Here is a 55435-nt window from a genome sequence, read left to right on the forward strand (position 1 = left end):
TGCCTAGCGGGGGGAGGCGGTCGGGTCCGGGGAGCCGGTGCAGGGGGCCGGGGTGCGGGGCCCAGTCGCGGGCGGGGTCCTGGGGGTTGCGGGGGGGCGGGGGCCCCGCCCCGGACCCCACCCGCGGCAACCCGCGCACGACCGGCCCCGGAGCGGGGAACGGGCCGTAAGGTTAGACATATGAACGATCGCATGGTGTGGATCGACTGCGAGATGACCGGCCTCTCGCTGTCGAACGACGCGCTCATCGAGGTGGCCGCGCTGGTCACCGACTCCGAGCTGAACGTACTCGGCGAGGGGGTGGACATCGTCATCCGCCCTCCGGACTCGGCGCTGGAGACGATGCCGGAGGTGGTGCGCCAGATGCACACCACGTCCGGTCTGCTCGACGAGCTGGCCGGCGGCACGACGCTGGCCGACGCGGAGGAGCAGGTCCTGGCGTATGTGCGCGAGCACGTGAAGGAACCCGGCAAGGCCCCCCTGTGCGGCAACTCCGTCGGCACCGACCGCGGCTTCCTGCTGCGGGACATGCCGAAGGTCGAGGAGTTCCTGCACTACCGGATCGTGGACGTCTCCAGCATCAAGGAGCTCGCCCGCCGCTGGTACCCGCGGGCGTACTTCAACAGCCCGGAGAAGAACGGCAACCATCGCGCCCTCGCCGACATCCGTGAGTCGATCGCCGAGCTGAGGTACTACCGCGAGGCCGTCTTCGTGCCGCAGCCCGGCCCGGACTCCGACACGGCCAAGGCGATCGCCGCCAAGCACGTCCTGCCCGCGCCGTCCGCACCGTCCGCGCCGAGCGCGCAGTAGGCGCCGTAGGCGTCCACGGGGTCCGGAAGGGGCCGCCGCGAAAGCCGTGCGCGAGCACCCCTTCGGACCCTGTACACTTTTTCTCGGCCGGTCGGGGAAACCGAAGAGTCCAACCGCCGGTCATGGTGGGTGTAGCTCAGCTGGTAGAGCACCTGGTTGTGGTCCAGGATGCCGCGGGTTCGAGTCCCGTCACTCACCCTGAGTGATCAGCCGGTGACTCCGTCGAAAGACGGGGCACCGGCTGATTCGTTTTCCCCCGCGCGTTTCCCCGCGTGTCCCCTGCGCGGCACGGGTCACGACGACGCCCGCACCACCAGTTCCGTGGGCAGCACCACATGCCGGCGTTCCAGGTCCCGGGACGCGGCCGGGCGGCGGTCGGCGATCTCGGTCAGCAGCAGGCCGAGCATCGTGCGGCCCATCTCCTCGATCGGCTGGCGGACGCTGGTGAGGGGCGGGTGCAGGTGACGGGCGATGGCCGAGTCGTCGTAGCCGACCAGGGCCACGTCCTCGGGGATACGGCGGCCCGCCTCGCGCAGCACCTGGCGGGCGCCGGCCGCGGTGACGTCCGAGCCGGCGAAGACCGCGTCCAGGTCCGGGGCCCGGCCGAGAAGTGCCGCCATCGCGCGACGGCCGCCCTCCTCGGTGAAGTCACCGGGTTCGACGAGGAGTTCGTCCACCGGGCGGCCCGCGTCGCGCAGGGCGTCGCGGTAGCCGTCGACGCGCCGCTGGGCGCCGTACACATCCGGGCGGCCCGTGATGTGGGCGATCCTGCGCCGTCCGCGGGTGAGCAGGTGCCCGACGGCCGCGCGGGCACCGCCGTAGTTGTCGGAGTCCACCGAGGTGAGGGCCTCCGCCGCCGAGCGCGGGCCGCTGATCACCGCCGGGATCTCCAGCTGGGCCAGCAGGTCGGGCAGCGGGTCGTCCGCGTGCACGGACACCAGGAGGACGCCGTCGACGCGGTGCGCGGCCAGGTACTCGGCGAGGCGCCGGCGTTCACGGTCGCTGCCCGCGAAGGTCAGCAGCAACTGCATCTCGGTGTCGGCCAGTTCGGCGCCGACGCCGCGCAGGATGTCCGAGAAGTACGGCTCGGCGAAGAACCGGGTCTCCGGCTCGGGGACGACGAGGGCGATGGCGTCCGTGCGGTTGGCGGCCAGGGCGCGGGCCGCGGTGTTGGGGACGTAGCCGAGTTCCGCCACCGCCGCCTCGACGGCCGCGCGGGTGGCGTCGCTGACGCGGGGCGAGCCGTTGATCACCCGCGAGACGGTGCCCCGGCCCACACCGGCCCGGGCGGCGACCTCCTCCAGCGTGGGCCGGCGGCCGCTGCGGCCCCGCGTTCCCTGGCTTGCCATGGGTTCCGCCTCCCTCGACACGATCATCCGGCCGACCTGGAATGTAACAGTGCCATTCGCCGGGGCGGCGGGCTCGGACGGGTCCGTCAACGATCCGACCACTGAAGGCGGTTGCCGCTGTCCGGTCCCTTGACACCCCCGGGCCGACCGGCGACTCTTCAACACATCACAAGTGGGAGCGCTCCCAAGGTACCTGACACCTACACATCCCGCACGGCACGTCAGGCAACAGGAGGACGCAATGCGCACGAGTACCCGCCGGTCCCGCCGGCTGGTGGCCCTCGCGGCCGTCGCCGCACTGACCACGGGAGTGCTGGCCGGCTGCGCCAAGGACGCGGACGACGGCTCGTCGGACGCGAACGGCGGCGGCACGGGCCACGGCAGGACCACGCTGACCATCGGGACCTTCGGCGTCTTCGGCTACAAGCAGGCCGGTCTCTACGACGCGTACATGAAGCTCCACCCCGACATCAGCATCAAGGAGAACGTCACCACACGGACCGACGTCTACTGGCCGAAGGTCCTCACGCGCCTCCAGGCCGGTTCCGGCACCGACGACATCCAGGCGATCGAGGTCGGCAACATCACCGAGGCCGTGCAGACGCAGGCCGACAAGTTCGTGGACCTCGGCAAGGAGGTCGACAAGTCCCAGTGGCTGGACTGGAAGCTGGCGCAGGCCACCACCAAGGACGGCAGGACGATCGGGCTCGGGACCGACATCGGGCCGATGGCGATCTGCTACCGCAAGGACCTGTTCCGCAAGGCCGGGCTGCCCACCGACCGGACCGAGCTCGCCGCGCGCTGGAAGGGCGACTGGGCCAAGTACGTCGACGTCGGCAAGCAATACATGAAGAAGGCGCCGAAGGGCACCAAGTTCGTGGACTCGGCCTCCTCCGTCTACAACGCGGCGGTGGGCGGCGCGAGCGAGCGGTACTACGACAAGGGCGGCAACGTCGTCTGGGACAGGTCCGAGGGTGTGAAGAAGGCCTGGGACGCCGCCATGAGCGTCGCGAGCAGCAACATGTCGGCGAAGCTGAAGCAGTTCGATCCGACCTGGGATCAAGGCTTCGCCAACGGCACCTTCGCCTCCCTTGCCTGCCCGGCCTGGATGATCGGCTACATCGAGCAGAAGTCCGGTGACTCCGGCAAGGGCAAGTGGGACGTGGCGGCGGCGCCGGCGGCGTCCAACTGGGGTGGTTCCTTCCTCGGTGTGCCGACCGCGACCAAGCACCGGAAGGAGGCCGTCGCGCTGGCCAAGTGGCTGACCGCGCCCGAGCAGCAGGCGAAGGTCTTCGCCAAGCAGGCCAGCTTCCCGTCCGCCCCGTCGGCGTACACGAACCTGAAGCCGCAGGCCGACACCACCGCGTACTTCTCCGACGCGCCGCTCACCCAGATCTTCTCCGACTCGGCGAAGACCATCCCCGCGCAGCCCCTCGGCCCCAAGGACAAGCCGATCGACAACGCGATCAGCGACATCGGCATCCTCCAGGTCGAGCAGAAGGGCAAGTCCCCGGCGCAGGGCTGGGACGCGGCGTCCAAGGAGATCAAGGACGTGCTCGGCCAGTGAGCAGCTCAAAAGAGGCTCTCGCGCACTCCGTGCCGAGCGCCGAGGCCGCGCCCGGCACCCCGCCGGGCGCGGTCCGGGCCGCACACGGTCGCGGTGGGCCGGCGGGCGCCGACTCCTGGCGCAGCCGGCTGTACCGCTGGGACACGAAGGCGACGCCGTACGTCTTCATCGCCCCCTTCTTCCTCCTGTTCGGGGCCTTCTCGCTGGTTCCACTGCTGTACACGGCCTGGTACTCGCTGCACGACGTGCAGCTGTCCGCGCTGGACCACCAGGCCTGGGCGGGCCTGGGCCACTACCGCAACCTGCTGTCCTCGGACTTCTTCTGGAACGCCCTGCAAAACACGTTCACCATCGGCCTGATCTCGACCGTGCCCCAGCTGATGGCGGCGATCTGGCTGGCGCACCTGCTGAACTTCCGGCTGCGCGGCTCGACCGCCTGGCGGGTCGTGATGCTCACCCCGTACGCCACCTCGGTCGCGGCCGCGACCCTCGTCTTCACGCTGCTGTACTCCTGGGACGGCGGCCTGGTGAACTGGCTGCTGCACTTCGCCGGGGTCGGCCCGGTCAACTGGCGTGAGGCGGACTGGGGTTCGCAGTTCGCGGTGTCGTCCATCGTGATCTGGCGGTGGACCGGCTACAACGCGCTGATCTATCTGGCCGCGATGCAGGCGATCCCGGCCGATCTGTACGAGTCGGCGGCAATCGACGGCGCGAACCGCTGGCAGCAGTTCCGCCATGTGACGGTCCCGCAGCTGCGTCCGACGATCCTGTTCACCGTCGTCGTCTCCACCATCGGCGCCACCCAGCTCTTCGGTGAGCCGCTGCTGTTCGGCGGGGTCAGCGGCTCCAAGGGCGGCTCCGAGCACCAGTACCAGACGCTCGGCCTGTACATGTACGACCAGGGCTGGATCATCGGCAACCTCGGCAAGGCCTCCGCCATCGCCTGGTCGATGTTCCTGATCCTGCTGATCGTGGCCGTGATCAACCTGCTGCTCACCCGACGGCTGAGGAAGTCCCATGACGACCGGTGAACTGACGTTTCCGCAGCCCCAGGTGAGGCGCCCCAGGGCGAGGGGCGCGGGCAGACAGTTGCACGCGGGGCCCGTGACGTACGCCGTCCTGACGGTCTTCGCGCTCCTGTCGCTGGCGCCGCTGGTGTGGACGGCGGTGGCGGCCTCCCGTACCGACCGGCGACTCGCGCAGACCCCGCCGCCGCTGTGGTTCGGCGGAAACCTGTTCAGGAACATGCAGTCCGCGTGGGACCAGGCCGGTCTCGGCACCGCCCTGTTCAACTCCGTGTTCGTGGCGGGCACGATCACGGTCAGTACGGTGCTGTTCTCCACGCTGGCCGGGTTCGCCTTCGCCAAGCTGCGGTTCCGGTTCTCCGGTCTCCTCCTGCTGCTGACCATCGGCACGATGATGATCCCGCCGCAACTGGCCGTCGTACCGCTGTACTTGTGGATGTCGGACCTGGGCTGGTCGAACGAGCTGCAGACGGTGATCCTGCCGAGCCTGGCGACCGCGTTCGGCACGTTCTTCATGCGCCAGTACCTGGTGCGGGCGCTGCCGAGCGAACTCGTCGAGGCGGCCCGGGTGGACGGGGCGGGCAGTCTGCGGACCGTGTGGCACGTGGTGTTCCCGGCGGCGCGGCCCGCGATGGCGGTGCTCGGCCTGCTGACCTTCGTGTTCGCCTGGAACGACTTCCTGTGGCCGATCATCGCCCTCAATCAGCAGAACCCGACCGTGCAGGTCGCGCTCAACTCGCTCGGCACCGGCTACGTACCCGACCAGGCGGTGATCATGGCGGGTGCGCTGCTCGGCACGCTGCCGCTGCTCGTCGCCTTCCTCCTGTTCGGCAAGCAGATCGTGGGCGGGATCATGCAGGGCGCGATCAAGGGCTGAGCCAAGAACTGAGCCACTCCCCTCACTCCCTCACCGTCGACCTCCCCTGGGAGCGCTTCCATGCCTGAGCCCGTGACGTCCGTGACCTTTCCGCCCGCCTTCCTCTGGGGCGCCGCGACCTCCGCGTACCAGATCGAGGGGGCGGTGCGAGAGGGCGGCCGCACCCCGTCGATCTGGGACACCTTCAGCCGTACGCCGGGCAGGACGGCCGGCGGCGACACCGGTGACATCGCCGTCGACCACTACCACCGCTACCGCGAGGACGTGGCGCTGATGGCGGAGCTGGGCCTGAACGCCTACCGGTTCTCGGTCTCCTGGCCGCGCGTGCAGCCCACCGGCCGGGGCCCGGCCGTGCAGGTGGGCCTGGACTTCTACCGCCGCCTGGTGGACGAACTGCTGGAGCACGGCATCAGGCCGGCGATCACCCTCTACCACTGGGACCTGCCGCAGGAGCTCGAGGACGCGGGTGGCTGGCCCGAGCGCGACACGGCGCTGCGCTTCGCGGAGTACGCGCGGATCGTGGGCGAGGCGCTGGGCGACCGGGTGGAGCAGTGGATCACGCTCAACGAGCCGTGGTGCAGCGCGTTCCTGGGCTACGGCTCCGGTGTGCACGCGCCGGGGCGCACCGAACCGGAGGCCTCCCTGCGGGCCGCGCACCACCTGAACCTGGCGCACGGGCTGGGCACATCGGCCCTCCGCTCGGTGATGCCGGCCCGCAACACGGTCGCGGTGAGCCTCAACTCGGCGGTGGTGCGCGCGGTGTCGTCCGATCCCGCCGACCTGGCGGCGGCCGCACGCATCGACGACCTGGCCAACGGCGTCTTCCACGGTCCGATGCTGCACGGCACGTACCCGCAGACACTGCTCGCGGCGACGTCGTCGGTCACCGACTGGTCGTACGTCCGCGACGGCGACCTCAGGGCGGTGAACCAGCCGCTGGACGCGCTGGGCCTCAACTACTACACGCCGACGCTGGTTTCGGCGGCGGGCGCGGACACGACCGCGCCGCGGGCGGACGGTCACGGGGCGAGCGCCCACTCCCCCTGGCCGGGCGCGGCGGACGTGGCCTTCCACCAGACGCCCGGCGAGCGCACGGAGATGGGCTGGACGGTCGACCCGACGGGCCTGCACGAGCTGCTGATGCGCTACACGCGACAGGCGCCGGGCCTGCCGCTGTACGTGACCGAGAACGGCGCGGCGTACGACGACAAGCCGGACCCGGACGGCCACGTGCACGACCCGGACCGCATCGCCTACCTGCACGGCCATCTGTCGGCGGTCCGCAGGGCCCTCACCGACGGCGCCGACGTGCGCGGCTACTACCTGTGGTCGCTGCTGGACAACTTCGAGTGGGCGTACGGCTACGGCAAGCGCTTCGGCGCGGTGTACGTCGACTACGCGACCCAGGAACGGACACCGAAGTCGAGCGCACGGTGGTACGCGGAGGCAGCACGGTCGGGGGCGCTTCCTCCGGTCACGGGGCGGTAGCAGGGGAGGCCGCTGCGGGTCAGCCGAAGGTGCCGAACGTCTTCGAGAAGGCTATCGCCTTGTCGCTGCCAGTGATCCTGCGCCGGTGCGCGGGGGAGAGACCGATCGAGGTCGCCACGGCGTCGGGGTCAGCTCGCGGCCAACCGCCCGCGCCGCCACCGGACCGCGCCGCGGTGCCCCTTGCGCACGGGCTCCCGGCGGTCCAGCTGGATCCACAGGCGCACCTCGGTGCCGCCCAGCACCGACGAGCCGATCCGCACGTCGCCTCCCGTCGACTCCGCGAGCCGGCGCACGATGTCCAGCCCGAGGCCGGTCGAGCCGTCGCTGCCGGAGCCGCGGCCGCGGGCCATCGCCGTGTCCGGGTCGGGTATGCCGGGGCCGGCGTCCGAGACCAGCACGATCACCGCGTCCTCCGCGTTGTGCACGTCGACCGCGAAGGCCGTGCCCTCGGCGGTGTGCCGGAAGACGTTGCCGAGCAGGGCGTCGAGCGTGGCGGCCAGGTCGGCGCGGGCCACGGGTATGCGCACCGGGCGGTCCGCCCCGGCCACCCGCCACTTGCGGCCCTCGTCCTCCGCGAGCGCGGACCAGAACCCCATGCGCTCCCGGACGACTTCGGCCACGTCGCATCCGGCGCCGGGACCCTGGGCCGCGGTCTGCGGCTTGGCCTCCCGCGCGGTGCGGATGATCGTGTCGACCTCGCGCTCCAACTGGGCGACCGCGGCCCGGGTCTGCTCGGCGGCGGGCCCCTCGCCGAGCGACGCCGTGTTCAGGCGGAGCACGGTCAGCGGGGTGCGCAGGCGGTGGGACAGGTCCGCCGCCAGCTCCCGTTCGTTCGCCAGGAGTTGGACGACCTGGTCCGCCATGGAGTTGAACGCTATCGCGGCCAGTCGCAGTTCGTTCGGCCCCTCCTCGGGCACCCGCGCCCCGAGCCTGCCCTCCCCCAGTTCGTGCGCGCCCTCGACCAGCCGCTGGGCGGGCCGCACCATTCGGACGCCGAGCCGGTCGGCGACCGCGACCGAGCCGACGACCAGCGCGACGCCGACCCCGGCGAGGACCGCCCAGGCCGTGCCGACGCCGTTGCCGACCTCGGCCTCCGGGACGTACACCTCGACGACCGCGATCGCGCCCGAGCCGAGCGCGACCGGCTGGAGCAGCGTCGAGCCGCCGGGGACCTCCGCGGTGGAGGCGCGGCCCATCCCGCGCACGGTCGCGATGTCGCGGTCGGTGGCGCGCTGCCGTCCGATGTCGAGCGCCGCCCGGCCGCGGGACGCCGGTATGTGCACCGCCATGTCCGAGTCGGAGCCCGCGGCGGCCACCACCCGCGCCAGCTTGTCGCGGTCGGTGGTGATGGACAGCGCGGGGGCGAGGGCCGCGGCCTGGCGCTCCGCGTTGGAGAAGGCGCGGTCGCGGGCCATCTCCTTGATGACCATCCCGAGCGGCACCGCGAAGGCGATCACGACCATCGTGGTGACCGCCAGGCAGACCTTGACCAGGGCCCATCTCATCGCCACGGCTCCGCTCCCCCGGGTGGCTCCAGCTTCACGCCCACGCCCCGCAGGGTGTGCAGATAGCGCGGCCGGGCGGCGGTCTCCCCCAACTTCCGGCGCAGCCAGGACAGATGGACGTCGATGGTCTGGTCGTCGCCGTACGCCTGCTGCCAGACCTCGGCGAGCAGTTCCCTGCGCGGGACGACGACGCCGGGCCGCCCGGCCAGAAAGGCGAGCAGGTCGAACTCGCGGCGGGTGAGGTCGAGGCGTACGCCGTCCAGTTCGGCCTGGCGGCGCAGCGGGTCGACGGTCAGTCCGCCCACGCGGAACACGGGCGAGGCCGGGGCGTCGCCCGCGGCCACGCGGGAGCGGCGCAGGACCGCGGTGATACGGGCCGACAGGTGATCGACCGAGAACGGCTTGGTCAGATAGTCGTCCGCACCGGCGTTCAGCAGCCGGACGATCTCCGTCTCGTCGTCCCGCGCGGTGGCGATGATGACGGGCACGTCGGTGAGGCCGCGCAGCATCTTCAGGGCCTCGGACCCGTCCAGATCGGGCAGTCCGAGGTCCAGGACGACCACGTCGAAACGGAAGTGGGCGACCTCGCGCAGCGCCTCCAGCGCCGTACCGACGCTGCGTACGGTGTGCGAGGCGTCGGTCAGGTGCCGGATGAGCGCCGAGCGTACGAACTGGTCGTCCTCGACCACGAGCACACTTGCCATGCGCCGCACCGTACGCCATGCGGGGCACGCCGGTCCGGGCCTGTGGATAACTCGGATCCCGTGTGAACTGCGGGACGGGTGAGGCACTATGACGGCGATGCGCAGAGGACTCGTACACCTACTGGCATGGTCGCTCGCCACGGGCGCGGCCGTCGCGCTGTCCTGGTGGAGCGTCCACACGGTGATGGCGGGAACGGCGTACGACCCGCCGCGCGCCCTGCCCATCACGGCGGCGGGCGCGATCACGCAGGGAGCGCAGCCGCCGGCGCCTTCGACAAGTCGGCCGGCCTCTTCGGCACCCGCGTCGCACCGGCCGTCCGCGCCCCGCACACCGGCGCCTCCCGCGCGCACGCCGACCTCGCGCCCCGGTCGGCCGTCGTCCCCGGCCGCCGCCGCGGCCTCCGGCCGGGTCAAGGGCTACGACACCGACGGCGGCCGGGCGGTCTTCGACCTCGGGGAGTCGAGCGCGACGCTGGTCTCGGCGACCCCGGCCACCGGCTGGTCGATGCAGGTGTTCAGGACGGAGACCTGGATCCGGGTGGAGTTCGCCGGCGGCGCGGACCGGGTGACGGTGTTCTGCACCTGGCACGACGGGCCTCCGCACGTGGACGTGACCACGTACTGAAGCGGCGCGCCGGACCGCCGGGGGAAAGCTGAGGTCAGCGGAACACGGAGGGCGGTGGGGCCGGCGAGGCCACCGCCGCCTCGTCCGTCACGGGTACGGCCCCGCCGGTGAAGTCGGTGAGCTGCTTGCCGTGTTCGACCCGGGCCGGGTGCGGGTCGGAGGCGGCCCGGCGGGTCAGTTCCGCGACCGGCAGCGGGCGGTCGGAGGCGATGAGGACCGCGTTGCCGAACCGCTTGCCGCGCAGCACGGCCGGGTCGGCGATCAGCGCGAGCTCCGGGAAGCTGGCGGCCGCGGTGGCGATCTGGCCGCGCAGGTGGGCGAGCGGGGGCCCGTCGGCGAGGTTGGCGGCGTAGACGCCGGTGGGGTTCAGGGCCCGGCGGATCTCGTCGAGGAACTCGGTCGAGGTGAGGTGGGCGGGCGTACGGGCGCCGCTGAACACGTCGGCGACGATCAGGTCGGCCCAGCCGTCCGGCACCTTGGCCAGGCCCGCGCGCGCGTCCGTCGATCGCACCCGTATGCGGGCGCCAGGATCCAACGGCAGCTCGCGGCGGACCAGTTGGACCAGGGCCGCGTCCCGCTCGACGACCTGCTGGGTGGAGCGGGGGCGGGTGGCGGCGACATACCGGGCGAGGGTGAACGCGCCGCCACCGAGATGCACCACGTGCAGGGGTTTTCCGGGCGGGGCGACGAGGTCGGCCACGTGCCCGAGCCGCCGCTGGTACTCGAAGGAGAGGTACGCGGGGTCGTCGAGGTCGACGTGCGACTGCGGGGCCCCGTCGATCAGCAGGGTCCAGGCCCGGTGCCGGTCGGGATCCGGGATGAGCTGCGCGAGCCCGCCGTCGACGGCCTGAGTGACGGCTTCGGCGGCGGACCCGCGCCGCGGCTTCCTGGACTTGCCCATCCCACCATTTTCGCAGGCCACGGGCGCGTGCGCCCGGACGGGGCGGCCGGGGACCCGGGCCGAGGGAAGCCGGACGGCGGCGGGGCCCCGCGCCGGGGCGGCTCGACGGCGGCGATCCTCGCGCCCGGCGCCCGGGCCCCTCAGCGGCAGCTGTCCGCCGCCTCGATCAGGCGGGCCGCCTCGCCGAGCGCCCGGCGCAGCACCGCCGGGTCGGTGGCGAGGTCGGCCTCGCCCGGGGGGACCAGCCAGTCGGAGCCCTCCGCCGGAGGCGCCGGGGTCAGGCGCAGGCCCCGGCCGTCGGTCTCGGTGCAGGTGCTCCCGGGGACGTCCCATGCGGCAGCGGTCCCCGGCGGCACGACGAAGCCCAGGGTGTCGCGGCCGTCGTCGTGCAGGACGGGCCCCACGGCCTCCCCGGGTCCGCGCCGCAGGATGTCGACCGCCTCCAGTCCCTGGCGGGTCGACACCGTCACGAGGTCGCAGGCCTCCGCAGACGGCGTACAAGGTTTGTTGCCCTGGCTGGTCTCCATGCCGACCTCCACCGCGCAGCCTTCTTGCAGTCCGCATGGTCCAACGCGGCACGGCGTCAACGGCTACGGCACAAGTCAGCCGCAAAGGATGGCAGTTCATGGCAGATCGTGGATGAGATATCCGATTTGTAGCCAAACAATGCGTGGCGGGACCGCTACAGCCGGTACCTTCTTGCCCGCCGGGGTCAGGGTTCCGCAAAGGCAGTTCATCCCGAATTAGCCAATTCACCCTGAGTCCGGCATGGTTCGACGGTTCGCACGAGAGGACCCGGCCATGGCGTCGTCAACGGCGACCGCGTCACAGCCCAACCGGCCACTACGGCCGAACCTCGCCTTCCGGCAGCTGCGCGGCAGGCGTTCACCGGCCGAGTTCGCCGCGCAGGTACGGCGGGCCGCCCGGGAGATCGGTGAGCGGGTGAGCTGTGACGCGCGCTACATCGGCCGGGTGGAGGCAGGCGAGATCCGCTGCCCGAACTACGCCTACGAACGGGTGTTCCTGCATATGTTCCCCGGTCGCACGCTCGCCGATCTCGGCTTCGCGCCCCGCGAGTCCGTCCGCGGACGCGGGCCGCGCCCGGCCGAGGAGGCGCCCGCCGCGCGCATCATCAGCCCCGCGTACGTCACGCATGAGGCGCCGGCGGCCTTCGAGCCGTATGACAAGCACGACCCGCATGACCCGCACGATCCGTACGACACGCACCAGAACCACGAGGAGAGCGACGTGCTACGTCGCGCATTCATGACCGGCGGAGGCGCCACGGTGGCCGCCGCACTGGGTCCCTTCGCGCTCACCATCGACGCCGCTGCCGCCGACCGGCCCCTCGGCCGCGCCGGATCCGGGGAGGCGGCCGCCCTCGAGGAGGCCGTCCGCAGAATCCGGCTGCTCGACGACCGGCACGGCGCGGACGGCCTCTACCGGCGCGCGGCGGCGCCGCTACGCACCGCGTACACGCTGCTGGACGCCGGCACGACCCGGCAGACGACCGCCGACCGGCTGCACTCGGGTGCCGGTGAACTCGCCATCTCGGTGGGCTGGCTGGCGCACGACTCCGGCCGCTTCGACGACGCGCGCTCGCACTACGCGGAGGCGCTCGCGACCGCCCGGATGACCGGCGACGCCGCCCTGGAGGCACACGCCTTCTGCAACACGGCGTTCCTCGCGCGCGACGCCGGGCGCCCGCGCGAGGCGGTACGGGCGGCGCAGGCCGCCCAGCGGGTCGGGCGCCCGCTCGGCTCCGCGCGCCTGATGTCGCTGCTCGCGCTGCGCGAGGCGGGCGGCTGGGCGGGGCTCGCCGACCGCACCGGCTGCGAGCAGGCGCTGGCCCGCGCCCAGGCCCTCTACGCGCGCGGCCGCTCGGAGGCCGACCCCGAGTGGATGAGCTTCTACGGCGAGGCCGAGCTGGAGGGCCTGGAGGCGCAGTGCTGGTCGACGCTCGGCGACTGGCCGCGGGCGGCACGGCACGCACGGCGGGCCGCCCAGCTCCAGGACCCGCACTTCACCCGGAACATCGCCCTCTACACCGCCGAGCTCGCCGACGACCTCGCGCGCGGGGGCCGGCCCGACGCGGCGGCGGCAGCAGGGATGCGCGTCCTCGACCTCCTCGACCAGGTCCAGTCGTCCCGCATCCAGACGATGCTGGCGGGGACGGCCCGGGTCCTGCTGCCGCACCGGAGGGCCTCGGGTGTCTCGGATTTCCTGGACCGGCACGCGAGCGCGCCGCGCATGGCGTGAGGGCAGCGCACGCTACTGACGGCCGCGCACGGTGTGACGGTCGCGCACGGTGTGCGGTTCGGGCGCCCCGCGCGCGGGGCGGGTCCTAACCGGCCAGATGCCCGAGGTCGTTCCAGCTCTCGATCGCCGGTTCGCCGTACGCCCAGCCCAGGACCGACAGCGATGTCGGGTTGAGGCGGATCCTGGCGGCGAAGTCGAGCGGGAGACCCAGCCAGCGGGCGCCGATGGAGCGCAGGATGTGCCCGTGGGCGAAGACCAGCACGTCCCGGTCCTCCGCACGGGCCCAGTTCACCACCTCGTCCGCCCGCGCCGTCACCTCGGCGAGGGTCTCGCCCTCGGGGACGCCGTCGCGCCAGATCAGCCAGCCGGGGCGGACGGCCTGGATCTCGGCCGGGGTCATGCCCTCGTACGCGCCGTAGTCCCACTCCAGCAGCGCGTCCCAGGGCGTCGCGCGCTCGCCGAACCCGGCGAGTTCACACGTCGTACGCGCGCGTACCAGCGGGCTGGTGCGCACCTCGCCCCCGGGCAGCCCGTCGAGCGGCGCCCGGTGCAGCCGCTCGCCGAGCAGCTTGGCACCCCGCCGGCCCTCCTCCAGGAGTGGCACATCGGTCCTGCCCGTGTGCTTGCCGGACAGCGACCATTCGGTCTGTCCGTGCCGGGCCAGCAGGATGCGCGGTGCCATGGGGACCTTCCGGGAGAGCGAGAAGAGACGTGCGGGAGAAGGGGTCGGGCGAAGAGGAGAACGGGCCGGGCAAAGAGAGAGTGAAAACGAAGTGAAAGACGAGAAATCGGAAGCGGAACCACTCCATCATCGCGCACGCGGTGCGCGGGCAACCCGGGGGGCGATCTCTGCGTCTTTGAGGGCTGGAGCGCCCCTGATGGGCGATATGCGTCCACCGTGAGGTGGCCCGGCGGGCCCTTCGGGCGCCGTGGGAGAAGGGGGAGGGCGATCGGATGCCGGAGTCCGAGATACCGGGTACCGGGGTGTTTCCCCGGACCCGGCCGCGCTGGTGGACCGAGCTGCCGCTGATCCTGCTCGTGTACGCCTGCTACTCGGCCGGCCGCCTCCTCGCCCGGGGCGACGTCACCGGCGCCGTCGACCACGGTCTGGCGATCCTGCGCATCGAGAACGTCCTGCACCTCAACGCCGAGCTTCCGCTCAACCGGCTGTTCACGCGCGCGTCCTGGCTCGGCATACCGGCCGACTTCTGCTACGCCTCGCTGCACTACCTGGTGACCCCCGCGATCCTGGTCTGGCTCTTCAGGCGGCACACCGCCGCCTACCGCACGGCCCGCACCTGGCTGATGACGTCCACGTTCATCGGCCTGATCGGCTTCACCCTGCTGCCGACCTGTCCGCCCCGGCTGCTCGCGGCAGGCCACGGATTCGTCGACACGATGGCCCGCTACAGCACGTACGGCTGGTGGGGCGGCGAGGCCAGCGCCCCGCGGGGCCTCGGCGGCATGACCAACCAGTACGCCGCGATGCCGAGCCTGCACGTGGGCTGGGCCCTGTGGTGCGGAGTGATGCTGTGGCGCCACGGCCGCACGCCCGCCGCCAGGATCCTCGGCGTCGGCTATCCGCTGCTGACCGCGATCGTGGTCATGGGCACCGCCAACCACTACCTCCTCGACGCGGTCGCGGGCGCGGCCGTCATGGGCGCCGGGCTGCTGCTGACGCCTTACGTGACAAGGGGATTGGCGGCCTTCAGGGCGTTCGCCGCACCCGTCACGGCGGCCCCTCGCGCCAGGGTTTCCCCGAATGTCAGTGGCGGATGCCAGACTTCGACGGGTGAGCGAATTCCACGGCAGCGCGAGTCGCGGCTCGGGTCAGGAGCCGAGCCGGATGTCTCTTCCTCGAATGCGGGGGACGAGGCTCCGGCAGCAACTCGCTGAGCTGCGCGGTCCCGACGTACCGGCCAAGGCCCTGGACGCACGCGCCCTCGCGGCGCTCGCCGCGAACCCCGGGTGCCGCAGACGCGCCATCCTCGACGGTGCCGGGGTCGACAAGGCCGCACTGGCGAGCGCGCTGGGCTCGCCGTCCGCCTTCGGGCAGTCGCAGTTCGCCCTCACCCGGGGCAACGCTTTCGAGGCCCGGGTCAAGGCCGACGGCGGCGCGGAGCTGCTGCGCCTGGTGCACACCGCCCTGGACCCCGGCGCCGAACCGCCGCACCGGGCCGCCGTCCCCGACCTGTCCGCGATCGGCCCCGAGGGGCGTACGGCCCGTACGGCGCTGGCGCTGCGCGAGGCGACCGCGGCGCGCGGCACCTGGACGCTGCTCGACCACCCGCTGCTGGCTCTGGAGGTCGCCGGCTCCCCCGCCTTCCTGGAGCCGGACGCGGTGGTGGTGCACCCGGACGGCAAGTGGACGGTCGTGGAGATCAAGTCCTTCCCGATGCTGGACGGTTCGGCGGACGCGGCGAAGGTGGGCGCGGCCGCCCGCCAGGCCGCGGTGTACGTGCTGGCCCTGGAGGACGTCGCGCGCCGCCTCGGCGCGGAGCCGGATGGGCACGCCCCCGACGACGCGCCCGCCGCGCGCGTGCGCCACCGTGTCCTGCTGGTCTGCCCGAAGGACTTCTCCAACCACGCCACCGCCTCCGCCGTCGACGTCCGCAAGCAGCGCGCGGTCACCGCACGCCAGTTGACCCGGCTCACCCGCATCCAGGACATCGCCGACACCCTCCCCGAGGGCACGTGCTTCGCCCCCGGCCTGCCGGCCGCCGACCTCACGGACGCGGTCGAGTCGGTCCCGGCGACGTACGCCCCTGAGTGCCTGGCCGCCTGCGAACTGGCCTTCCACTGCCGTCAACACGCGCGCGGCGCCGGTGCGGTGACCACGCTCGGCCGCCCGGTCCGCGCCGAACTGGGCGCCCTGACGACGGTCGACGCCGTCCTGTCGGCGGCCCGCGGCGAGAGCGGCGACCCGGACGATCCGGCGGTGGCCGCCCTGCGCCGGGCGGCACGCCTGCGCGCGGAGGCGCTGGGCCAGGAGGCACCGGGCGCGGAGGTGATGGCCGCGTGTCGCTGATCGCCACCCTCGCCCGGCTCGAAGCCGTCAGCACCGGCCGCGCCCGTCCCACCGCCACCGTCCGGCACCGCCATCTGTCCGACCACCCCTTGGTGTTCGTACCGCTCACCACCGCCGGTGAGGCCGGTGCCCCGCTCGGCGCGCTGGTCGGCACCGACCGGGACGCGCCCCGCCTGCTCGTCGTACCGCAGCCGCGCGACCGCGACCTGCGCTTCGCGTTCCTCGCCGAACTCGCCGACGTCGTCCTGCCGTACGTCGACGCGTACGCCGGCTCGGTCGAGGCCGCCGAGCGCACCGAGACCGACCCGGAGACCGGCAAGCGGGTCAAGGTCGAGGTGGAACTGTGCGCGGACGCACCCCAGTTGATCGTGCCGAGCCGCGCGGGCGTGGACTTCGTACGACTGCTGGGCCGCTCGATGCGCTTCCGCCGCACCGCCGAGCAGGACCCGGAGGCCCCGTACCCGGCGCCGCCGCGCGTGCCCCTGCTCGGGCGCTGGCTGACCCACTTCGGGGAGCGTGCCCGGGTGCCCGGCTCCTCCCTGCTGCCGGCCATGACCGAGCTCCTGTCCCGGCACTGGGCCACCGGCCAGTCCAGCCTGGAGGACCAGCACCTGGGCGCGCTGCTCGCCTGGATCGCCCCGCCGGAGGGAGAGTCGGGCGCCGATGCGGCCCTGCGCGCGGAGCTCGCACGGGACGAGGCCGGCCAGCTGCTGTGCCCGCCCGCGGGACCGGCCACCGACCCGGCGTTCGACAACAAACTGCTGGCCCCCGCCATCGAGCGCTACGACCGCGCGCGTACCGCCCTCGCCACCGCCGAGGACGGCCCGGCGGCCGACGACCGGCTCGGTCGACTCACCGCTGCCGAACGGGAGATCCGCGACCTGGTGCTGAGCCGTACGCTGCCCACCTGGGAGCGGGTCTGGCACGGCATCGACCTGCTGCGTGCGCTGCCCGACGGCGCGCACGTCGAGGAGCGGTGGACCCGCGACCGCTGGTCCTTCACCGGCCACCGCGACCGGGTACTGGCCGGCGAGCCCCCGCAGCCGCGCCGGGACGACGCGGTCACCGCGGCGAACAAGCTGGCCACGCGCGAGCGTGAACAGGCCCGCCTGGAGGCCCAGGAGGCGCTCGACGACCCGCTGGTGATGGCGGGACGGCGGCTCGCCGGGGAGGCGTTCGCGGGCGAGGTCGAGGATGTCGTCATGGCGTACAGCGAGGGCAAGCGCCCCAGCCCGCGCCCGCTGGTCACCGTCCGCACGGACGACCGGCCGCACCTCGGGGAGCGCGCGCGGGTGTACCGCTCGCTGGGCGGCAAGCCGCAGTCGGCCGAGTTCGTCGGGTACGAGGACGAGGGTGCCCTGGTGGTCCTGCGCATTCTCGACAAGATGGGCCGCGGCAAGGAGCCCGAGGCCGGTTCCGTGCCCGAGCGGGGCGACCGGCTCTGCTTCACCCTCTTCGAGCACGACCAGCGCGGCGGGGCGAAGCTGCCCGATCCGGAGGAGACCCCGTGGACGCACGGCGGCCCGCCGGGCGAGGCCGCCCCCGAGGCTCCCGACACCGTGACCGCGGAGGACGTGCTGTGACGACCCTGGACTTCGACCCCGCTCTCGCGGCCGCCCGGGCCACCGACGCCATCCTCCGCGACACCCTGCACGGCACCCACCGGGGTGTGGTCGTCGACTCCCCGCCCGGCGCCGGCAAGTCCACGCTCGTGGTGCGGGCGGCGCTCGAACTGGCCGACGCCGGACGCCCGTTGATGGTGATCGCGCAGACCAACGCGCAGGTGGACGACCTGGCCCTCCGCCTGGCCGAGAAGAACCCCGAGCTGCCCGTCGCCCGTCTGCACAGCAGCGACACCGACCCGTACGACAAGGCGCTGGACGACCTGCCGAACGTGCGCAAGTCGGCGAAGGCGGCGGACCTGGCCCAGGCCTCGGTCATGCTCTCCACCGCCGCGAAGTGGGCGCACGTCAAGGTGGACGAGCCGTGGCGGCACGCCATCGTCGACGAGGCGTACCAGATGCGCTCGGACAGCCTGCTCGCCGTGGCGGGCCTGTTCGAGCGGGCGCTGTTCGTGGGCGACCCGGGCCAGCTGGACCCGTTCGCGATCGTGGGCAGCGAGCAGTGGGCGGGCCTGTCGTACGACCCCTCGGCCTCCGCCGTGACGACGCTGCTCGCGCACAACCCCGACCTGCCCCAGCACCGCCTGCCGGTGTCCTGGCGGCTCCCGGCCTCGGCCGCGCCCCTGGTCTCGGACGCCTTCTACCCGTACACCCCGTTCCGCAGCGGCACGGACCACGGCGACCGCCGTCTCGCCTTCGCGGTCCCGTCCGACGGCTCCGCCCCCGACCGCGTGATCGACGAGGCGGCGGAATCGGGCTGGGGCCTGCTGGAGCTGCCGCCCCGGCACACCCCGCGCACGGACCCGGAGGCGGTCCGCGCGGTGGCGACGGTCGTACGGCGCCTGCTGGACCGGGGCGGCGCGGCGACCTCGGAGCGGTCACCGGACCCTGCGCCCCTCACCGCCGACCGGATCGCGGTCGGCACCGCCCACCGCGACCAGGCGGCGGCGGTACGCGCGGCGCTCGCCGAGCTGGGCGCGGCGGACGTGACCGTGGACACGGCGAACCGGCTGCAGGGCCGGGAGTTCGACGTGACGGTGGTCCTGCACCCCCTGTCCGGCCGCCCCGACGCCACCGCCTTCCACCTGGAGACCGGCCGCCTGTGCGTCCTCGCCTCCCGGCACCGGCATGCGTGCATCGTGGTCTGCCGCGCGGGCGTGAGCGACCTGCTCGACGACTACCCGTCGACGGAGCCGGTCCAGCTGGGCACGGTCGTGAAGTTCCCGGACGGCTGGGAGGCGAACCACGCGGTACTGGCTCACCTGGCCGAACACCGGGTGAGCCTGCGGCCCTGACCGCCACTGCGCCGAGTGGCCCGACGACCCCGACGTCCCCTTGCGCGGGCGCGCGACAATGGACGGTGGCCCACCCGGAAAGCGGCGGCGCCGTCGAACCGTACGAGGAGGAGAAGACATGGCGGAGCCCACGCCGCGTCGGCACGAAACGCGGCGACGCCCCGCGTCCCTGCTCTTCGAGCCCGTGGAGGCGGTCTCGGACCCTGAGCATTTCTTCGACCTGGAGTCGATGGACGATCCCCGGGACGTGCTGGCACGGGCGACCGAGCTGACCCAGGCGTTCAGCGCGGCCGCCGACCGGGCCATGGAGTTCCAGGCGATCGCGGCGGCCCAGCTGGCCGACCCGCGCCGTTTCGACCGGCTGACGCCGGCGGACATCGCCGACCGGGCCGAGTGGACCGAGGACTACGCCGTGAAGATGGTGGAGTTCGGCCGGGACCTGATGCGCACCGCCACCGCGGAGGGCCGGGGGTCCGCCGACCCCGTGTGACGCCCCTCGCGCACCGCCGCACCCCACCTGCCTCTCCTGCCCGTCTGGCATATGCCGGGCGGGCAAGATACTCCCTCCCGCCCGGTACCGTCCCGAATTTCCGCAACCCTCGGAAAGGGAACCGTCACCAGCGGTAGACCTGTCCGCCATGACCGGTACACGGAATGTCACCGCCGACGGTGCCGCCTGGCTCGCCTCCGCAGGAACATATGCGCGCAGCACCCTCGCGTTCTGGGGCGAGCGGCCGGACGCCCCCTTGGTCCTGTCCTGCGGCACCGTCTTCGACGTGGTGAGCGCTCCGGCGGTGTTCGGCCGCCGGATGCTGGACCGGTTGTGGGGCGAGGGTCCGGGATCGGGGCCGGTCGCGGTGTTCCGGGGCCGCATGCTCCTGTTCGCCGCGCCGGGCACGGCCTCGCGCCTCCCCTCGCTGCTGGCGTGGGAGGAGTGGGGCTCCGGCGGCCGCACGGAGGACGTGCCGCCGCTCCTCTGCCACGGCACCGGCGACGCGGTGACCGTCCCGGCCCTGAACCACCCGGACGACGACGAGCTCGGCGAGCCTGCCGACCACGCCGACCAATCCGACCCGTCCTGCCCGTCGGACCATGGCGGATCCCGCTGGCTGGTCGCCCCGGACTCCCGGCACCCCTGGCTGCCCGGGCCCGAGATCCTGCTCTGGGCGGCGGTACGAGCGGCCCGCGCGACGGTGCGGATATCGATTTTTCCTCCCGCCGATCAGGGTGCTAAGGTCTACGACGTCAGCAGGCGCCGCTAGCTCAGTTGGTTAGAGCAGCTGACTCTTAATCAGCGGGTCCGGGGTTCGAGTCCCTGGCGGCGCACGATGACGATGGCGAGGCATGTTCGCGGAATGCGCGAAACGTCCTCGCCATCTCTGTTTTTGCGCGGCTTTGCCGCGCGTTGTGGGGGGCTTCGCCCACCCACACCCCCCTTCAGGTCGGGGCGGTGGTCGTTGGCCGAAAGTGGGCGGCTCCGGTGATCGTGGGCTGAGGTCTCTGGTCGTGGGCCGGGAGGTCAGACCGCACTCCCCGGTGTGATCTTCACCGTCCAGGCCCCCGAGGCCGCCCGTGCCTCCACCTCCACCTTCACGCCCTGGCTGCCCGGCACCGTGAAGGTCTCCCCCAGGGCGACCGGTGCGTCGGCGAGCGACGGATTGACCGAGCCCTCCCAGCAGGCCTCGGTGTGCGGGTGGGCGTCCACGACCTGGATCGGGCCGCCCCCGGACTCCGCCCCGCTGCGCACCCGGTACACGAGCACGCCCTGACGGCAGACCCCGCGGTCGTTCCCGGCCGGCCCCCGCGCCTCGAAGGCCAGCGCGCTGTCGGCCCCGGTGCGCACGACGGCCAGTTTCACGCCGTCGCCCAGCCCGAACGACGGATCACCGGAGATGCCCTTGCCCCGGTGCTCCTCGCCGGCGGCCAGGGGCTCCAGGGTCAGCCGCGTGGGACCGGTGCCCCGTACGCACCGCACCTGGCGCGGATCGAGCCACCCCAGCTTCCACTTGTGCCAGGCGAACAGGTCGGGAGCCAGCCCGAACTGGCTGCCCATCAGGTCCCAGTCTCCGACGTACGTGTCCCAGTCGCCCTTCCCGTCCACCGGGCGGTGGTACAGGTCCGGCAGGTCGAAGACGTGACCCGTCTCGTGCGCCAGGACGAGCCGGTCCGGCGGGTGCTTCTCGAAGACCGTGACCACCCGGCGGACGTCCTTGCCGTCGACGTGCACCGGGGTGTCGAGGTTGACGACCTTCGTCGCGTCGGAGTCCACACCGGGCGCGTCCGGATCGGCCACGAAGTAGACGACGTCGTACCGCGAGAAGTCGACGTCCTTGTCGGCCACGGAGAAGGCGTCCCGCAGATAGGTGCTGCGCCGGGCGGCGTTCCAGTCACGCTTTATGGCGTACGACGTCGACGGCCTCGGCATCCGGATCCAGTGGTTCAGCGGATGCGGGCGCAGCGTGAACCTCCCGTAGGAGGCCTGCTCGAAGAAGCGGCTGGTGGCCGGGAAGTGGTCGGCGGCCAGCTCGGCGGGCCTGGTGTTCGGGACTGAGTCCGGGAAGGAGAGGAACACCATCACGGCATCGAGCGTGCGCGTCGGGCGCGTGTAGGCGGGGTTCCAGGTGTCCAGGCCCTCCGAGTGGTGCGCCTCGGTCCGCCGCAGGGCGCACGGAGCCGCCGAGAACGGCTCGGCGACCGACGGGACGGTCAGGATCGAGGACGCCGCGAGCGCCGACATCGTGGTGAACACGGCGGCGGCGCTGCGCAACCGAGGGCGGGGCAAAAGGGACCTCCGGGGCGGGACACAGGACACCGCACCCAGCCTGTGGGAGTTTGTAGTACTTCGCCCTGTTTGCCTGCACCAGAAGGGTGAGGGCGCCCGATACCCCCGAACAGCCGACACCCCGAAACACTCACGGAACGTCACAAGTGGTCGGGGGCTTGAAGAAGCCGTCCATGCGCGGGCAGAAACGATCTGTCAGAACGGCCCGTTGTTCCGGGACACTGGACTGTGGCTGGAAGGCCTCAGGGCCAGCCTCTATGATCGGCACACTTTCCGGCACGGACAGAGATCGAGTGCACTGCGGGAGCGAGCGGTGAGCGGAACGTCCGAAGGGCCGACGCCCGCGGCAGACCTCGACCGGTCAGCCGTAACAGAGAGTGACATCACTAGGCCCCCTGGTGCCGGGCCCCGACACATCGACGTGGAGCCCCGCCGCATCGGCGCAGAGCCCCGCCACGTCGACGTGGAATCGGGCACGTACCGCTCCGTCTTCTCGGCCGCCCCGCTGTCCATGGCCGTCGTCGACCGCGAGGGCCTGGTCGTCGGCGCCAACGACGCCTTCGGCGCGCTGTTCGGCACCGATCCAGCCACGCTGACCGGGCGGGTCGCCGCCGACCTCGTGGACCTCACCGCCGACACCCGCATCCGGCACGCCTACCGCGAGGTGCTGCGCGGCCGGCAGGCGAGGCTGCGCTGCACCCGGCGGCTGAAGCATCCCGACGGCCACTCGGTGTGGGCTCAGGTCACCGTCTCGCCGCTGGCCGATCCCGGGGCCGGCGTCCTGCTGTCCGTCGCGGACGTCAGCGCCCGCCGCGAACTCCAGGGCAGGCTGAGGCACTTGCAGATGCACGACCCGGTGACCCGGCTGCCCAACCGCACACTGTTCTTCGAGCGCCTGTCGGCCGCGCTGGAGGCGGATGCGTACGACGAGGGCGGCACCGGCCGGATCGGCCTGTGCTACCTGGATCTGGACGGCTTCAAGGCGGTCAACGACACCCTCGGCCACCGCGTCGGAGACCGGCTGCTGGCCGCCGTGGCCGAACGGCTGACCCGGGTCGCGGACGAGGCCGGGTCCGCCCGCACGGGCACGCCGCTCGTGGCGCGACTCGGCGGTGACGAGTTCGCCCTCCTCGTCGAGGACTCGACGGGCACCGACCAGCTGGCCGAGCTCGCCGAGTCCGCGCTGACGGCCCTCCAGGCCCCCTTCGACCTCTCGGGCCGGCGGCTGTCGCTGTCGGCCTCGATCGGGGTGGTCGAGCGCCATGTGGCCGGGACGACGGCCACCGGCCTGATGCAGGCCGCCGATACGACGCTGTACTGGGCGAAGGCCGACGGAAAGTCCCGCTGGACCCTGTTCGACCCGGAGCGCAACGCGCACCGCATGACCCGTCAGGCCCTCTCCTCCACGCTCCGTCCCGCCATCGACCGTGGTGAATTCGCCCTCGAGTACCAGCCGTTGGTCGGCATGGAGGACGGCCGGCTGCACGGCGTCGAGGCACTGCTGCGCTGGCACCACCCGCAGTTCGGCACGCTGACGCCGAATCGGTTCATCGGACTGGCCGAGGAGGACGGCTCGATCGTGCCGCTCGGCCGCTGGGCGCTGGCCACCGCCTGCCGCCAGGCGCGCCACTGGCAGCTGGCCCATCCCGGCGAGCCGCCGATCTTCGTGAGCGTCAACGTCGCCGTCCGCCAGGTGTGGGACTCCGACCTGGTGACGGACGTGGCCCGGACCCTCGCCGAGACCGGCCTGGCGCCGCACCTGTTGCAGCTGGAGCTGACCGAGTCCGCGGTGATGGGCTCGGCGGGCCGCCCGCTCCAGGCCCTCCAGGCACTCAGCGACATGGGCGTACGCATCGCCATCGACGACTTCGGCACCGGGTACTCGAACCTGGCGTATCTGAGCCGCCTGCCGGTGTCCGTCCTGAAACTGGACGGCTCCTTCGTCCGGGGCTTCCAGTACGACGAGCCGGGCGACCGGCCCAACCCGGCCGACGAGGTCGTGGTCGAGGCGATGATCCAACTGGCCCACCGCCTGGGCCTCACGGTCACCGCCGAGTGCGTGGAGACGTCGGCCCAGGCGACCCGTCTGCGCCACATCGGCTGCGACACCGGCCAGGGCTGGCTCTACTCCCGCCCGGTGCCGCCGGATCGCATCTCCGAGCTGCTGGCCATGCCGTCCTACGCGGTGGGCAACCCGTAGGCGTCCGCGATCAGTTCGTACGAGCGCAGCCTGAGCTCTCCGCGGTGGGCGTGCGAGGTGAGCATCAACTCGTCGGCGCCGGTGCGCTTTTGGAGATCGTCGAGTCCGGAACGCACCGCATCGGCGGTCCCGTGCACGATGTTCCCGCCCCAGGACCGCACGAACTCCTCCTCCATCGAGCTGAACTCGTGCTTCTCGACCTCGTCCGGGTCGGGGAAGAGCCCCGGGCGCCCGCTGCGCAGCCGGATCATGTTCAGCGCGGTGGCCCGCACCTGCCGGCGGGCCTCGCGCTCGTCGTCGGCGGCGAGGGCGGAGACGCCGATGAGGGCGTAGGGCTCGTCGAGGACGCCGGACGGCCGGAAGGACTCGCGGTACAGGTCGAGCGCCGGGATGGTGTTCTGCGCGGAGAAGTGGTGCGCGAAGGCGAAGGGCAGCCCGAGCAGTCCGGCCAGCCGGGCGCTGAACCCGGAGGAACCGAGCAGCCAGATCGGCGGCCGGTGCGACGGCTGCACACCGCCGGGCGCGCTGCTCTGCACGGGCCCGGGGACGGCGTGAATACGCCGGTACGGATGCCCGTCCGGAAAGTCGTCGTCCAGGAACCGCGTCAGCTCGGCGAGCTGCTCGGGAAAGTCGTCGGCGCCTTCGTGGAGCGTGTCGGTACGGCGCAACGCGGCGGCGGTGGCCCCGTCCGTCCCCGGAGCCCGCCCGAGCCCGAGGTCGATCCGCCCCGGCGCCATGGCCTCCAGCGTCCCGAACTGCTCGGCGATGACGAGGGGTGCGTGGTTCGGCAGCATCACGCCACCCGACCCGAGCCGGATCCGCTCGGTGTGGGCGGCGAGGTGGGCCAGGATCACCGCGGGCGACGACGAGGCGACGCCCGGCATGGAGTGGTGCTCGGCGACCCAGTACCGGTGAAACCCCCGCTCCTCCGCGAACCGCGCCAACGCCACGCTGGTCCGCAGCGCGTCACCGGCACTGCTCCCCGCCCCGACGGTCACCAGGTCCAACACGGAGAGGGGCACAGAAGCGCCCCCGCGCACAACCCCCCGAATCTCATCTGCCGCCACGCTGCCTGCCTCCCGCTGTCCGACCGTCCGCTGCAGTGGGGTGCATAACGGGAGGCGGACTCCGCTTATTCCATCCGCGATCGCAGAGCGGGGGCGCCGCGACGGGGCCAGCGGGGCCGCAGACCCGGCGGACTCCGCTTATTCCACACGAGATCCGGGAGCGGGGGGCGCCGCGACGGGGCCCGGGGCCGCAGACGGGGAGCCGCCGTCAGCCACGCAGGGTCGCAGGGGGCGGAGCCCCCGCCAGGCCCCGCCGTCAGCCACGCAGGGGTGCAGGGGACGAAGTCCCCGCCGTCAGAGCCCGACGACGAACCCGCAGGGGGCGCAGGGGACAAGGGCCCCGCCAGAACCCACCGTCACCCCCCCAGGGGTGCAGGGGACGAAGTCCCCGCCGGGGTCTGGGGCGGAGCCCCGGGGACGGGAACTGTTGACCGACCGAGTCGGGCGGGTGGGCGGGCTACAGGGGTGCAGGGGACGAAGTCCCCGCCGGGGTCCGGGGCGGAGCCCCGGGGGGCGGGGACTGTTCACCGACCGAGCCGGGTGGGTGGGCGGGCAGGCAGCAGGGGCACAGGGGACGGAGTCCCAGCCGGGGGCTGGGGCGGAGCCCCAGGGGGTGAGGACTCCTCACCCCACCGAGACGGGCGGGTGGGTGGCAGGACACTCACGCCTGAACCACCGGCTCCCGCGTGAACAACGCCCCCAGTGCCGGCGCGTTCACCCGGCGCCCCGTCAGCCGCAGGCCCTCCCACACCGTGACCTGGTTCGCCGTGAGGACCGGCTTGCCCAGCTCCTTCTCCAGCCCGGCCACATGCGCCGCCGTGTGCAACGCGGTGTCCGGCAGCAACACCGCCTCCGCGTCCGGCCGGTCCGCCGCCCGGGCCAGGGCGAACACCTCGTCCTCCCCCCAGCTCCCGACCTCCGCCGCCGTGATGATCCCCGACGGCCGTACGCCCGTCACCTCCACACCCCCCGCCCGCAGGAAGTCCCCGAACAGCCGCGCCACATCGTCCGGGTACGTCGCCCCGACCGCCACCCGCCGCACCCCGATCTCCGCCGCCGCGTGCACGAAGGCGAAGGACGTCGAGGAGGCCGGCATGCCCGCCGCCAGGGCCAGGGTGCGCACCTGCCCGTGGGCGCCCTCCCAGCCGTACACGAAGCTGCCGCTGGTGCACGCCCACACCACCGCCTCCACCCCCGCGAGCCGCAGTGCCTCCACGCCCGCCGCGAGCGGCTCCGGCGCGCCCATGCGCAGCAGCGCGTCCACGCGGTGCGCGTCCTCGCCGATGTCGGTGTGGACCAGGTCCACCCGGATGTCGCTGCCCAGGAGCTGCTCGATGCGTGGATAGTCATCCTCGGCCGAATATCCCGGGTAGAGGAATCCGAGTGCGGTCATGTCCAGCCCTCCTGCTGTCCCTGTCCTTCGGGCAGTGCGGGAGGCCATACGCGCGCCGACTCGTCCATCAGCGCCTGGTACGGCCCCACGGCTCGGATACCCAGCCGGCGCAGCGCAGCCCACATCGTGACCTGGTTGGCCGAGAGGACGGGGATACGCAGTTCCGCCTCGAGCTGGGGTATCACGTCATACGTCGGCAGGTTGGTGCAGGAGATGAACAGGGCCTCGGTCCCCGGATCCCGGACCGCCGTGCGCGCCATCTCCACCACCTCCCGGTACGGCACCTTCCAGATGTGCCGTGTCAGTCCCATGAACACGCACCCCGTCACATGCGCACCGCCCTCCGCCACGTACTCCTCCAGCGCCCGCGTCACCGACACGGTGTACGGCGTCACGAGCGCGACCTGCCGTACCCCGAGTTCGGCCAGCGCCTCCAGGAGCGCCCCGGAGGTGGTCACGGAGGGCACCTCGCCGGCCCGTGTCATGGCCTCTCCCATCGCCCGCTCCCCGGCGATGCCGCCCACGAAACTCCCGGACGTGCAGGCGTATGCGACGACCCCGGGCTCGACCGCGGTCAGTGCCCGGACGGCCTCGCCGAGCGTCTCGTGCTCACTGACCAGTCGAGCCAGGTCCAGGCTCACCTCGACCGGTACGAACGGCGTCCGCGTCAGGTGCAGCGACACGTCGTCGGGCACCCATCGCCACAGCTCGCGGTCGAGGGCGAAGTCAAAAGGGGCGACCACACCGACACCGCGTTGCGGGCGGGGTCCGCCGAGAAAGGAGATGTCCATGGACAGGCACCGGCCTCACGACGAAAACGACAGCGACAGGATTTACAGCTACCGAAAGCAGGAGAGCAACGGATCGTGGGTACGCCCGTGTTGACGAAGGTAGGTTCGGGTGCGAGCGTGGTCAATCCGTGCATGTCAGACACGTCGTAACCCGACCCCTCGTCCGCCCTGTCGTCCGCCTCGTCGCCTACGCCGTAGCCCGCCCGCAGCCCGCACCGCCACCCGCACCGGAGCCCGGAGGAGCAACCCGATGCCCGCCGTCCCGACCCTCCTTGTGCTCGACGCCGACCCCCTCCCCCGCCTCGGCAGCCTCACCGGCCGCGCCCGGATCGTGCACGCGGACGAGGCCACGCTCGCCCAGCGGCTGCCGGAAGCCGATGTCCTGCTGGTCTGGGACTTCACCTCGAACGCGGTGCGCGAGGCGTGGCCGGGCGAGGGGCCGCGGCCGGCCTGGGTGCACACGGCCAGCGCCGGCGTCGAGCGCCTGATGTGCCCCGAACTCGCCGCCTCCGACACCGTGGTGACCAATGCGCGGGGCGTCTTCGAGCAGCCCATCGCCGAGTACGTCGCCGCCCTGGTCCTCGCGATCGCCAAGGATCTGCCCGGCACCCTGGACCTCCAGCGGGAGCGGACCTGGCGGCACCGTGAGACCCGGCGGCTGGCCGGCACGCGCGCGTGCGTCGTCGGCTCGGGGCCCATCGGCCGCGCGATCGCCCACACCCTCAAGGCGCTCGACGTGACGACGGCGCTCGTCGGCCGCGTCCCGCGCACCGGCATCCACGGCCCCGAGGACCTGGACCGGCTGCTGTCCCGCGCGGACTGGGTGATCGCGGCGGCGCCGCTGACCGAGCAGACGCACGGCATGTTCGACACGCGTCGCTTCGGCGTGATGCAGCCCTCGGCATACTTCGTCAACGTCGGCCGCGGCCCTCTGGTCGACGAGGACGCGCTCGCCGAGGCGCTGACCAGGCGGTGGATCGCGGGCGCCGCCCTGGACGTGTTCACCGACGAGCCGCTCACCCCCGACAGCCCGCTGTGGCGGCTCCCGGGCCTGATCGTCTCCCCGCACATGAGCGGGGACACGATCGGCTGGCGCGACGAACTCGGCAGGCAGTTCGTGGAGTTGTACGAACACTGGGAGGCGGGCAGACCTCTGGTGAACGTGGTCGACAAGCAGCGTGGCTACGTGCCCGGTCACTGACCCCGGAAGGGTGCACTGCATGGAGCTCACCGACCTGACCGCCGGACAACTCCTCGACGGCTACCGCAAGGGCGAGTTCAGCCCCGTGGAGGCGACCGCGGCGGCCCTGGAGCGGGCGCGGCGGATCCAGCCGGAGGTGAACGCGTTCGTCCGGCTCCTGGAGCGGGACGCGCTCGGCCGGGCCGAGGAGTCGGCGCGGCGCTGGCGGCGCGGCGAGCCGTGCGGCCTGCTGGACGGCGTACCGGTGACGGTGAAGGACATCCTGCTGCTGCGCGGCCATCCGACCCTGAAGGGCTCGATGACCGTCGACCCCGAGGGCCACTGGGACGAGGACGCGCCGTCCGTGGCCCGGCTGCGCGAGCACGGCGCGGTCTTCCTCGGCAAGACGACGACCCCGGAGTTCGGCTGGAAGGGCGTCACCGACTCGCCGCTGTCCGGCGTGACGGGCAACCCGTACGACCCGGCGCGCACCGCGGGCGGCTCCAGCGGCGGCAGCGCGGCCGCGGTGGCGCTCGGCGCGGGCCCGCTGTCGCTGGGCACGGACGGCGGCGGGAGCGTGCGCATCCCGGCGTCGTTCTGCGGGATCTTCGGGCTGAAGCCGACGTACGGCAGGGTGCCGCTGTATCCCGCGAGCGCGTTCGGCACGCTGGCGCACGTGGGCCCGCTGACGCTGGACGCGGCCGACGCGGCGCTGATGCTGGACGTGATCGGCGGCCCCGACTCCCGCGACTGGTCGGCGCTGGGCCCGGCGCCGGGGTCGTTCGCGGTGGGGCTCGCCGAGGGCGTGCGCGGGCTGCGGGTGGCGTACTCGCCGTCGCTGGGCGGTCAGGTGGCGGTGCGTCCGGAGGTCGCGGCCGCGGTGCGGCGGGCGGTCGCGGGGCTGGCGGCGCTCGGCGCCTACGTGGAGGAGGCCGACCCCGACTTCGCCGAGCCGGTGGACGCCTTCCACACCCTGTGGTTCAGCGGGGCGGCCCGCGTCACCCAGCGGCTCACCCCGCAGCAGCGCCAGTTGCTCGATCCGGCGCTGCGCGAGGTCTGCGCGCTGGGTGCCCGGTACAGCGCCCTGGACTACCTGGCCGCGGTGGACGTCCGCATGGACCTCGGCCGCCGGATGGGCCGCTTCCACGAGTCGTACGACGTGCTGGTCACGCCGACCCTGCCGATCCCGGCGTTCGAGGCGGGCGTCGAGGCGCCGAAGGGCCTGCCGAGCCGGCGCTGGACGGGGTGGACTCCCTTCACGTACCCGTTCAACCTCACCCAGCAGCCGGTCGCGTCGGTCCCGGTCGGGATGGACAGGTCGAGCGGCGTCGCCCTCCCGGTCGGGCTGCAGATCGTGGCCGCCCGGCACCGCGACGACCTGGTGCTGCGCGCGGCCCACGCCCTCTACGAGGCGGGGCTGGCCTCCGCCGCCCCGCCCTCCGCCCTCGCCGGGGGTCTCACGCCCGCCGGAAGCTGAGCGTCTCTCCCTCCGCCCCGGCCCGCCACAGGTCGTTGCAGGCCTCGGCCATCCGGTCGAGGCCGTCGACGACCTGGCCCCAGACGATGCCGGGCACCCAGCCCACGTCGCCGTTGAGCAGCAGGTTGTTGCGCTCGTAGAACAGGGCGAGGTCCACCAGCGTCGTCCCGGCGCGGACCTCGCGGTCGTAGCCATAGGCCCGCGTGCCCAGTTCCGTGCCGGCGAAGGAGAAGTAGCAGAGGTCCCCGGGGATCGGGGTGACCGTCGGGTTCTCCAGCGGGGGCTCGGCCTGCGCGAAGGGCGGGAAGAGCGCGTAGATCTCGTTGCGCGCGTACTTGGCGTGGTAGACGTCGCCGCTGAGGGGCAGCGCCTCCCACACCGCGGCGCAGGTGAGCGGCGCCCGATCCGTCAGCAGCCGTGCCGTGCAGTGGACTCCGCGCCGGTCGAGCGCGACATCGACAAAGCGTTCCGCCATTCCGCCTCCTCGGAGCTGATACTGAATGCGGGGCCGACTGCCCGGTCCCACGCGTGTCACGTACCCCGCAACGTCCCACGCCTCAACCGCCGGACACGGAATGGTCTCGCTCCGGGCACTGTTGCGTTACGTCCCCAGGGCGGTTCGCATAGCCGCCGGAAATCGGGCAGGCGCCACCCCTGGTCCTGGCGTCCGTGGCCAGAACTGGCCTGTTCTCTGTGGAGGTTGAGTGTCCATGTCCGAGTTCCCGCACCTGTCCCGCCGCGGCTTCCTCACCAGAAGCGCGGCCGTCGGTGGCCTGATCACCGTCCCCGGCCTCCTGACCGGCTGTACCAAGACCGGCAGCGGCAACGGCGAGGGCTCGAAGCTGGAGCAGCTGAAGAAGCAGGGCTACGTGAAGGTGGCCTACGCCAACGAGGCCCCTTACGGCTACGAGGAGAACGGGAAGCTCAAGGGCGAGGCGCCCACCCTGCACCGGGAGATCTTCAAGGCCCTGGGCGTGCCCGAGCTGAAGCCGACCTTCTCCGAGTGGGACGGTCTGATCCCGGGCCTGCAGGCGGGCAAGTACGACGTGATCAGCGCCGGCATGGCGATCCTCCCGGAGCGCTGCGCGAAGGCGCTGTTCTCCGAGCCCGAGTTCATCTCGCCGACGGCGATGATGGTCAAGAAGGGCAACCCCAAGCACCTGACCGACCTCGCGTCGGCGAAGAAGGCCGGGGTCACGATCGGCGTGATGTCGGGCGCGGTCGAGAAGAGCTACGCCACCGGGGCCGGGATTCCCGAGGCCAAGATCAAGACGCTGCAGAAGCCGCAGGACGGGGCGGACGCCGTCAAGGGCGGCCGGATCGATGCGTTCGTGCTGACCGGCATCTCGCTGAACTGGCTCGCCAAGACCAACCCGGGCGTCGAGGTCACCCACTCGTTCCTGCCGGTGCTCAACGGCGTGAAGCAGTACAGCCCGGGCGGCGCCGTCTTCCGCAAGGGCAGCGAGGAGCTGCGGGACGCCTTCAACCGCGAACTGAAGAAGATCACGTCCGATCCGTCGCGGTATGTGCAGCTCATCGGCCAGTACGGCTTCGGCAAGGACACCATTCCGCCGGCGGACCTCAAGACCGCCACTCTGTGCAAGGGCTGACGGTGACGCCTGCCCATGGCTGACTTCTACTCGTATTTCTTCAAACACCTGTCGCAGGTGTGGTCGGGGCTGCTCGTCACGCTCGAGGCCACGGTGTTCGGCTCGGCGGTCGCGCTCGCCCTCTCCTTCGCGTTCGGCTTCATGGCGAACAGCAGGCCCGTGCTGGTGCGGGGGACGTCGCGGGTCGTCGTGGAGTTCTTCCGCGGCACCTCGCTGTACGTCCAGCTGTTCTGGCTGTACTACGCCTTCCCGCTGCTGGCCGGGTACCAGCTGTCGCCGCTGTTCTGCGGCGTGCTGGCGTTCGGCCTCAACTTCGGCGCCTACGGCTCCGAGGTGGTGCGCGGCGCGCTGAAGGCCGTACCCACGGCGCAGTGGGAGGCCGCCGTCGCGCTGAACCTGACGCCGTGGCAGCGGATGCGCCGGGTGATCCTGCCCCAGGCCTGGGTGCAGATGATCCCGCCGTTCACCAACCTGCTGATCCAGCTGCTGAAGGCGACCCCGCTGCTGTGGCTGATCTCGGCGGCCGACCTGACGACGATCGTCCAGCAGATGCGTGACCGCACGGGCGCGACCACCTGGGCGTATCTGACCCTGCTGGTGATGTACTTCGTGCTCGCCTACGCGTTCACGCTGCTGATGAACGTGCTGGAGCGGCACGCCAAGAAGCGGCTCGGCCTGGGCCCGGGCGCGGGCGGCCTGCTGCGCGGCCGCGGCGCGCCCACACTGGAAGAGGCCGGAATGACGGCGGGAGGTGCCCCGTGAACTACGACTGGGACTGGGGTGCCGTCCGCGACGCGCTGCCCCTGCTGTGGGACGGGTTCCAGATCACGCTGCTGGCCACGCTCTTCGGCACCCTGGTGGGCGCTGTGCTCGGGCTGGCCCTGGCCATGGCCGGGCGAGCGCCGACCCGGATGGTGAGTGTGCCGGTGCGGGCGGTGACCGAGTTCATCCGGTCCACCCCGCTGCTGGTCCAGCTGGTCGGCGCCTACGCCGTGTTCAACACGGTCAAGCCGCTGACGCTCGGCATCGTGGTGCTCGGCATCCACTACGCCTCGTACCTGTCGGAGGTGTACCGGGCGGGCATCGACGCCGTACCGAAGGGCCAGTGGGAGGCGTGCCGGGCGCTCTCGCTGTCGCCGCGCCGCACCTGGCAGGCGGTGATCCTGCCGCAGGCGGTGCGCAAGGTACTGCCCGCGCTCGGCAACTACGCCATCAGCATGTTCAAGGAGACCCCGTTCCTGGCCGTCATCACGGTCCCGGAGATGGTCTCCCAGGCCCGGGAGTACGGGGCGGACCACTTCACCTACGCCGAGACGTTCACCCTCGCGGGCCTGATCTTCCTGGCGGCAAGCTATCCGACCTCGCTTCTGATGAGAAAGCTGGAGCAGCGCCTTGGCCACTGACGCCACCGACCCCCTGCACAAGACGACCCCCCGGGACGCGGCGCCCGACGCGCCCGCCGACCTGGTGCGCTTCGACCACGTGGTCAAGCGCTTCGGTGACCATGTCGTGCTCGACCAGCTGGACTTCGCCGTCCAGCGCGGCGAGCACGTCACGCTGATCGGGCCGAGCGGCTCGGGCAAGACGACCATCCTGCGGCTGCTCATGACCCTGGAGCGGGTCAGCGACGGCGTGATCTGGGTGGACGGCGAGCCGCTGTCCCACATGCGCGGTCCGGACGGCGGCCTGAAGCCGGCGACCGAGAAGCACCTGCGGGGGATCCGCAAGAAGATCGGGATGGTCTTCCAGCAGTTCAACCTGTTCCCGAACATGACGGTGCTGCAGAACATCACGGAGGCCCCGATCAGCGTCCTCGGGCTCGGCCGGGAGGAGGCCGAGCAGCGGGCGCGTGAGCTGCTCGACCTCGTCGGGCTCTCCGACAAGGTCGGCGCGCACCCGTCCCAGCTCTCCGGCGGCCAGCAGCAGCGGGTCGCGATCGCGCGTGCGCTCGCCATGCGGCCGGAGATCCTGCTCCTCGACGAGGTGACCTCGGCGCTGGACCCCGAGCTCGTGGCGGGCGTGCTCGACCTCCTGAGGGAGATCGCGCACAGCACGGACATCACGCTGCTGTGCGTGACCCACGAGATGAACTTCGCCCGGGACATCTCCGACCAGGTCATGATGTTCGACTCGGGGCATGTCATCGAGTCGGGGGCTCCGGAGAAGATCTTCGGCGACCCCGAGCACGAGCGGACCCGGGAATTCCTGAGCGCGGTCCTGTGAACTCGGCGGGCCCGGATTCGCCCGGTTCCCGATGACGCGACGCGCACGCGTGAACACCCGAGGTCCCGGCGCCGGGTCATGACCCGGGCATATGCCAGGGTCTCTGCATCCCAGTTGAGAGGGCCGCAATCTCGTCAACACCCTCTCCGCGCAGCCCTTTTGCCGGTTATCGTGGAGAGGATCCGACGTCCGGATTGCGGCCCAGAGAGCTAGCGCAGGGGGACCATCGTGGCCCTGAAGCACGAGTCGACCGCCCCGTACCACTCGACCCAGGATGCCCTGCGCATACTGGAGACGGTGACCCGTCACTCCGCCGGCGTCACCGACACCGAGCTGGCCCGCCGGACCGGCATGGACCCCGACCACCTGACCGCGCTGCTGCGCATGCTGCGCCGCGAGGGGTTCGTCGAGCAGGCCGCCGACGGCGCCTGCGTCACCGGCGAGACCCTGCGCCGCCTCGGCTCCGCACACAACCGCGAGCAGGCCCTGCGCGACCGGCTCCAGCTCACCCTCGACCGGCTGCGCGACTCGGTCGGCGCGGCCGTCTACATCAGCTGGTACATCGACGGCGAGGTCAAGATCCCGCAGTACGCCGACGGCCCGGCCACGCCCGTGGTCAACGAGTGGGTCGACTTCCGCTACTCCGCCCACGCCACCGCGATCGGCAAGAGCCTGCTCACCCAGCTCGACCACAACGGCCGCCGCGACCACCTCTCGCGGCACAAGATGCCCCGCCTCACCTCGCGCACCATCACCAGCGACAAGCTCCTGCTGTCCCGGCTGGAGGCCCAGCCGCCGACGGTGCCCGTCCTCGACCTGCAGGAGTACGCGGTCGGCACGGTGTGCGCGGCGGTCCCGATCACGGCCGGCTCCGCGGTGGGCTGCCTGGCGCTGTCGCTCCCGGTGGAGCACGCCCACCGCCTGCGGCAGGCCGCGGACACCCTCAACCGCAACGCGGCTCCCGTGCTCCTGTCGCTCGCCCTCTAGGCCCCCGCCGGGGCGGTCGCCGACATGGTCACCAGCACCCCTCGGGACCGGGTAGTATTTTCCTCGTCGCCGGCCGCGAAGAGTGGACGGCGGGAGTCATGCGCCGCTAGCTCAGTTGGTTAGAGCAGCTGACTCTTAATCAGCGGGTCCGGGGTTCGAGTCCCTGGCGGCGCACAGAAGAGAGGCCCCTCACCTTGGTGAGGGGCCTCTTCGCATGGGAGCACCGCCCGTCACGGGGCCGTCTCCGTGCGCCCGGAGCAGAACGCCACCGTCAGGTCCCGGACCAGGACCTTGCGCTCGTAGTCGTCGAGCTCGACCAGACCGCGCATGGTCAGCCGGGTCACCGTGTCCTCCACCGAGTCCACCACCGAGGTGAGCATGGTGGCCCGCTGCCGGGCGTCCAGCGCGGCGATCCGGCGCCGGTGCATGGCCGCGGCCACCTCGGGGGCGTACTCGACGCGGACCGGCCGTACCGAGAACACCTCCAGCCCCACCGGCGCGGCATCCGCCGCCACCAGCCGGGTCAGCGCGTCCCCGGCCGACTCCACGGCGCCCCGCGTCCCGCCCGGCAGCTCCACCGGCACCCGGGCCAGCGCCGCCTCCACGCACTCGCGCAGATACGTCTCGTGCTCCTCGACGCCGAGCGTGGCCCGCGCGGTGTCCCGCACCCGCCACACCACGAGCACCACCGCCCGCACCGCGACCCCGTTGCCGTCGGCCGCCGGCATCGGCTCGCTGCGCCAGTGCCGCAGCCGTACGTCGACGCGGCGGCGCAGCAGCAGCGGGTTGACCCACAGCAGGCCGGTGCGCCGGACCGTCCCCCGGTAGCGGCCGAACAGACCGAGCACCCAGGCCCGCCCGGTACGGCCCCGGGACAGCCCCCCGAAGCCGGCCACGCCGAGCGCCCCGGCCCCGGCGTACGCGGCCCACTGGGCGGGGCCGAGGCCCGCGCCCGCGTAGGCGGGCAGCCCGAGCGCCTGCACCGCGAGCCGTGGCAGCACCCCCGCCCACCAGGAGGTGGCCAGGCCCGCGGCCATCCCGCCCGTCCCGGCGAGCACCCCGGCGACGCCGGGCAGCACGGGCGCCGGACGCTCCACCAGGTCGGGGTCGACCTGTGGTGCCGGTCGCGCCTTCACCGGGAGCGGACGTCTCAGGCGCGGCTGCTCGCCCGTGCCCTGCCTGCGGGCCACCACGGCCGGCTTCAGCGGCACCGACACGGGATCGGGGTCGTCGCGGAACAGCAGATGGACGGGGATCTCGGTGGTCGCCTCGTTGTGGATCAGCCGGCCGGGACGGGGCGCCGTCTCGACGGGCCCCTCCGACTCCGACTCGGGCGTGTGTGACGTGGTCGTACTCATGCGTGCCTCCAGCCTCCGCGCCAGATGCGTCATGACAGTGAGCGGTGAGTAGTTCCTGTGGTTACGCGAACAGCCGCCGCCAGGTCTCCGGCCCCGGGTAGCCGTCCACCGCGCCGCCCCGCCAGCCCTGGGACCGCTGGAAGGCGCCGACGGCGCGCCGGTCCGCCTCGCCCCAGCGCGGACCCGGGCCATCGGCGTAGAAGGCGCCGAATCCTTTCTTCGCCAGCTGCTTCCTCAGCTGGGTCACATAGGGGTTCTCGGAGCCCGGCCGGAACATGCCGCGACCGGGGTAGCCGGCGACACCGTGCGAGGCCGGTACGGCCCGAGAGGCGGACGAGGTGGACGGGGTCGACGGGGTCGACGGGGTGGACAAGGTGGACGGGGCCGATGCGGCGGATGGGGACGATCCCACCGCCGCGCGCTTGATGTCCTTGCCCTTCCCGGTCACCAGCAGGTCCCAGGTCTCCGGCCCCGGCAGCCCGTCCGCGGCCGCCCCGGTCCAGCCCTGGGCCAGCTGGAACGCCTGGGTCGCCCGCCGGTCGGCGTCCGACCAGCGCGGGCCGGGGCCCTGCGTGTAGTAGGCGCCGGCGCCGCGGGCGATCAGCATCTCGCCGAGCTGGGTGACGTACTTGTTGTCCGCCCCGGGACCGAAGTACGACGCCCCCGGGAACGGCGCGGCCTTGACGTCGGGCTCCGCACCCGCCGTGCCGGCGGGCACGCCCTTGTACCGGTAGGGGACGTACCGACTGGAGTTGCTCCAGTAGGCGTACGGCGTGGCCAGGCGGCGGGCGTGCGGCGGCGTCTGCTCGTAGGCCGTGTAGTAGGTGTGCGTGTAGTCCGTCCAGCCGCCGAAGAGGACGACGTGCGAGCCCTTCTCCGGGTTGTCGGGGTTGTGGAACAGCAGTATGTCGCCGGGCTGCAGTTCCTCCTTCTTGATCTTCACGCCGAACCCGCCGAGGCTGCCCGTCCACTCGTTGCTCGGCAGCCCCCAGGCCATCGACACGAAGCCCGAGCAGTCCTGCCGGTAGCCGTCGGACCAGTACTTGGACATGCTGTACGGCACCTTCGCGGTGACCCACTTCTTGGCCCGGTTGATGATCTCCGTGCGGGTCGTCGCGGGCGTCGTCGTCGGAGGGGTGGTGGAGCCGCCGCCACCGTGCAACGGGGACTTGGCACCCTGCGGGGTTTCGGGATCGGGGTCCGCGGGGACGCCGGGGCGGCCGGGGGCGGGCGGGGTGGCGAAGGCCGGGACCGCGTGGCCCACGCCGAGGGCGGCGGACGTGGCGGCGGCCACCACCAGGACGCGCCGGGCGGCCGGGTGACCCCCGAACCGGCCCGGCAGTGAAAGCGGGCTCACCCGCCGCCAGTGAGCGCAACCGGGGCAGTCGCAGTCGCTCGCGGGATCGATGTCCTCGAAGACCGGAGTGGTCATGCGATTCCCCTCACATTCGGGGTCGTTTTCCGGACGGAAATGTCCACACCTGTGCACGTTGATCAGTTTCTCAACTGACATCGGGGCGCGCATGTTGACGGTCCGAATGATGTACGTGCGTCCGCCGGGCGAGTCACGACCCTGGCGGGCAGGGGCCGCCTGGCCCCGCGGCGGCGGTCGGGAGCACCCCCGGAGGTCGGGTAGAGTTCTCTTTGTCAGTAGGCGCCGCTAGCTCAGTTGGTTAGAGCAGCTGACTCTTAATCAGCGGGTCCGGGGTTCGAGTCCCTGGCGGCGCACCGACCGAAAGGCCCCTCGCAGCAGCGGGGGGCCTTTCGCATGGCCGGAACCCGGGTCGGACCGGGGCTCGTCCCCTTAATGGCCGGATACCCTCTGGCCATGGCGGCCCGAGACCTGCAGGAGCGGATCAAGAAGCTCATCGTCGACCGGCGACTGCCCTCCGGGGCCCCGCTGCCGACCGAGCCCGAGCTGATGGAGTTCCTCGGCGCCAGCCGGAACTCGGTGCGCGAGGCACTGAAGGCGCTCCAGGCGATGGGCATCGTCGAGATCCGACACGGCTTCGGCACCTACGTCGGCCCCATGTCCCTCGCACCCATGATCGAGGGCCTCGCCTTCCGCACGGTCGCCGGGCACTACCGGGGCGAGGACACCCTGCTCCAGCTGCTCGAACTGCGCGAGGCGGTGGAGACGGGACTGGTCTCCCGGCTGGCCGGGCAGCTCCCGGAGGCCGACCTGACTGAACTGGACGCCCTCGTCGCCCGTATGGAAGGACAGGCCGCCGAGGGGGCGGTCCTCGCCGAGACCGACCGGGCGTTTCACGCCGCCCTGTACCGGGGGCTGGACAACGTGCTGCTGAGCGAGGTGCTGGAGGCGTTCTGGGACGCCTTCCACCGCGTACAGCGGGATCTGGTGGAGGTGCCGCAGGACCCGCGGGTCACCTGCCGCCAGCACCGGGAGATCCTGGACGCGGTCCGCTCCGGCGATTCCGTACGGGCGGAGGAAGCCATAAGAGACCACTTCGGCAACATTCGCACCCGGCTGTCAACGACCGACACGTCCGATCCGCAAGGCCCGCAAGGCCCGCACATGCTCCGCAATGAACCTGTATGACCGGTAAACACCGCGTTTCGCATCTTGCGATCATGATGAACACCGTAGAACCCTGATTGTTCGAGATGCCGCCAATTCGCGGCAGTTGGGGAGCCAGGGGCCGGTTGCCGAGTCCGCGGGGAGGGGAGCCCCGCCCGTGAACGATGCCGAGGGGGCGTCGCGCAACCGGAAGGGTGCGGTTTCCTGTCTACAGGTGTGGAAGACATGGTGACTGTGGCCCACCACTGATCGTCCGTGAAGGTCAAGGGGGACGCGCGCGGGCGAACGGAAGGAACCAACAAACACGCGTGACCTGCGTGTGGGGGGATGACTCATGACGTCGACGCCGACGGGCGCCCGGCAGGATTTCGACCCGTCACAGACCACACAGCTCCGGGTGCCTTCGCACCGGACCGGCAATACCGGAACATTCCGCCGGATCAAGAGGAATCTGCCGAGATACGACTACGAGCACTACAGCCGGCTGGCAGGGCCTCTCACCGAGCCCGACCCGACCACGCCCTACCAGGTGCGCTACCGCTCGCTGCTCTCGCAGGAGCCGCACCGGATCCGCGCCGCGCTCATGCTGGGCGCGGCGCCTCTGCTCTCGCTGGTCCTGCTGGCCTGGCTGCTCCAGCCCGAGCACTGGACCCAACGCGACTACCCCGCCTATGACTTCCTGCCGGCGCTCGACACCGTGATGCTGGTCTCGATCGGTCTGATCGAGTTCTTCCGCTGCATGAACGTGCTGTCGAACGCGCACGCCACGCTGGTCGCCCGCGACCCCGTCCCGGTGGTCCCGCAGACCGGAACCCGGGTCGCGTTCCTGACCTCTTTCGTGCCCGACAAGGAACCGCTGGAGATGGTGACCAGGACACTGGAGGCGGCCGTACGGCTGCGCCACCGGGGCCTGTTGCACGTCTGGCTGCTCGACGAGGGCGACGATCCGGCGGTCAAGGAGGTGTGCGCGCGGCTCGGGGTGCACCACTTCACCCGCAAGGGCGTCGACCGCTGGAACCGCTCCACGGGCCCGCACCGCGCCAGGACCAAGCACGGCAACTACAACGCGTGGCTGGAGGCGCACGGCGACGCCTACGACTTCTTCGCCTCCGTCGACACCGACCACGTGCCGCTGCCCAACTACCTGGAGCGGATGCTGGGTTACTTCCGCGACCCGGACGTCGGCTTCGTCATCGGCCCGCAGGTGTACGGCAACTACGACACCTTCGTCACCAAGGCCGCCGAATCGCAGCAGTTCCTCTTCCACGCGCTGATCCAGCGGGCGGGCAACCGCTACGGCGCCCCGATGTTCGTCGGCACCTCCAACGCCGTACGCATCAAGGCGATCAAGCAGATCGGCGGCCTGTACGACTCGATCACCGAGGACATGGCCACCGGCTTCGAGATGCACCGGGCCAAGAACCCGGCCACCGGGCGGAAATGGCGCTCCGTGTACACCCCGGACGTGCTGGCGGTCGGCGAGGGCCCGAACGCCTGGACGGACTTCTTCACCCAGCAACTGCGCTGGTCTCGGGGGACGTACGAGACCATCCTCAAGCAGTACTGGAAGGGCTTCTGGTCGCTGCCGCCGGGCAAGCTCTTCAACTACACGATGATGATCGTGTTCTATCCGATGTCCGCCCTCAACTGGATTCTGGCGGGGCTGAGTTGCGCGCTGTTCCTGGGCCTCGGCGCCTCCGGCGTCAACATCGACCCGACCGTGTGGCTGATGCTCTACGGCAACGCCTCCGCGCTGCAGATCGGCCTGTACGTCTGGAACCGGCGGCACAACGTCTCCCCGCACGAGCCGGAGGGGTCGGGCGGCGTCGCGGGCATGGTGATGTCCGCGCTGTCGGCGCCGATCTACGCCCGCTCGCTGATGGACGCCGTCCTGCGCCGCAAGAGCAGGTTCGTGGTGACGCCCAAGGGCGATTCGGCCAGCCCCGACACGCTGTTCGGGACCTTCCGGGTCCACTGGTTCTTCATCCTGGTCTTCGGCGGTTCGCTCGCCGCCGGCTTCGTCCTCGGGCACTCCCACCCGGCGATGATCACCTGGGCGGTCTTCGCCCTGCTGATCACCGCCTCGCCGATCCTCGCCTGGCGGTACACCCTGCGGCAGGAGAGGCGGAAGACCCCGGCGGCCGCATCCGCCCCACCCGGGGCCGCCGCACCGCACGGTCCGCACGCGCCGCACGCCCCGCAGCAGCGGCCCACGTGGATCGCCTCGCACGGGGAGCACGGCGAGCACCGGGACGACGAACAGACCATGCAGATCGCCCTGGGTGGACTTGGGGGACGTAAGGAATGAACCACAGTGCCGGCCGCCGTGCCCGTCGACTCGCGATAGGCACGGCGGTGGTCGTCGCGCTGGGCGGAATGAACGGGCCATGGCTCTACCGCTTCGGGACCGCGCAGTACCACCAGTACTCGATCAACAGACCGGAGTACAAAGCCGAGAACGGACACTGGGACGTCATCGAGTTCCCCAAGAAGTACCGCCAGGACACCATCCACGCGGCCCTCCTGCACACCGGCAAGGTCCTGCTGATCGCCGGCTCGGGCAACAACCAGGACAACTTCGACGCGAAGAGGTTCGACACCCGCATCTGGGACCCGGTCAAGGGCACGATCAAGAAGGTGCCCACGCCCAACGACCTGTTCTGCACCGGGCACACCCAACTCGCAAACGGCGACCTGCTGATCGCGGGTGGCACGAAGCGGTACGAGAAGCTCAAGGGCGACGTCACCAAGGCCGGCGGCCTGATGGTCGTGCACAACGAGAACCCGGACAGGCCGATCACCCTGCCCGCCGGCACCGCGTTCACCGGCAAGGGGAACGGCAGGACCTTCGTGTCGAAGGACCCCGTCCTCGTGCCGCGCGCGAAGAAGGTCTTCGCCCCGGGGACCGGAAGGTTCCTGCGCAACGACCCCGGTCTCGGCCGGATCTACGTCGAGGCGCGCAAGAGCGGCACCCGGTACGAGACCGGCACCCAGGACAACTACCGGGTCCAGGGCCTGTCCGGCGCCGACGCGCGCAACACGTACGGCATCGCGCAGAAACTCGCCCTCGACAAGAAGGACTTCCAGGGGATCAGGGACGCCTACGAGTTCGACGTGACCGCGGAGAGGTACGTCAAGGTCGACCCGATGAACGAGGCCCGCTGGTACCCGACGCTCACCACCCTGAGCAACGGCAGAATCCTCAGCGTCTCCGGCCTCGACGACATCGGCCAACTGGTCCCGGGCAAGAACGAGATCTTCGACCCGAAGACCAGGAAGTGGACGTACACCAGGAAGATCCGGCAGTCCCCGACCTACCCGGCACTGTTCCTGACGGAGAACGGGAAGATCTTCTACTCCGGCTCCAACGCGGGCTACGGCCCCGACAACGTGGGCCGCACGCCCGGCATCTGGGACGTGGACACCAACAGGTTCACCAGGCTGCCCGGGCTGAGCGACCCGGACATGATGGAGACCTCCGGCACGGTGCTGCTGCCGCCCGCGCAGAACCAGAAATACCTGGTGATCGGTGGCGGCGGGGTCGGCGAGTCCGGACTGTCGAGCAAGCGGACCCGGCTGATCGACCTGAAGGCGACGCATCCGAGGTTCACGGACGGGCCCGCGCTGGAGGAGGGCACGCGCTATCCGCAGTCCTCGATCCTGCCCGACGACACCGTGCTGGTGTCCGGCGGCTCACAGGACTACCGGGGCCGAGGCGACTCCAACATCCACCAGGCCCGGCTCTACCACCCGGACGGCAACAGCTTCACCCGGGTCGCCGACCCGCTGGTGGGCCGCAACTACCACTCGGGCTCGATCCTGCTGCCCGACGGCCGGGTGATGTTCTTCGGCTCCGACTCCCTGTACGCGGACAAGGCCGATACCAAGCCGGGCGTGTTCGAGCAGCGGATCGAGATCTACACGCCGCCGTATCTGTACCGGGACTCGCGGCCGTCGCTGTCCGGCGGGCCGCGGACGATCGCCCGCGGCGGGTCGGGAACGTTCACGTCGCGGCATGCCGCGACGATCAGGAAGGCGCGGCTGATCCGGCCGAGCGCCTCGACCCATGTGACGGACGTCGACCAGCGGTCGATCGCGCTGGACTTCAGGACGTCCGGGACGAAGGTCACGGTGACGGTGCCGAAGAACCGGAATCTGGTCCCGTCGGGCTGGTACATGCTGTTCGTGGACGACGATCAGGGGACGCCGAGCAAGGCGCAGTGGGTGAAAGTGCCCTAGCCGCGGATGAGTTGGGGGCGCTCTCCGGCAGCGGAGGGCGCCCCGGTTCTATTTGCTGGCCTTGGCGAGCTTGAGCGCGTAACTCGGCCACCACGCACCGGCCTTCGGCCCGCCCTTGCACGTGCCGTCCGACTCCCCCGGGCGCTTGGCCCACAGATAGGCGTCCACCAGCGGGTCCGCCGTCCTCGCCGTCGGCGCCTCGCCCAGCGCCCGCCCCGGCGGGTTGCACCAGCGCTCGTCCGGGCTGCCGCCCGTGTAGGGGCCGTTGCCGTTGCGGCTGGTGTCGATGACGAAGTGCTTGCCGCCGACCTTCGCCGCGAGCTGCCTGCCGTAGCCGATGGAGTCCTTCGTCGAGTAGAAGTTGGAGACGTTGACGGCGAGGCCGTCGGCCTGGTCGACGCCCGCCCGCCGGAGGGGCTCGACGATCTGGTCGGGGTTTCCCCCGCCGGCGTTGCCCGCGTCCAGGTACACCTTGGTGTTCTTCAGGGACTTCAGCCTGGCGACGGCGCCCTTGAGGAGGTCGTAGCGCTCCTCGTGGAACTCGGCGGGGGTGCAGCCGTTCACCAGGTGCAGTACGGCGTCCGGCTCCAGGATCACCGTCGCCGGGCGGTCGCCGATGCCCTGGGCGACGCCGTCGATCCAGGCCCGGTAGGCGTCACCGTCGGCTGCGCCTCCTCGGGAGTACTGGCCGCAGTCGCGGTGCGGGATGTCGTAGAGGACGAGCAGCGCGGTGCGGTCGGACCGCTGCGCGGCCTCGGTGTAGCCGCGGGCCTCCTGTTCGGGGTTCTCCGGGCCGATCCACTCCCCGGTCGGCTGCTCGGCGATCTTTCTGATCTGGTCGGCGTCGGACTTCCTGCCGTCCTTCTCGAAGGCGGCGACCTGCCGGGCCGCGTTCCCGTCGGGGTTCACCCAGAACGGGTCGGCCGCTTTCGGCTGTTGAGCGATCCTCGCGCCCGCGTCGTCGGTCTTCCCCCCGCCCCCTCCCCCGGAAGAACACCCGGCGACCAGCAGTGCCGCCCCCAGCACCGCCGCGGACGCCCGTGTCCGTGCCGATAAAAGGGCCCCCCAGCTGTCGTACATCCAACTCCCCTTTGGGTGCACTGTTCCAGGCGCCAATCGTGACATACCTGTCGTGCCGGTCACGAGGTCGCACGGGCGTTGTCGGAGACCTGTTACAGCGGCCGGTCGCAGCGACATGGTGCGGCCCGGTCGACGGCTTCCGGAGGGGAGCGGGCCGTCGACCGGGCCAGGAACAAGGGAGTTGGGGAGGTGGAACCGGGATCACGCAGCGGTTCCCGTGAGGTACGCCGAGACGACCACGTTCGCCGTGTAGCTGTTGCTCGTCCGGTCGAAGGTGCCGCCGCAGGTGATCAGCCGCAGCTCGGCGCGGCTCGACTGGCCCGTGCCGTAGACCTGTTGGGCGTCGAAGTGGTCGCGGGGCACGACCCGGACGTCGTCCACGGTGAACTCGGCGACGCGGCCGTCGTCACGGGCCACGCGCACGGTCTCACCGGGGCGCATCGTGCTGATCTTGTAGAACACGGCGGGCTGGGTGGTGGTGTCCACGTGCCCCACCATGACGGCGGTCCCGCTCGCCCCGGGCTGCACGCCCGCCGCGTACCACCCGACCGTCCCCGGCTGGTCGAACGGCGGCGGATCCACCGCCCCCTGCCCGTTCAGCCCGCGGCCGACGACGGGTGCCCGCACGCCCAGCTCGGGGATGTCGAGGCGCTGCGGCAACGCGTTGCCCAACGGCTTCGCCTCGGGCGGGAGTTCCGACTCGTCGGGGCGTCCCACGGCGGCTATGTCACCCGTCGTGGGCCCCGATATCCCCGGCGGCACGTCGGCCACCTCACGCCCCCACAACCACAGCCCGAGCAGCAGCATCACCCAGGCCACACCGGTCAGCAATCGCCCGGTCCCGACGGACCGCTCACGGTCGGACATCGTGACGCGCTCTCAGTGCGAGCCCCGGCGGCGCCGGGCGGCGGAGGAGGTCCCCCCGGCCCGGGCGGTGCCGAAGGCTCGGGGAAGCAGCCCGACGGCGATCGCCGCGAGCCCGGCCAGGACGAGACCGGTGACCGCCTGTGCGGTACCGGGCCCGGCCGCGCGCCTCGCGTCCTCGGAGGCGAGGCGCGCGGCGCCACCGCCGCCCGCGGGGACGGGGGCGACGGGCGTGGGCGACACGACGCCCGAGGGCTGGGCCGACGGTGCGGACGACGCCGGGTCCGACTGGTTGTCGCGACCGGACTGGTCGGACTGCCCGTCGGACTGGTTGTCACGGCCGGACGGGGAATCCGACCGGTCTCCTTGGTCCGACTGCTCGCCCGAGTCGTCACCGTGGCCGGACTGCCGGTCCGACTCCTGTACGGGGGCGATCTTGCCGACGAGCGAGTCGCGGGCGCAGGCGATCGTCATGTCGTACAGGCTGGTGGCCGCCTTTCCGCAGTCACTCGCCCGCACCGCGGCGTCGGTGCCGGCGGGCGGGGTCAGCGGGATCGCGGAGTCCCCGGCGCCGTCGGCCGCGTAGGCGGTGGGGGTGAGCGCGACGGCGGTCAGGAGCCCTGAACAGAGAGTGAGGCGTATTGAGCCCATCGTGAACCTCCAGATATCAGGAGGCTCCCTCGCGAGCCCGGGCCCCGCATCCGGGCAGCGGCGCCGATTACTCCATTCGGGGAAGGAAGCGCAGGTCGTCCCCTGATCCCGGGTTCCGCCGTCGCCGGGGACGACCCGCTGCATAGCATGGTCATCTCACACGTTCGCGCAGGGCGGGAGTCCGTACCCATGACACAACGCAAGCCGATCGAATCGTGGCTCACCGACATGGACGGCGTGCTGATGCACGAGGGCATCCCCGTGCCCGGCGCGGACGCCTTCATCAAGAAACTGCGTGAGTCGGGGCGTCCGTTCCTCGTCCTCACCAACAATTCGATGTACACCGCGCGCGACCTGCACGCCCGGCTGAGCCGAATCGGTCTCGACGTCCCGCTGGAGAACATCTGGACCTCGGCCCTGGCCACCGCCAAGTTCCTGGACAACCAGCACCCCGGCGGCACGGCCTATGTGATCGGCGAGGCCGGCCTGACCACGGCCCTGCACGACGTCGGCTACGTGCTGAGCGACATCGACCCGGACTTCGTGGTCCTGGGCGAGACGCGGACCTATTCCTTCGAGGCGCTGACCAAGGCGATCCGGCTGATCAACAACGGCGCCCGCTTCATCGCCACCAACCCCGACAACACCGGCCCCTCCCCCGAGGGCGCGCTCCCCGCGACCGGGTCCGTCGCCGCGCTGATCACCAAGGCCACGGGCAAGAAGCCGTACTTCGTCGGCAAGCCCAACCCGCTGATGATGCGCAGCGCCCTGAACACCATCGGGGCGCACTCGGAGACGAGCGCGATGATCGGCGACCGCATGGACACGGACGTCCTGGCCGGACTGGAGGCCGGCATGGAGACCTTCCTGGTCCTCACCGGCCTGACGGCCAAGACCGACCTGGAGCAGTACCCGTACCGGCCGACGAAGGTCGTGGACTCCATTGCCGATCTTGTCGACCTGGTCTGACGCGGGGGCCGTCTGACATCGCGGCTGCTGGTTACGCAGGGGGCTCGCTCAGCGGCGCCTGCGCGCCAGCAGCTTCGCCCCGATGCCGACGAGAAGCAGCAGGCCGGCGGTCAGGGCGGCGAGGGAGGTGCCGATGCCGGTACCGGGCAGCTCGAAGGGGAGGCCGGTGCCCGGGGAGGCGCTGGAAGACGCATCGGGACTGGGGGCGGCGTCGGCACCAGGGCTGGAGCTGCCGCCGGGTCCGGGCGTGAGGCGGGGGTCGGGAACCGAACTGGCAGCCCGGCTGGGGACCGTACCGGGAGTGGCCTGCTCGACGGGAACCGGCTCGGCGTCGATCCCGAACCGGTAGTCGTTGGACTGCCCGATCCAGTCGCCGTCGGCTCCGTGCCGTTGGACGACGGCCGCGTTCGCCGTGACCTGGTTGGGCACCGCGTCGTCGGCGACGGCGAGCCGCACCTTCACGCTGACCGTCTTGCGGGGGGCGACGGTGAACCCGGGGAAGCCGGCGTCGAACGCCCCGACCAGCTCGTCCTCGTCGGTGGTCTCGAACCGCACGGGGTACGCGCGCGTGCCGTCGTAGAACTCCAGCCGCGGCTGCGACGCCTTGAGCACCTGCTCGTCGTCCATGAGGACGAGGACCGGGTGGACGGAGGTGCAGGTGCTGCTGCCGGTGTTGGTGAGGTCGATGTACCAGGTGCCGGAACCGCCGCCCGACTCGTACGTCCCCGGGCCACCGTGGATACGGGTGGTGAGCGGGAAGGAGCGGTCACCGGATCCGGCGCAGGAAGGGCCCGACTCCGCGTGGGCGGTGACCGCAGGCGCCGGAAGAAGGGCGGCGGCTGCGGCTGCGGCTGCCGGAAGGCAGAGGGACAGGGGCTTGCACAGTCGTCGCATGAACACAAGATTCTGACGACGAAGGCCCCCGGCGGGCGGCACCGCGCCGACGACATGACTCGCTCGGCGGCCCGAGACAGCCCGACCGGCCGAGCGCCATCGCTCCCGTCCCCGTCCCCGTCCCCGGCGTCACATGCCGGCCCGCCCGAACAGCGCCCCCAGCACCAACTGCGCCGCCCCCTCCGCCACGCCCCGCGCCCCGCCGGAGGCGACCCGTACGGGTACGGCCCCCTCGGGCGCGCCCTCGCGCCGGGCGCGGGCGTCGAGGACCGCGGCGACACCGCGTACGAACTCCTCGGGCGCCGCGGCGACCGTACGGCCGCCCAGCAGCACGAGGTCGATGTCGAGGAGCCCCACCAGATTCGCGGCCCCCGCGCCGAGCACCCGTGCCGCCTCCGCCAGGTCACCGCGTTCCACGGCCGCCAGGCACAGCGCCTCGACGCATCCCCGGTCTCCGCACCCGCACACCGGCCCGTCCAGCTGGATGACCTGGTGTCCGAACTCCCCGGCGCCGGTCCGCGCGCCCCGGTGCACGCTCCCGCCGATCACCAGCCCGGCCCCGAGCCCCGTGCCGAGATGCAGATACGCGAACGAGCCGCCCCCGCCCCTGCTCCCTTCCGCCCCTCCTCTCGCGACCGCGAGGCCGAGCGCCGCCGCGTTCGTGTCCTTGTCGACGACGACGGGGATGCCGAGACCGAGCCGCTCGGCGAGCGCGTCCCGCAGCGGGAACCCGTCCCACTCCGGGAAACCGGTGACCCGGTGCAGCACACCGCGGGTGTGGTCGAGCGGTCCCGGCAGGGCGACGCCGACGCCCAGGAGCGAGCCCGGCGCCGACGGCAGCAGTTCCTCCACCTGACGGGCCGTGTGCGCGAGAACCGCCTCCGCCCCGGCCCCCAGGTGCACGGCGCCCCGCCCCTCGGCCACCACCGCGCCGGTGAGATCGCAGAGCACCGCCCGCGCCTCGTCCCGGTCCAGGTGCACCCCCACCGCGTGCCCGGCCTCCGGCACCAGCCGCAGCACGGTCCGCGGCTTGCCGCCGGTGGACGCCCGCCGCCCCGCCTCCGCGGCGAAGCCCTCCTCCCGCAGCCGACCGGTGATCTTGCTGACCGCCTGCGGAGTCAGCCCGGTGCGCTCGGCGATCTCCAGGCGGCTGATCCCCTCGGCCCCCGCGGTCCGCAGCAGGTCGAGCACGAGCGCGGTGTTGTGGCTGCGCAGGGCGAGCAGGTTCGCCCCGCCCGGTCCGCCGCCGGGTCCCACCGTCGCGCTCCTTATGCCGGCCACCACCCTGCGACTCCTCCGCCTTCCGCGGCCATGCTGCCCGCGCTGCCCCTGCTCACGCCCCCATTGTCCCCGACACTTGCACTTTGGCAACAGCGTTGCGAAAGTGGGACGCATGACTACTGGCACGACTGGCACGACTGGTGCGCCCGGCCCCTCCGGCTCCGGCACCCCCCTCCGCGTGGGCCTGATCGGCTACGGCCTCGCGGGCTCCGTCTTCCACGCCCCGCTCATCGCCTCGACCGAGGGCCTCACCCTCGACACGGTGGTCACCGCGAACCCCGAGCGGCAGGAGCAGGCCCGCGCCGAGTTCCCGGACGTCAGCATCGTCACCACCGCCGACGAGCTGTTCGACCGCGCCGACGAGCTGGACCTGATCGTCATCGCGTCCCCGAACAAGACGCACGTCCCCCTGGCCACCGCCGCCCTCAAGGCGGGTCTGCCGGTCGTGGTCGACAAGCCGATCGCCGGTGCGGCCGCCGAGGCCCGCGAGCTGGCCGCCCTCGCCGAGGCGCGCGGCCTGCTCCTGTCGGTCTTCCAGAACCGCCGCTGGGACAACGACTTCCTCACCTTGCAGAAGCTCATCACCGAGGGCGAGTTGGGCGACGTATGGCGCTTCGAGTCCCGCTTCGAGCGCTGGCGCCCGCAGCTCAAGGGCGGCTGGCGCGAGTCCGGTGACCCGGCGGAGGTCGGGGGCCTGCTGTACGACCTCGGCAGCCATGTCGTCGACCAGGCCCTGGTCCTCTTCGGCCCCGTCACCCAGGTGTACGCCGAGGCCGTCGTGCGCCGCGACGGCGCCGAGACGGACGACGACACGTTCATCGCGCTCACGCACGCGAGCGGCGTCCGCTCTCACCTCTACGTCTCCGCCACCACCGCTCAACTCGGTCCCCGTTTCCGGGTCCTGGGCTCGGAGGCGGGCTATGTGAAGTACGGCCTGGACCCGCAGGAGGCCGCTCTGCGCGAGGGCCTGCGCCCCGGGCCGTCCTGGGGCGCGGAGCCGGACGCCCTGTGGGGCAGGCTCGGCGCCGGCGAGTCCCCGCTCACCGGCGGCGGCCGCCCCGTACCGACCCTGCCGGGCGACTACCTGGCGTACTACGAGGCCATCGCCGAGGCCCTCCTCGACGGCGGCCCCAACCCGGTGACCGCGCAGGAGGCGGCCGCCGCCCTCGACGTACTGGAGGCGGCCCGCGTGTCCGCCCGCGACGGAGTGGCGGTGACGCTGTGACCCGCGACGCGCAGACCACCCCCGAACTCACCCCGGGCATCGAGGAACTGGAGGCGCAGGAACGCCGCCTGGTCTTCAGCCGGTTCACGTACGAGGACGCCTGGGCCCTCGGCTCGCTCCTCGTGGAGATGGCCCGCGAGCGCCAGGCCCCGGTCGCCATCGACATCCACCGAGCCGGCCAGCAGCTCTTCCACGCCGCACTGCCCGGCTCCACCCCCGACAACGACGCCTGGATCGCCCGCAAGCGCCGCGTGGTGGAGCGCTACAACGCCGCGTCGTACCTGGTCGGCGCCCGCTTCCGGGCCAAGGGCTCGACGTTCGAGGACTCCTCCCGCCTGGACCCCGACATGTACGCGGCCCACGGCGGCTCGTTCCCGATCACCGTCGAGAACGTGGGCGTGGTCGGCGCCGTCACGGTCTCCGGCCTGCCCCAGCTCCAGGACCACCGCTTCGTGGTGGAGGCGCTGGAGCGGTTCCTGGGCGCGTAGTCACCGAGCGGGATTAACCCGGGTCCCCCTCCGGTTGTGACTGTCGTACGCGAAATCGATCATGGAACGACACCCGCCCGGAGGGAACGCACCCATGAGCACGCCCCTGAAGGAATCAGTCGGCCGGTACGGCATCTGGAACGTCGGACTCCGCTCGGAGGACCCGGCCCTACGCCCCGAGATCGCCGAGGCCGCCGCCGAGCTGGAGCAACTCGGTTACGGCGCCGTCTGGTTGGGTGGCAGCAGCGCCCCGCGTCACGCCGTACCGCTGCTCGACGCCACCTCGCGGCTGGCGGTCGGCACGAGCATCCAGAGCATCTGGCAGTACGACGCCGACGCGAGCGCGGCCGGCTTCACCGAGGTGGAGTCGGCCCACCCCGGCCGCTTCGTGCTCGGTCTCGGCGTGAGCCACGCCAAGCGCGCGGAGCAGTACCGCCGCCCGTACTCGGCGATGGTCTCCTACCTCGACGGGCTGGACGCGGCCGGGGTCCCGGCCGGACGCCGGGTCCTGGCGGCCCTCGGCCCGAAGACGCTGCAGCTGTCGGCCGACCGGGCGGCGGGCGCGATCCCCTACCTGGTCACGCCCGAGCACACAGCCCAGGCCCGCGAGATCCTGGGCGAAGCCCCGCTGCTGGCCCCGGAGTTCGGGGTCGTCCTGGAGACCGACCCGACCCGCGCCCGGGCCCTGGCCCGCGAGCACCTCGCCATGTACCTCACCCTCCCCAACTACACCAACAACTTCGCGCGCCTCGGCTTCACCGAGGACGACCTGGCCGACGGAGGCAGCGACCGCCTGATCGACGCCCTGTACGCCTGGGGCGACGAGGACCGCATCCGCACCCGGGTCAACGCCTTCTTCGACGCGGGCGCGGACCACGTGGCGCTCCAGGTGGCGGACGGCGGCCCGAGGGAGGCGCTCCCGCGGGAGGCCTGGCGGAGGCTCGCCGACATCCTGATCTGACGGGACTCGGGAGGGGGCTCAGGCGTCCGTGAACTCCTGGCGCTGGCGCCCGAGCCCCTCCACCTCCAGCTCGACGACGTCCCCGGCCCTCAGGTAGGGCTTGGGCTCGGGCCGCCCCATCGCAACTCCGGCCGGCGTACCGGTGTTGATGACGTCACCGGGGTGCAGGGTCATGAACCGGCTGACGTACCGCACGACTTCACCCACGGGAAATATCTGCTCGGCGGTGGTGCCGTCCTGCTTGAGCTCCCCGTTGACCCAGAGCCTGAGCGACAGCGTCTGCGGATCCGGCACCTCGTCGGCCGTCACGAGCCACGGCCCGAGCGGATTGAACGTCTCGCAGTTCTTGCCCTTGTCCCAGGTCCCGCCCCGCTCGATCTGGAACTCCCGCTCGGACACGTCGTGCCCCACCGCGTACCCCGCGACATGCGCGAGCGCCTCCTCGTCCGACTCCAGGTAGCGCGCCGTACGCCCGATGACGACGGCCAGTTCCACCTCCCAGTCGGTCTTGACCGACCCGCGCGGCACGAGCACGCTGTCGTACGGCCCGACGACGGTGTCCGCGGCCTTGAGGAAGACGACCGGCTCGGCAGGCGGCTCGGCCCCGGTCTCCCGGGCGTGATCGTGGTAGTTGAGCCCGATGCACACGACCTTCCCGATCCGCCCGACCGGCGCCCCGACCCGCATCTCGCCCGCGCCGTCCAGCACGGGCAACTCCCCCGCCTCGGCGGCGTTCCGGATCCGCGCGAGCGCGGCGTCGTCGGCGAGCAGCGCCCCGTCGATGTCGTCCACGACCCCCGACAGATCCCGCAGAATCCCCTCGGCATCGAGCAAAGCGGGCCGCTCCGCCCCCGCCACACCGACTCGCATCAGCTTCATGGTCACCGTCTCCCTGGATCGCGTACGCCCACACCCGACCGGCCGACGGAGGCGGTAGGCGGCAGCCGTCGCCACCCCTCGCCGTCCATCGGCGGACTGACCGATCCCACAAGGTGCGGGGGCGGTGCGCAATACCCGGTTCACGGACTGGACGGCACCGGACCGGACGGTCCCGCCTGCGCGTCACACGTGTTCGGTCTCGAGGGGCTCCAGCAACCGCCGGGGCTCAAGGAGCGCCCGGCTGACCGGATCGGCCGGGTCGGGGTCGAGTCCGGGCCCCGGCTCCATGAGGACGTCCTCCACCGGTACGACGGTCCCGCAGGCGCGGCATTCGCCGTACGGCCCGAGTTCGGTACCGCAGTCCGCGTGCCGGAAGTAGCGCAGCTGCGTCTCGCCGTACTGCTCGCGCCTCCACAGCCCGAGCGCGCGCAGCGTCGGCCAGAGGGCGATGCCCCGCGCGGTCGGGACGTACTCGTCCCTCGGCGGCGACTGCTGGTACCGGCGCTTCTCCAGGATTCCTTCGGCCGTGAGGGTCCGGAGGCGGGCGGCCAGGACGGCGCGCGGAATGCCGAGGTGGACGAGGAAGTCGTTGTAGCGGCGGATGCCGTAGAGGGCGTCGCGGACGACGAGGAGCGTCCAGCGCTCGCCGACGATCTCCAGCGCGCGTGCGATCGAGCACTCCTGCGTCGCGTAGTCCTTGCCCAGTGCCATGACGTCCACCTTAGCCACTTTCCGACATTCAGGTTCAGTGACCGAACCGACCGTGCTACGGTGCCGATATGCCTAGGTTCAATGAACGAACCCTGACGGACGCCCATGCACCCGGCGGCGCCCCACGCACGGCACCCCGCACAGAAGCGCCCCCGCACCCACGGGTCACGCTCGCCCTGACCAGCGCCGCGACGGCGGTGGCCCTGATGACGTACACGGCCCCGATGGTCACGCTGCCCGACACCGCGGCGGCCCTGCACACCCCCCTCTCCGCCCAGGCCTGGCTCCTGAACGGCACCCCGCTGGGCCTGGCCGCCCTGCTCCTGGTGGCCGGCAGCCTGGCCGACGACTACGGCCGCCGCCGCATCTTCCTCTCCGGCACGCTGGCGCTCGGGGTGACGACGGCACTGGGCGCCCTGGCCACGTCCACCTGGGCCTTCACCCTGGCCCGTATCGCCCAGGGCGCCGCGAGCGCGGCGATCCTGGCGAGCAGCCTGGGCCTGCTGGTGACGGCGTTCCCGACCCCGCGGGGCCGCCTGCACGCGACGGGCGTCTGGGGCGCCTTCGTGAGCGGCGGCATCGCGACCGGCCCCCTGGTCGCCGGGGCGATGCCCAACTGGCGCTGGGCGTACGGCGTCCTGGGCGCGACGGCACTGGTGGTGGCCGGACTGGGGCTGGGCAGGCTCCCGGAGTCCCGCTCACCGAGGGGCCGCCGTCCGGACGTAGCCGGGGCAATGACGTTCGGTCTCGCACTGGTGGCACTGGTCGCCGCGCTGACACTGGGCCGGGACGGCTGGCTGCGGGCGCCCGTTGGGTTGTTGCTGGCGGCGTCGACGGCACTGATCGGAATCTTCACGGCCATCGAGCGCCGGGCGGCCGCCCCGATGATCGACCTGAGCCTGCTGCGCAGCCCCCGCTTCCTGGCCTCCGCCTCCGGCGGCCTCTTCACGGGCCTGGCGGTGATCGGCCTGTTCAGCTTCCTGCCGGCGCTGTTGCAGCGGAGGCTGGGCCTGTCGGCCATGGACACGGCCTGGCTGTTCCTGCTCTGGTCGGGACTGTCCTTCACGGTGGCCTTGCAGGCCAAGCGGCTGGCGGGAAGGGTGGCGCCGCGCAAGCAGTTGGCGACGGGCTTCCTGCTGCACGCCATAGGCGCACTGACGATGCTGGGCGCGATGGACGCCGGTTCATGGACCCGGCTGCTGCCGGGCCTGGTGCTCGGCGGAACGGGCAGCGGCCTGCTGAACGCGGCACTCCCCTTGCTGGCGGTGGAATCGGTACCGACCGCGCGGGCGGCGATGGGCTCGGGGGCACAGCAGACGTTCAGGTACATCGGCTCGTGCGCGGGGGTTGCACTGACGATCGCGCTCGCGACATCCTCCGGCGGGGGTCTGGCGCGGGGCGCGGACGTGGCGATGGTGGTGTCGGCGGGGTTGGCCGTGGTGGGGGCGGGATGTGTGGTCGGCCTGCGGGAGCGAGGGTGACCACGGGACTGCCCTGCCCGCAAGGCATCAACCGGGAGAACGGCCGAGCACCGTCGGACCGGAGGCTCCCTCTCCTTTGTCACCGCACGGCAGTACGGTGTCCCCCATGCGCCCCGACACGCCTGCCGAGAACGTCGACCACACCTCCGAAGCGGCACGCCTGGAGCGGACCGCCGGCCTGCACCCCGAGGACGCCGAGGCCCTGCTCCTGCAGGCCGCGGCCCACCTGGAGCTCTCCGGCGACCGCCCCGCCGCGACCGCGCTCTACGACCGCCTGATCTCCTCCACCCAGGAACTGGAGAACCCCCACCTGGTACGCGCCCTCAAGGCCTCCAACCTCTGGGAGTACGGCCACGAGGCGGAGGCGAGGGCCATCATCGGCGGAGTCCGCACCGCGGCACCCCGCGACCCGGCCCCCTGGGTGATCGTGGCGGAGTCCCTGGAGTCCCACGACGAGCTGGAGGCGGCGCAGGACACGTTCACGGAAGGCGCCCGCCTGCTCCTGACGGACGCGCCGGAACCCCCGCACTCCACACACGCACTGCTCTTCGGCCGCCACCGGGTCCGCAGGATGCTGGGCCTGCCCCACGACGACTGGGACACCCTGGCCGATACCCTCCACTCCTCGTCCGTCTCCCTGGACGAACTCCACGACCCGAAGCGCGTGTGGTCCCTCGGCTCGGACAACCCGGCGGAACTGGAGGCGGAGATCTCCCGCCTACGCGCAGAACTGGACACGTACCGCGAAGCCCTGTCCCGCCCCTTCCCGGTAGCGGTCCTGCACTGGCCGGCGGCCGAGTTGGAGGAACTGGTGGCGGCGTACCCCTCCCTCGCCGCCGAGTACCCGACCCGGGCGGAGCACCTCGCGACGATAGAGGCGTCGCTGCGCGAGCTGGCATCGTCCGGCACGGCCAACCTGGGAATCGTCGCGGGCACGGTGCCGTCGTACGAGGCGTTCGCCGCATCGGAGGCCTCGTCTCCGGCCGACGTGGCCTTGCTGCCGCAGTATGCGACGACGCTCGCGGCTCGGGGGCGGGCTGTGGAGTGGCC

General features: G+C 72.0%; 50 protein-coding genes and 4 tRNA genes (1 of these 54 cut by a window edge). 34 read left to right on the forward strand and 20 right to left on the reverse strand.

Annotated features, from left to right (window positions below; genetic code table 11):
• Positions 1-180: 180 nt before the first annotated feature.
• Together orn and ABZ910_RS18660 are read left to right on the forward strand one after the other, a co-directional pair.
• The gene (gene orn / locus ABZ910_RS18655) at positions 181-810 is read left to right on the forward strand and encodes an oligoribonuclease (RefSeq protein ID WP_361365874.1); all 630 of its coding nucleotides are present in this window, start codon (positions 181-183) and stop codon (positions 808-810) included.
• A gap of 125 nt (positions 811-935) precedes the next feature.
• A tRNA-His gene (locus tag ABZ910_RS18660) sits at positions 936-1008 on the forward strand.
• A 95-nt stretch (positions 1009-1103) separates the two neighbouring features.
• On the opposite strand, the gene ABZ910_RS18665 is transcribed toward ABZ910_RS18660, so the two are convergent.
• Entirely contained in the window at positions 1104-2159 is a 1056-nt protein-coding gene (locus ABZ910_RS18665; protein WP_361365877.1) for a LacI family DNA-binding transcriptional regulator, read from the reverse strand.
• 241 nt (positions 2160-2400) lie between these two features.
• Between ABZ910_RS18665 and ABZ910_RS18670 the strand changes: the two genes are divergently transcribed.
• From ABZ910_RS18670 to ABZ910_RS18685, 4 genes are read left to right on the forward strand one after another with little or no spacing between them, the layout of a single operon-like run.
• Positions 2401-3726 carry an extracellular solute-binding protein gene (locus ABZ910_RS18670; RefSeq protein WP_361365880.1) on the forward strand — a complete coding sequence of 442 codons (1326 nt, stop codon included), beginning with the start codon at positions 2401-2403 and terminating at the stop codon, positions 3724-3726.
• Positions 3723-4757, forward strand: a complete 1035-nt coding sequence (locus tag ABZ910_RS18675) for a sugar ABC transporter permease (protein WP_361365883.1) — start codon at positions 3723-3725, stop codon at positions 4755-4757. Before ABZ910_RS18670 ends, ABZ910_RS18675 begins: the two co-directional genes overlap by 4 nt.
• Positions 4744-5628: a carbohydrate ABC transporter permease gene (locus ABZ910_RS18680; protein WP_361365886.1), complete on the forward strand. Its 885-nt coding sequence runs from the start codon at positions 4744-4746 to the stop codon at positions 5626-5628. The genes ABZ910_RS18675 and ABZ910_RS18680 overlap by 14 nt, the downstream gene beginning before the upstream one ends.
• Positions 5629-5688: 60 nt before the next feature.
• The gene (locus ABZ910_RS18685) at positions 5689-7116 is read left to right on the forward strand and encodes a GH1 family beta-glucosidase (RefSeq protein WP_361365889.1); all 1428 of its coding nucleotides are present in this window, start codon (positions 5689-5691) and stop codon (positions 7114-7116) included.
• Positions 7117-7244: 128 nt separating this feature from the next.
• Here ABZ910_RS18685 and ABZ910_RS18690 read toward each other — a convergent pair whose 3' ends face one another.
• On the reverse strand, positions 7245-8621 hold the full coding sequence (locus ABZ910_RS18690) for a HAMP domain-containing sensor histidine kinase (RefSeq protein WP_361366292.1): 1377 nt from the start codon (positions 8619-8621) through the stop codon (positions 7245-7247).
• Positions 8618-9325: a response regulator transcription factor gene (locus ABZ910_RS18695; protein ID WP_361365892.1), complete on the reverse strand. Its 708-nt coding sequence runs from the start codon at positions 9323-9325 to the stop codon at positions 8618-8620. Before ABZ910_RS18695 ends, ABZ910_RS18690 begins: the two co-directional genes overlap by 4 nt.
• A 97-nt stretch (positions 9326-9422) precedes the next feature.
• Here ABZ910_RS18695 and ABZ910_RS18700 point away from each other — a divergent pair, with 97 nt between their 5' ends.
• On the forward strand, positions 9423-9950 hold the full coding sequence (locus tag ABZ910_RS18700; protein WP_361365895.1) for a hypothetical protein: 528 nt from the start codon (positions 9423-9425) through the stop codon (positions 9948-9950).
• Positions 9951-9984: 34 nt separating this feature from the next.
• Here the strand turns inward: ABZ910_RS18700 and ABZ910_RS18705 are convergent, their stop codons facing one another.
• Both ABZ910_RS18705 and ABZ910_RS18710 read right to left on the reverse strand, forming a co-directional pair.
• On the reverse strand, positions 9985-10851 hold the full coding sequence (locus ABZ910_RS18705) for a fused MFS/spermidine synthase (protein ID WP_361365898.1): 867 nt from the start codon (positions 10849-10851) through the stop codon (positions 9985-9987).
• 140 nt (positions 10852-10991) lie between these two features.
• The gene (locus ABZ910_RS18710) at positions 10992-11378 is read right to left on the reverse strand and encodes a hypothetical protein (protein ID WP_361365901.1); all 387 of its coding nucleotides are present in this window, start codon (positions 11376-11378) and stop codon (positions 10992-10994) included.
• Positions 11379-11652: 274 nt separating this feature from the next.
• Here ABZ910_RS18710 and ABZ910_RS18715 point away from each other — a divergent pair, with 274 nt between their 5' ends.
• Positions 11653-13110 carry a hypothetical protein gene (locus ABZ910_RS18715; RefSeq protein ID WP_361365904.1) on the forward strand — a complete coding sequence of 486 codons (1458 nt, stop codon included), beginning with the start codon at positions 11653-11655 and terminating at the stop codon, positions 13108-13110.
• 85 nt (positions 13111-13195) lie between these two features.
• Here the strand turns inward: ABZ910_RS18715 and ABZ910_RS18720 are convergent, their stop codons facing one another.
• Complete coding sequence (locus ABZ910_RS18720) at positions 13196-13792, reverse strand: histidine phosphatase family protein (RefSeq protein WP_361365907.1); 597 nt, start codon at positions 13790-13792, stop codon at positions 13196-13198.
• 272 nt (positions 13793-14064) lie between these two features.
• On the opposite strand from ABZ910_RS18720, the gene ABZ910_RS18725 reads away from it, so the two are divergent.
• The 7 genes from ABZ910_RS18725 to ABZ910_RS18755 all read left to right on the forward strand — a co-directional run bounded on the left by ABZ910_RS18725 (position 14065) and on the right by ABZ910_RS18755 (position 20381).
• Positions 14065-15006 carry a phosphatase PAP2 family protein gene (locus ABZ910_RS18725; RefSeq protein WP_361365910.1) on the forward strand — a complete coding sequence of 314 codons (942 nt, stop codon included), beginning with the start codon at positions 14065-14067 and terminating at the stop codon, positions 15004-15006.
• Complete coding sequence (locus ABZ910_RS18730; RefSeq protein ID WP_361365912.1) at positions 14957-16138, forward strand: hypothetical protein; 1182 nt, start codon at positions 14957-14959, stop codon at positions 16136-16138. The genes ABZ910_RS18725 and ABZ910_RS18730 overlap by 50 nt, the downstream gene beginning before the upstream one ends.
• Complete coding sequence (locus ABZ910_RS18735; protein ID WP_361365915.1) at positions 16129-17721, forward strand: hypothetical protein; 1593 nt, start codon at positions 16129-16131, stop codon at positions 17719-17721. Before ABZ910_RS18730 ends, ABZ910_RS18735 begins: the two co-directional genes overlap by 10 nt.
• Positions 17718-19055: an AAA domain-containing protein gene (locus tag ABZ910_RS18740; RefSeq protein ID WP_361365918.1), complete on the forward strand. Its 1338-nt coding sequence runs from the start codon at positions 17718-17720 to the stop codon at positions 19053-19055. The genes ABZ910_RS18735 and ABZ910_RS18740 overlap by 4 nt, the downstream gene beginning before the upstream one ends.
• A gap of 118 nt (positions 19056-19173) precedes the next feature.
• Positions 19174-19545, forward strand: coding sequence for a hypothetical protein (locus tag ABZ910_RS18745; protein WP_361365921.1), 372 nt, complete (start codon positions 19174-19176; stop codon positions 19543-19545).
• A 148-nt stretch (positions 19546-19693) separates the two neighbouring features.
• On the forward strand, positions 19694-20317 hold the full coding sequence (locus ABZ910_RS18750) for a hypothetical protein (protein ID WP_361365924.1): 624 nt from the start codon (positions 19694-19696) through the stop codon (positions 20315-20317).
• Positions 20308-20381: transfer RNA gene (locus ABZ910_RS18755), tRNA-Lys, on the forward strand. The genes ABZ910_RS18750 and ABZ910_RS18755 overlap by 10 nt, the downstream gene beginning before the upstream one ends.
• 193 nt (positions 20382-20574) lie before the next feature.
• Here ABZ910_RS18755 and ABZ910_RS18760 read toward each other — a convergent pair.
• Entirely contained in the window at positions 20575-21792 is a 1218-nt protein-coding gene (locus tag ABZ910_RS18760) for a M6 family metalloprotease domain-containing protein (RefSeq protein WP_361366295.1), read from the reverse strand.
• Between the two features lie 358 nt (positions 21793-22150).
• Between ABZ910_RS18760 and ABZ910_RS18765 the strand changes: the two genes are divergently transcribed.
• A complete protein-coding gene (locus tag ABZ910_RS18765; RefSeq protein WP_361365928.1) occupies positions 22151-24037 on the forward strand; it encodes a bifunctional diguanylate cyclase/phosphodiesterase in 1887 nt (628 codons plus the stop codon).
• On the opposite strand, the gene ABZ910_RS18770 is transcribed toward ABZ910_RS18765, so the two are convergent.
• From ABZ910_RS18770 to ABZ910_RS18780, 3 genes are all read right to left on the reverse strand, one after another.
• On the reverse strand, positions 24016-25104 hold the full coding sequence (locus ABZ910_RS18770; RefSeq protein ID WP_361365931.1) for an LLM class flavin-dependent oxidoreductase: 1089 nt from the start codon (positions 25102-25104) through the stop codon (positions 24016-24018). The two genes, ABZ910_RS18765 and ABZ910_RS18770, sit on opposite strands and share 22 nt — an antisense overlap.
• 661 nt (positions 25105-25765) lie before the next feature.
• The gene (locus ABZ910_RS18775) at positions 25766-26497 is read right to left on the reverse strand and encodes a decarboxylase (RefSeq protein ID WP_361365934.1); all 732 of its coding nucleotides are present in this window, start codon (positions 26495-26497) and stop codon (positions 25766-25768) included.
• A complete protein-coding gene (locus tag ABZ910_RS18780) occupies positions 26494-27288 on the reverse strand; it encodes an aspartate/glutamate racemase family protein (RefSeq protein WP_361365937.1) in 795 nt (264 codons plus the stop codon). Before ABZ910_RS18780 ends, ABZ910_RS18775 begins: the two co-directional genes overlap by 4 nt.
• A 250-nt stretch (positions 27289-27538) precedes the next feature.
• On the opposite strand from ABZ910_RS18780, the gene ABZ910_RS18785 reads away from it, so the two are divergent.
• Both ABZ910_RS18785 and ABZ910_RS18790 read left to right on the forward strand, forming a co-directional pair.
• Positions 27539-28489 carry a D-2-hydroxyacid dehydrogenase gene (locus ABZ910_RS18785; protein WP_361365940.1) on the forward strand — a complete coding sequence of 317 codons (951 nt, stop codon included), beginning with the start codon at positions 27539-27541 and terminating at the stop codon, positions 28487-28489.
• A gap of 19 nt (positions 28490-28508) precedes the next feature.
• Complete coding sequence (locus tag ABZ910_RS18790) at positions 28509-29945, forward strand: amidase (RefSeq protein WP_361365943.1); 1437 nt, start codon at positions 28509-28511, stop codon at positions 29943-29945.
• On the opposite strand, the gene ABZ910_RS18795 is transcribed toward ABZ910_RS18790, so the two are convergent.
• Positions 29926-30420 carry a DUF3830 family protein gene (locus tag ABZ910_RS18795; RefSeq protein ID WP_361365946.1) on the reverse strand — a complete coding sequence of 165 codons (495 nt, stop codon included), beginning with the start codon at positions 30418-30420 and terminating at the stop codon, positions 29926-29928. The genes ABZ910_RS18790 and ABZ910_RS18795 overlap by 20 nt on opposite strands.
• A gap of 235 nt (positions 30421-30655) precedes the next feature.
• Here ABZ910_RS18795 and ehuB point away from each other — a divergent pair, with 235 nt between their 5' ends.
• The 6 genes from ehuB to ABZ910_RS18825 all read left to right on the forward strand — a co-directional run bounded on the left by ehuB (position 30656) and on the right by ABZ910_RS18825 (position 34939).
• Complete coding sequence (gene ehuB / locus ABZ910_RS18800) at positions 30656-31555, forward strand: ectoine/hydroxyectoine ABC transporter substrate-binding protein EhuB (RefSeq protein WP_361365949.1); 900 nt, start codon at positions 30656-30658, stop codon at positions 31553-31555.
• Positions 31556-31570: 15 nt separating this feature from the next.
• Positions 31571-32317 (forward strand): ectoine/hydroxyectoine ABC transporter permease subunit EhuC, encoded by a 747-nt coding sequence (gene ehuC, locus ABZ910_RS18805; RefSeq protein WP_361365952.1) that lies wholly within the window; start codon positions 31571-31573, stop codon positions 32315-32317.
• The gene (ehuD, locus tag ABZ910_RS18810; protein ID WP_361365954.1) at positions 32314-32958 is read left to right on the forward strand and encodes an ectoine/hydroxyectoine ABC transporter permease subunit EhuD; all 645 of its coding nucleotides are present in this window, start codon (positions 32314-32316) and stop codon (positions 32956-32958) included. The genes ehuC and ehuD overlap by 4 nt, the downstream gene beginning before the upstream one ends.
• A gap of 13 nt (positions 32959-32971) precedes the next feature.
• Positions 32972-33778 carry an ectoine/hydroxyectoine ABC transporter ATP-binding protein EhuA gene (ehuA, locus tag ABZ910_RS18815; protein ID WP_361366298.1) on the forward strand — a complete coding sequence of 269 codons (807 nt, stop codon included), beginning with the start codon at positions 32972-32974 and terminating at the stop codon, positions 33776-33778.
• Positions 33779-34006: 228 nt separating this feature from the next.
• Entirely contained in the window at positions 34007-34765 is a 759-nt protein-coding gene (locus ABZ910_RS18820; protein ID WP_361365957.1) for an IclR family transcriptional regulator C-terminal domain-containing protein, read from the forward strand.
• A 100-nt stretch (positions 34766-34865) separates the two neighbouring features.
• Positions 34866-34939 (forward strand) — tRNA-Lys (locus ABZ910_RS18825).
• 56 nt (positions 34940-34995) lie between these two features.
• On the opposite strand, the gene ABZ910_RS18830 is transcribed toward ABZ910_RS18825, so the two are convergent.
• The gene (locus tag ABZ910_RS18830) at positions 34996-36123 is read right to left on the reverse strand and encodes an SPFH domain-containing protein (protein WP_361365960.1); all 1128 of its coding nucleotides are present in this window, start codon (positions 36121-36123) and stop codon (positions 34996-34998) included.
• 61 nt (positions 36124-36184) lie between these two features.
• The gene (locus ABZ910_RS18835; protein ID WP_361365963.1) at positions 36185-37555 is read right to left on the reverse strand and encodes a peptidoglycan-binding protein; all 1371 of its coding nucleotides are present in this window, start codon (positions 37553-37555) and stop codon (positions 36185-36187) included.
• A 222-nt stretch (positions 37556-37777) separates the two neighbouring features.
• On the opposite strand from ABZ910_RS18835, the gene ABZ910_RS18840 reads away from it, so the two are divergent.
• From ABZ910_RS18840 to ABZ910_RS18855, 4 genes are all read left to right on the forward strand, one after another.
• Positions 37778-37851, forward strand: a tRNA-Lys gene (locus ABZ910_RS18840).
• A 100-nt stretch (positions 37852-37951) separates the two neighbouring features.
• Positions 37952-38683 (forward strand): FadR/GntR family transcriptional regulator, encoded by a 732-nt coding sequence (locus tag ABZ910_RS18845; protein WP_361365965.1) that lies wholly within the window; start codon positions 37952-37954, stop codon positions 38681-38683.
• A 313-nt stretch (positions 38684-38996) separates the two neighbouring features.
• Complete coding sequence (locus ABZ910_RS18850; RefSeq protein WP_361365966.1) at positions 38997-40970, forward strand: cellulose synthase catalytic subunit; 1974 nt, start codon at positions 38997-38999, stop codon at positions 40968-40970.
• The gene (locus tag ABZ910_RS18855) at positions 40967-42901 is read left to right on the forward strand and encodes a kelch motif-containing protein (protein WP_361365969.1); all 1935 of its coding nucleotides are present in this window, start codon (positions 40967-40969) and stop codon (positions 42899-42901) included. Before ABZ910_RS18850 ends, ABZ910_RS18855 begins: the two co-directional genes overlap by 4 nt.
• A 48-nt stretch (positions 42902-42949) precedes the next feature.
• On the opposite strand, the gene ABZ910_RS18860 is transcribed toward ABZ910_RS18855, so the two are convergent.
• The 3 genes from ABZ910_RS18860 to ABZ910_RS18870 form a co-directional block, all read right to left on the reverse strand.
• Entirely contained in the window at positions 42950-43981 is a 1032-nt protein-coding gene (locus ABZ910_RS18860; protein WP_361365972.1) for a glycoside hydrolase family 6 protein, read from the reverse strand.
• Positions 43982-44182: 201 nt separating this feature from the next.
• Positions 44183-44848 (reverse strand): class F sortase, encoded by a 666-nt coding sequence (locus ABZ910_RS18865; protein WP_361365974.1) that lies wholly within the window; start codon positions 44846-44848, stop codon positions 44183-44185.
• Positions 44849-44860: 12 nt separating this feature from the next.
• The gene (locus ABZ910_RS18870; protein ID WP_361365977.1) at positions 44861-45496 is read right to left on the reverse strand and encodes a hypothetical protein; all 636 of its coding nucleotides are present in this window, start codon (positions 45494-45496) and stop codon (positions 44861-44863) included.
• A 189-nt stretch (positions 45497-45685) separates the two neighbouring features.
• Here ABZ910_RS18870 and ABZ910_RS18875 point away from each other — a divergent pair, with 189 nt between their 5' ends.
• Positions 45686-46465: an HAD-IIA family hydrolase gene (locus ABZ910_RS18875; protein ID WP_361365980.1), complete on the forward strand. Its 780-nt coding sequence runs from the start codon at positions 45686-45688 to the stop codon at positions 46463-46465.
• A gap of 48 nt (positions 46466-46513) precedes the next feature.
• Here the strand turns inward: ABZ910_RS18875 and ABZ910_RS18880 are convergent, their stop codons facing one another.
• Positions 46514-47359 (reverse strand): hypothetical protein, encoded by an 846-nt coding sequence (locus ABZ910_RS18880; protein ID WP_361365982.1) that lies wholly within the window; start codon positions 47357-47359, stop codon positions 46514-46516.
• A gap of 129 nt (positions 47360-47488) precedes the next feature.
• Positions 47489-48643, reverse strand: a complete 1155-nt coding sequence (locus ABZ910_RS18885) for an ROK family transcriptional regulator (protein ID WP_361365985.1) — start codon at positions 48641-48643, stop codon at positions 47489-47491.
• A 109-nt stretch (positions 48644-48752) separates the two neighbouring features.
• Here ABZ910_RS18885 and ABZ910_RS18890 point away from each other — a divergent pair, with 109 nt between their 5' ends.
• From ABZ910_RS18890 to ABZ910_RS18900, 3 genes are all read left to right on the forward strand, one after another.
• Positions 48753-49865, forward strand: coding sequence for a Gfo/Idh/MocA family oxidoreductase (locus ABZ910_RS18890; protein WP_361365988.1), 1113 nt, complete (start codon positions 48753-48755; stop codon positions 49863-49865).
• Positions 49862-50353, forward strand: coding sequence for a heme-degrading domain-containing protein (locus ABZ910_RS18895; RefSeq protein WP_361365991.1), 492 nt, complete (start codon positions 49862-49864; stop codon positions 50351-50353). Before ABZ910_RS18890 ends, ABZ910_RS18895 begins: the two co-directional genes overlap by 4 nt.
• Positions 50354-50447: 94 nt before the next feature.
• Positions 50448-51314, forward strand: coding sequence for an LLM class F420-dependent oxidoreductase (locus tag ABZ910_RS18900; RefSeq protein ID WP_361365994.1), 867 nt, complete (start codon positions 50448-50450; stop codon positions 51312-51314).
• Positions 51315-51332: 18 nt separating this feature from the next.
• Here ABZ910_RS18900 and ABZ910_RS18905 read toward each other — a convergent pair whose 3' ends face one another.
• Together ABZ910_RS18905 and ABZ910_RS18910 are read right to left on the reverse strand one after the other, a co-directional pair.
• Positions 51333-52193, reverse strand: coding sequence for a fumarylacetoacetate hydrolase family protein (locus ABZ910_RS18905; RefSeq protein ID WP_361365997.1), 861 nt, complete (start codon positions 52191-52193; stop codon positions 51333-51335).
• A 183-nt stretch (positions 52194-52376) separates the two neighbouring features.
• The gene (locus ABZ910_RS18910; protein ID WP_361366000.1) at positions 52377-52904 is read right to left on the reverse strand and encodes a helix-turn-helix domain-containing protein; all 528 of its coding nucleotides are present in this window, start codon (positions 52902-52904) and stop codon (positions 52377-52379) included.
• A gap of 68 nt (positions 52905-52972) precedes the next feature.
• Between ABZ910_RS18910 and ABZ910_RS18915 the strand changes: the two genes are divergently transcribed.
• Positions 52973-54385 (forward strand): MFS transporter, encoded by a 1413-nt coding sequence (locus ABZ910_RS18915; protein ID WP_361366003.1) that lies wholly within the window; start codon positions 52973-52975, stop codon positions 54383-54385.
• Positions 54386-54491: 106 nt separating this feature from the next.
• Positions 54492-55435 carry the 5' portion of an SEC-C domain-containing protein gene (locus tag ABZ910_RS18920; RefSeq protein WP_361366006.1) on the forward strand. Its footprint extends 67 nt past the window's final position, so 944 of the gene's 1011 nt are visible here — the first part of the coding sequence; the start codon lies at positions 54492-54494; its stop codon lies beyond the right edge, outside the window.

The sequence above is a fragment of the Streptomyces sp. NPDC046805 genome (assembly GCF_040645355.1).
Lineage (GTDB): Bacteria > Actinomycetota > Actinomycetes > Streptomycetales > Streptomycetaceae > Streptomyces.

Excerpts from the sequence above, each read along its gene's own strand:
- orn (WP_361365874.1), top strand. The coding sequence starts at position 181 with ATGAACGATCGCATGGTGTGGATCGACTGCGAGATGACCGGCCTCTCG.
- ABZ910_RS18665 (WP_361365877.1), bottom strand. The coding sequence starts at position 2,159 with ATGGCAAGCCAGGGAACGCGGGGCCGCAGCGGCCGCCGGCCCACGCTG.
- ABZ910_RS18670 (WP_361365880.1), top strand. The coding sequence starts at position 2,401 with ATGCGCACGAGTACCCGCCGGTCCCGCCGGCTGGTGGCCCTCGCGGCC.
- ABZ910_RS18680 (WP_361365886.1), top strand. The coding sequence starts at position 4,744 with ATGACGACCGGTGAACTGACGTTTCCGCAGCCCCAGGTGAGGCGCCCC.
- ABZ910_RS18685 (WP_361365889.1), top strand. The coding sequence starts at position 5,689 with ATGCCTGAGCCCGTGACGTCCGTGACCTTTCCGCCCGCCTTCCTCTGG.
- ABZ910_RS18690 (WP_361366292.1), bottom strand. The coding sequence starts at position 8,621 with ATGAGATGGGCCCTGGTCAAGGTCTGCCTGGCGGTCACCACGATGGTC.
- ABZ910_RS18695 (WP_361365892.1), bottom strand. The coding sequence starts at position 9,325 with ATGGCAAGTGTGCTCGTGGTCGAGGACGACCAGTTCGTACGCTCGGCG.
- ABZ910_RS18700 (WP_361365895.1), top strand. The coding sequence starts at position 9,423 with ATGCGCAGAGGACTCGTACACCTACTGGCATGGTCGCTCGCCACGGGC.
- ABZ910_RS18705 (WP_361365898.1), bottom strand. The coding sequence starts at position 10,851 with ATGGGCAAGTCCAGGAAGCCGCGGCGCGGGTCCGCCGCCGAAGCCGTC.
- ABZ910_RS18710 (WP_361365901.1), bottom strand. The coding sequence starts at position 11,378 with ATGGAGACCAGCCAGGGCAACAAACCTTGTACGCCGTCTGCGGAGGCC.
- ABZ910_RS18715 (WP_361365904.1), top strand. The coding sequence starts at position 11,653 with ATGGCGTCGTCAACGGCGACCGCGTCACAGCCCAACCGGCCACTACGG.
- ABZ910_RS18720 (WP_361365907.1), bottom strand. The coding sequence starts at position 13,792 with ATGGCACCGCGCATCCTGCTGGCCCGGCACGGACAGACCGAATGGTCG.
- ABZ910_RS18725 (WP_361365910.1), top strand. The coding sequence starts at position 14,065 with ATGCCGGAGTCCGAGATACCGGGTACCGGGGTGTTTCCCCGGACCCGG.
- ABZ910_RS18730 (WP_361365912.1), top strand. The coding sequence starts at position 14,957 with ATGTCTCTTCCTCGAATGCGGGGGACGAGGCTCCGGCAGCAACTCGCT.
- ABZ910_RS18745 (WP_361365921.1), top strand. The coding sequence starts at position 19,174 with ATGGCGGAGCCCACGCCGCGTCGGCACGAAACGCGGCGACGCCCCGCG.
- ABZ910_RS18750 (WP_361365924.1), top strand. The coding sequence starts at position 19,694 with ATGACCGGTACACGGAATGTCACCGCCGACGGTGCCGCCTGGCTCGCC.
- ABZ910_RS18760 (WP_361366295.1), bottom strand. The coding sequence starts at position 21,792 with ATGTCGGCGCTCGCGGCGTCCTCGATCCTGACCGTCCCGTCGGTCGCC.
- ABZ910_RS18775 (WP_361365934.1), bottom strand. The coding sequence starts at position 26,497 with ATGACCGCACTCGGATTCCTCTACCCGGGATATTCGGCCGAGGATGAC.
- ABZ910_RS18780 (WP_361365937.1), bottom strand. The coding sequence starts at position 27,288 with ATGGACATCTCCTTTCTCGGCGGACCCCGCCCGCAACGCGGTGTCGGT.
- ABZ910_RS18785 (WP_361365940.1), top strand. The coding sequence starts at position 27,539 with ATGCCCGCCGTCCCGACCCTCCTTGTGCTCGACGCCGACCCCCTCCCC.
- ABZ910_RS18790 (WP_361365943.1), top strand. The coding sequence starts at position 28,509 with ATGGAGCTCACCGACCTGACCGCCGGACAACTCCTCGACGGCTACCGC.
- ABZ910_RS18795 (WP_361365946.1), bottom strand. The coding sequence starts at position 30,420 with ATGGCGGAACGCTTTGTCGATGTCGCGCTCGACCGGCGCGGAGTCCAC.
- ehuB (WP_361365949.1), top strand. The coding sequence starts at position 30,656 with ATGTCCGAGTTCCCGCACCTGTCCCGCCGCGGCTTCCTCACCAGAAGC.
- ehuC (WP_361365952.1), top strand. The coding sequence starts at position 31,571 with ATGGCTGACTTCTACTCGTATTTCTTCAAACACCTGTCGCAGGTGTGG.
- ABZ910_RS18830 (WP_361365960.1), bottom strand. The coding sequence starts at position 36,123 with ATGAGTACGACCACGTCACACACGCCCGAGTCGGAGTCGGAGGGGCCC.
- ABZ910_RS18835 (WP_361365963.1), bottom strand. The coding sequence starts at position 37,555 with ATGACCACTCCGGTCTTCGAGGACATCGATCCCGCGAGCGACTGCGAC.
- ABZ910_RS18845 (WP_361365965.1), top strand. The coding sequence starts at position 37,952 with ATGGCGGCCCGAGACCTGCAGGAGCGGATCAAGAAGCTCATCGTCGAC.
- ABZ910_RS18850 (WP_361365966.1), top strand. The coding sequence starts at position 38,997 with ATGACGTCGACGCCGACGGGCGCCCGGCAGGATTTCGACCCGTCACAG.
- ABZ910_RS18855 (WP_361365969.1), top strand. The coding sequence starts at position 40,967 with ATGAACCACAGTGCCGGCCGCCGTGCCCGTCGACTCGCGATAGGCACG.
- ABZ910_RS18860 (WP_361365972.1), bottom strand. The coding sequence starts at position 43,981 with ATGTACGACAGCTGGGGGGCCCTTTTATCGGCACGGACACGGGCGTCC.
- ABZ910_RS18865 (WP_361365974.1), bottom strand. The coding sequence starts at position 44,848 with ATGTCCGACCGTGAGCGGTCCGTCGGGACCGGGCGATTGCTGACCGGT.
- ABZ910_RS18870 (WP_361365977.1), bottom strand. The coding sequence starts at position 45,496 with ATGGGCTCAATACGCCTCACTCTCTGTTCAGGGCTCCTGACCGCCGTC.
- ABZ910_RS18875 (WP_361365980.1), top strand. The coding sequence starts at position 45,686 with ATGACACAACGCAAGCCGATCGAATCGTGGCTCACCGACATGGACGGC.
- ABZ910_RS18880 (WP_361365982.1), bottom strand. The coding sequence starts at position 47,359 with ATGCGACGACTGTGCAAGCCCCTGTCCCTCTGCCTTCCGGCAGCCGCA.
- ABZ910_RS18890 (WP_361365988.1), top strand. The coding sequence starts at position 48,753 with ATGACTACTGGCACGACTGGCACGACTGGTGCGCCCGGCCCCTCCGGC.
- ABZ910_RS18900 (WP_361365994.1), top strand. The coding sequence starts at position 50,448 with ATGAGCACGCCCCTGAAGGAATCAGTCGGCCGGTACGGCATCTGGAAC.
- ABZ910_RS18905 (WP_361365997.1), bottom strand. The coding sequence starts at position 52,193 with ATGAAGCTGATGCGAGTCGGTGTGGCGGGGGCGGAGCGGCCCGCTTTG.
- ABZ910_RS18910 (WP_361366000.1), bottom strand. The coding sequence starts at position 52,904 with ATGGCACTGGGCAAGGACTACGCGACGCAGGAGTGCTCGATCGCACGC.
- ABZ910_RS18915 (WP_361366003.1), top strand. The coding sequence starts at position 52,973 with ATGCCTAGGTTCAATGAACGAACCCTGACGGACGCCCATGCACCCGGC.